This is a genomic window from Streptomyces sp. JL2001 (assembly GCF_050917515.1).
In the GTDB taxonomy this organism is placed as follows: domain Bacteria; phylum Actinomycetota; class Actinomycetes; order Streptomycetales; family Streptomycetaceae; genus Streptomyces.
In genome coordinates, this window is sequence record NZ_CP169421.1 from 7108142 (window position 1) to 7165812 (window position 57671).

Annotated in this window: 47 protein-coding genes and 1 pseudogene (1 of these 48 cut by a window edge); 31 read left to right on the top strand and 17 right to left on the bottom strand. The window is 73.0% G+C overall.

The genetic code is table 11. From position 1 onward, the window contains the following. On the top strand, positions 1-482 hold the 3' end of the coding sequence (locus ACE1OA_RS31750; RefSeq protein WP_432753770.1) for a cation-translocating P-type ATPase. Its footprint begins 2260 nt before the window's first position; 482 of the gene's 2742 nt are visible here — the last part of the coding sequence; its start codon lies beyond the left edge, outside the window; it ends in the stop codon at positions 480-482. Here the strand turns inward: ACE1OA_RS31750 and ACE1OA_RS31755 are convergent. From ACE1OA_RS31755 to ACE1OA_RS31765, 3 genes and pseudogenes are all read right to left on the bottom strand, one after another. Next, positions 476-571, bottom strand: a pseudogene (locus tag ACE1OA_RS31755) (DUF4389 domain-containing protein); the annotation flags it as partial. The gene ACE1OA_RS31750 and the pseudogene ACE1OA_RS31755 sit on opposite strands and share 7 nt — an antisense overlap. A 69-nt stretch (positions 572-640) precedes the next feature. Beyond that, complete coding sequence (locus tag ACE1OA_RS31760; RefSeq protein WP_384870429.1) at positions 641-1495, bottom strand: potassium channel family protein; 855 nt, start codon at positions 1493-1495, stop codon at positions 641-643. Positions 1496-1873: 378 nt separating this feature from the next. Then, positions 1874-3190, bottom strand: a complete 1317-nt coding sequence (locus ACE1OA_RS31765) for an MBL fold metallo-hydrolase RNA specificity domain-containing protein (protein WP_432753771.1) — start codon at positions 3188-3190, stop codon at positions 1874-1876. Positions 3191-3805: 615 nt separating this feature from the next. Between ACE1OA_RS31765 and ACE1OA_RS31770 the strand changes: the two genes are divergently transcribed. The 4 genes from ACE1OA_RS31770 to ACE1OA_RS31785 are packed head-to-tail and all read left to right on the top strand — an operon-like array spanning position 3806 to position 9514. Then, the gene (locus tag ACE1OA_RS31770; RefSeq protein ID WP_432753772.1) at positions 3806-4243 is read left to right on the top strand and encodes a universal stress protein; all 438 of its coding nucleotides are present in this window, start codon (positions 3806-3808) and stop codon (positions 4241-4243) included. Next, entirely contained in the window at positions 4240-5100 is an 861-nt protein-coding gene (locus ACE1OA_RS31775; protein WP_432753773.1) for a universal stress protein, read from the top strand. Before ACE1OA_RS31770 ends, ACE1OA_RS31775 begins: the two co-directional genes overlap by 4 nt. 7 nt (positions 5101-5107) lie before the next feature. Next, on the top strand, positions 5108-7729 hold the full coding sequence (locus ACE1OA_RS31780) for a cation-translocating P-type ATPase (RefSeq protein WP_386542884.1): 2622 nt from the start codon (positions 5108-5110) through the stop codon (positions 7727-7729). 51 nt (positions 7730-7780) lie between these two features. After that, a complete protein-coding gene (locus ACE1OA_RS31785; RefSeq protein ID WP_384870419.1) occupies positions 7781-9514 on the top strand; it encodes a GAF domain-containing protein in 1734 nt (577 codons plus the stop codon). Between the two features lie 5 nt (positions 9515-9519). On the opposite strand, the gene ACE1OA_RS31790 is transcribed toward ACE1OA_RS31785, so the two are convergent. From ACE1OA_RS31790 to ACE1OA_RS31810, 5 genes are all read right to left on the bottom strand, one after another. After that, a complete protein-coding gene (locus tag ACE1OA_RS31790) occupies positions 9520-10206 on the bottom strand; it encodes a response regulator (protein ID WP_384870417.1) in 687 nt (228 codons plus the stop codon). A 47-nt stretch (positions 10207-10253) separates the two neighbouring features. Then, the gene (locus tag ACE1OA_RS31795; RefSeq protein WP_384870415.1) at positions 10254-10895 is read right to left on the bottom strand and encodes a CBS domain-containing protein; all 642 of its coding nucleotides are present in this window, start codon (positions 10893-10895) and stop codon (positions 10254-10256) included. A 51-nt stretch (positions 10896-10946) separates the two neighbouring features. After that, a complete protein-coding gene (locus tag ACE1OA_RS31800; RefSeq protein ID WP_432753774.1) occupies positions 10947-11093 on the bottom strand; it encodes a hypothetical protein in 147 nt (48 codons plus the stop codon). Between the two features lie 123 nt (positions 11094-11216). Then, positions 11217-11762, bottom strand: coding sequence for a flavodoxin family protein (locus ACE1OA_RS31805; protein ID WP_384870412.1), 546 nt, complete (start codon positions 11760-11762; stop codon positions 11217-11219). Next, a complete protein-coding gene (locus ACE1OA_RS31810; protein WP_384870410.1) occupies positions 11762-12421 on the bottom strand; it encodes a hypothetical protein in 660 nt (219 codons plus the stop codon). Before ACE1OA_RS31810 ends, ACE1OA_RS31805 begins: the two co-directional genes overlap by 1 nt. Before the next feature lie 331 nt (positions 12422-12752). On the opposite strand from ACE1OA_RS31810, the gene ACE1OA_RS31815 reads away from it, so the two are divergent. After that, a complete protein-coding gene (locus tag ACE1OA_RS31815; protein ID WP_356606896.1) occupies positions 12753-12974 on the top strand; it encodes a hypothetical protein in 222 nt (73 codons plus the stop codon). A gap of 161 nt (positions 12975-13135) precedes the next feature. On the opposite strand, the gene ACE1OA_RS31820 is transcribed toward ACE1OA_RS31815, so the two are convergent. Continuing rightward, positions 13136-14986, bottom strand: a complete 1851-nt coding sequence (locus ACE1OA_RS31820) for a copper resistance protein CopC (protein WP_432753775.1) — start codon at positions 14984-14986, stop codon at positions 13136-13138. 204 nt (positions 14987-15190) lie between these two features. Beyond that, positions 15191-15733, bottom strand: a complete 543-nt coding sequence (locus tag ACE1OA_RS31825) for a GNAT family N-acetyltransferase (RefSeq protein WP_384870406.1) — start codon at positions 15731-15733, stop codon at positions 15191-15193. A gap of 172 nt (positions 15734-15905) precedes the next feature. On the opposite strand from ACE1OA_RS31825, the gene ACE1OA_RS31830 reads away from it, so the two are divergent. From ACE1OA_RS31830 to ACE1OA_RS31850, 5 genes are all read left to right on the top strand, one after another. Next, positions 15906-16964, top strand: coding sequence for a GNAT family N-acetyltransferase (locus ACE1OA_RS31830; RefSeq protein ID WP_356780404.1), 1059 nt, complete (start codon positions 15906-15908; stop codon positions 16962-16964). Between the two features lie 22 nt (positions 16965-16986). Further along, positions 16987-18261: a hypothetical protein gene (locus ACE1OA_RS31835; protein ID WP_432753776.1), complete on the top strand. Its 1275-nt coding sequence runs from the start codon at positions 16987-16989 to the stop codon at positions 18259-18261. A gap of 49 nt (positions 18262-18310) precedes the next feature. Continuing rightward, positions 18311-18763 carry a hypothetical protein gene (locus tag ACE1OA_RS31840; RefSeq protein WP_356606906.1) on the top strand — a complete coding sequence of 151 codons (453 nt, stop codon included), beginning with the start codon at positions 18311-18313 and terminating at the stop codon, positions 18761-18763. A gap of 200 nt (positions 18764-18963) precedes the next feature. After that, positions 18964-19860, top strand: coding sequence for an oxygenase MpaB family protein (locus ACE1OA_RS31845; RefSeq protein WP_356606908.1), 897 nt, complete (start codon positions 18964-18966; stop codon positions 19858-19860). Further along, positions 19842-22103: a tetratricopeptide repeat protein gene (locus ACE1OA_RS31850; protein WP_432753777.1), complete on the top strand. Its 2262-nt coding sequence runs from the start codon at positions 19842-19844 to the stop codon at positions 22101-22103. Before ACE1OA_RS31845 ends, ACE1OA_RS31850 begins: the two co-directional genes overlap by 19 nt. A 50-nt stretch (positions 22104-22153) precedes the next feature. Here the strand turns inward: ACE1OA_RS31850 and ACE1OA_RS31855 are convergent, their stop codons facing one another. Then, the gene (locus ACE1OA_RS31855) at positions 22154-23206 is read right to left on the bottom strand and encodes a S66 family peptidase (RefSeq protein WP_386542875.1); all 1053 of its coding nucleotides are present in this window, start codon (positions 23204-23206) and stop codon (positions 22154-22156) included. Positions 23207-23398: 192 nt separating this feature from the next. Between ACE1OA_RS31855 and ACE1OA_RS31860 the strand changes: the two genes are divergently transcribed. The 4 genes from ACE1OA_RS31860 (at position 23399) to ACE1OA_RS31875 (ending at position 28450) form a co-directional block, all read left to right on the top strand. Next, on the top strand, positions 23399-24937 hold the full coding sequence (locus ACE1OA_RS31860; RefSeq protein WP_356606914.1) for a phytoene desaturase family protein: 1539 nt from the start codon (positions 23399-23401) through the stop codon (positions 24935-24937). A 167-nt stretch (positions 24938-25104) separates the two neighbouring features. Further along, a complete protein-coding gene (gene tdh / locus ACE1OA_RS31865) occupies positions 25105-26133 on the top strand; it encodes an L-threonine 3-dehydrogenase (protein WP_356607065.1) in 1029 nt (342 codons plus the stop codon). A gap of 204 nt (positions 26134-26337) precedes the next feature. Beyond that, the gene (locus ACE1OA_RS31870) at positions 26338-27537 is read left to right on the top strand and encodes a glycine C-acetyltransferase (protein WP_356606916.1); all 1200 of its coding nucleotides are present in this window, start codon (positions 26338-26340) and stop codon (positions 27535-27537) included. A 4-nt stretch (positions 27538-27541) separates the two neighbouring features. Beyond that, positions 27542-28450 (top strand): LysR family transcriptional regulator, encoded by a 909-nt coding sequence (locus tag ACE1OA_RS31875; RefSeq protein WP_386544099.1) that lies wholly within the window; start codon positions 27542-27544, stop codon positions 28448-28450. A gap of 53 nt (positions 28451-28503) precedes the next feature. On the opposite strand, the gene ACE1OA_RS31880 is transcribed toward ACE1OA_RS31875, so the two are convergent. Continuing rightward, complete coding sequence (locus ACE1OA_RS31880; protein ID WP_386544096.1) at positions 28504-30291, bottom strand: serine hydrolase; 1788 nt, start codon at positions 30289-30291, stop codon at positions 28504-28506. A 169-nt stretch (positions 30292-30460) separates the two neighbouring features. Here ACE1OA_RS31880 and ACE1OA_RS31885 point away from each other — a divergent pair, with 169 nt between their 5' ends. The 3 genes from ACE1OA_RS31885 to ACE1OA_RS31895 all read left to right on the top strand — a co-directional run bounded on the left by ACE1OA_RS31885 (position 30461) and on the right by ACE1OA_RS31895 (position 34400). Continuing rightward, complete coding sequence (locus tag ACE1OA_RS31885) at positions 30461-31570, top strand: NAD(P)H-dependent flavin oxidoreductase (protein WP_384870388.1); 1110 nt, start codon at positions 30461-30463, stop codon at positions 31568-31570. Continuing rightward, the gene (locus ACE1OA_RS31890) at positions 31567-33123 is read left to right on the top strand and encodes an acyl-CoA synthetase (RefSeq protein ID WP_384870386.1); all 1557 of its coding nucleotides are present in this window, start codon (positions 31567-31569) and stop codon (positions 33121-33123) included. Before ACE1OA_RS31885 ends, ACE1OA_RS31890 begins: the two co-directional genes overlap by 4 nt. Before the next feature lie 170 nt (positions 33124-33293). After that, on the top strand, positions 33294-34400 hold the full coding sequence (locus ACE1OA_RS31895; protein ID WP_356606926.1) for a calcium:proton antiporter: 1107 nt from the start codon (positions 33294-33296) through the stop codon (positions 34398-34400). Here the strand turns inward: ACE1OA_RS31895 and ACE1OA_RS31900 are convergent. Next, positions 34390-36801 (bottom strand): penicillin acylase family protein, encoded by a 2412-nt coding sequence (locus ACE1OA_RS31900; protein WP_432753778.1) that lies wholly within the window; start codon positions 36799-36801, stop codon positions 34390-34392. The two genes, ACE1OA_RS31895 and ACE1OA_RS31900, sit on opposite strands and share 11 nt — an antisense overlap. 155 nt (positions 36802-36956) lie before the next feature. Here ACE1OA_RS31900 and ACE1OA_RS31905 point away from each other — a divergent pair, with 155 nt between their 5' ends. Then, positions 36957-38459 carry a fatty acyl-CoA synthetase gene (locus ACE1OA_RS31905; protein ID WP_432753779.1) on the top strand — a complete coding sequence of 501 codons (1503 nt, stop codon included), beginning with the start codon at positions 36957-36959 and terminating at the stop codon, positions 38457-38459. Positions 38460-38496: 37 nt separating this feature from the next. On the opposite strand, the gene paaK is transcribed toward ACE1OA_RS31905, so the two are convergent. Further along, on the bottom strand, positions 38497-39786 hold the full coding sequence (paaK, locus tag ACE1OA_RS31910) for a phenylacetate--CoA ligase PaaK (RefSeq protein ID WP_432753780.1): 1290 nt from the start codon (positions 39784-39786) through the stop codon (positions 38497-38499). Positions 39787-40001: 215 nt separating this feature from the next. On the opposite strand from paaK, the gene ACE1OA_RS31915 reads away from it, so the two are divergent. After that, on the top strand, positions 40002-40820 hold the full coding sequence (locus ACE1OA_RS31915; RefSeq protein ID WP_432753781.1) for a DUF4239 domain-containing protein: 819 nt from the start codon (positions 40002-40004) through the stop codon (positions 40818-40820). A gap of 40 nt (positions 40821-40860) precedes the next feature. Then, positions 40861-41712: a GNAT family N-acetyltransferase gene (locus ACE1OA_RS31920; RefSeq protein WP_386544088.1), complete on the top strand. Its 852-nt coding sequence runs from the start codon at positions 40861-40863 to the stop codon at positions 41710-41712. 72 nt (positions 41713-41784) lie between these two features. Here ACE1OA_RS31920 and ACE1OA_RS31925 read toward each other — a convergent pair whose 3' ends face one another. Beyond that, on the bottom strand, positions 41785-42588 hold the full coding sequence (locus ACE1OA_RS31925; protein ID WP_356606938.1) for a pentapeptide repeat-containing protein: 804 nt from the start codon (positions 42586-42588) through the stop codon (positions 41785-41787). A 116-nt stretch (positions 42589-42704) separates the two neighbouring features. Between ACE1OA_RS31925 and ACE1OA_RS31930 the strand changes: the two genes are divergently transcribed. Further along, a complete protein-coding gene (locus ACE1OA_RS31930; protein WP_432753782.1) occupies positions 42705-44267 on the top strand; it encodes an alpha/beta fold hydrolase in 1563 nt (520 codons plus the stop codon). 60 nt (positions 44268-44327) lie between these two features. On the opposite strand, the gene ACE1OA_RS31935 is transcribed toward ACE1OA_RS31930, so the two are convergent. Further along, on the bottom strand, positions 44328-45950 hold the full coding sequence (locus tag ACE1OA_RS31935; RefSeq protein ID WP_356606942.1) for an acyl-CoA synthetase: 1623 nt from the start codon (positions 45948-45950) through the stop codon (positions 44328-44330). 175 nt (positions 45951-46125) lie between these two features. On the opposite strand from ACE1OA_RS31935, the gene ACE1OA_RS31940 reads away from it, so the two are divergent. The 9 genes from ACE1OA_RS31940 (at position 46126) to ACE1OA_RS31980 (ending at position 55396) form a co-directional block, all read left to right on the top strand. Then, a complete protein-coding gene (locus tag ACE1OA_RS31940) occupies positions 46126-46926 on the top strand; it encodes a crotonase/enoyl-CoA hydratase family protein (protein WP_356780469.1) in 801 nt (266 codons plus the stop codon). Between the two features lie 63 nt (positions 46927-46989). Beyond that, a complete protein-coding gene (locus ACE1OA_RS31945) occupies positions 46990-47946 on the top strand; it encodes a Zn-ribbon domain-containing OB-fold protein (protein WP_384870370.1) in 957 nt (318 codons plus the stop codon). Further along, a complete protein-coding gene (locus ACE1OA_RS31950) occupies positions 47943-49001 on the top strand; it encodes a thiolase domain-containing protein (RefSeq protein WP_432753783.1) in 1059 nt (352 codons plus the stop codon). The genes ACE1OA_RS31945 and ACE1OA_RS31950 overlap by 4 nt, the downstream gene beginning before the upstream one ends. A gap of 147 nt (positions 49002-49148) precedes the next feature. Then, a complete protein-coding gene (locus ACE1OA_RS31955) occupies positions 49149-50315 on the top strand; it encodes a thiolase domain-containing protein (protein WP_384870368.1) in 1167 nt (388 codons plus the stop codon). 77 nt (positions 50316-50392) lie between these two features. Further along, entirely contained in the window at positions 50393-50635 is a 243-nt protein-coding gene (locus tag ACE1OA_RS31960; protein WP_147975912.1) for a DUF397 domain-containing protein, read from the top strand. Between the two features lie 132 nt (positions 50636-50767). Then, complete coding sequence (locus ACE1OA_RS31965; RefSeq protein ID WP_356780465.1) at positions 50768-51178, top strand: ACT domain-containing protein; 411 nt, start codon at positions 50768-50770, stop codon at positions 51176-51178. A gap of 492 nt (positions 51179-51670) precedes the next feature. Next, positions 51671-54448, top strand: coding sequence for an ATP-binding protein (locus tag ACE1OA_RS31970; protein WP_432754115.1), 2778 nt, complete (start codon positions 51671-51673; stop codon positions 54446-54448). Between the two features lie 67 nt (positions 54449-54515). Beyond that, complete coding sequence (locus tag ACE1OA_RS31975; protein WP_356606956.1) at positions 54516-55016, top strand: hypothetical protein; 501 nt, start codon at positions 54516-54518, stop codon at positions 55014-55016. A 14-nt stretch (positions 55017-55030) separates the two neighbouring features. Beyond that, complete coding sequence (locus ACE1OA_RS31980) at positions 55031-55396, top strand: RNA-binding S4 domain-containing protein (RefSeq protein WP_147975909.1); 366 nt, start codon at positions 55031-55033, stop codon at positions 55394-55396. Between the two features lie 56 nt (positions 55397-55452). On the opposite strand, the gene ACE1OA_RS31985 is transcribed toward ACE1OA_RS31980, so the two are convergent. After that, the gene (locus ACE1OA_RS31985; protein WP_432753784.1) at positions 55453-57651 is read right to left on the bottom strand and encodes a terpene synthase family protein; all 2199 of its coding nucleotides are present in this window, start codon (positions 57649-57651) and stop codon (positions 55453-55455) included. Positions 57652-57671 lie beyond the last annotated feature (20 nt).

The window sequence follows — 57671 nt, forward strand, 5'->3', positions numbered from 1 at the left end:
TACGGAGCTGGGGATACCTGGGGCTCACGTCCGCGGTCCTCGTCATGGCGGGCTACTTCTACGTCCTGTGGCGCGCGGGGTGGCAGCCAGGCGACCCCACGGGTACCGGCAGCCCCTTGCACCACGCCTATGTGACGGCAACCACGGCCACCTTCGCCGGCATCGTCACCTGTCAGGTCGGCACGGCGTTCGCGGCCCGCACCGATCACGCGGCGCTGCGCGACATCGGGGTGTTCACGAACCCGCTGCTGCTCGCCGGCATCGCCTTCGAGCTCGCTTTCACGGCGGCTCTCGTCTACGTGCCCCCGCTCCAGCATCTCTTCGGTACGGCTGCCCTTCCTCTGGACGTCGTCCTCCTCGTCGCGACCTTCCCGGTCCTGGTGTGGGGCACGGACGAGCTGCGGCGCGCCAGGCGGCGCCGTCAGCGGACCTCGGCCGTCCCCGGTCGTGACTGCCCTGGTCGAGACGGAAGGGCGGGGTAGCGGTCGGTGCCGAGAGCGCCGTACGAGTAGTACGAGACCCGCCAGGACCGGCGGAGCACGCCGAGGTTGAAGTCGAACAGGCCCAGCGGCGGTCCGCGACGCTGCGGTGCCTCATCGCTCGTCACCTTCTCGCGCGTTCGACCGGCGCCGCCCCACGTTCAGGATCGCCCGCCGCCGCCGTCCTGGGGAGGGCCACCCGGCCCCGGGGGTTCCCCGTGGTCGTCGGCGTACGCCGCGAAGACCTGCTCGGGCTCGTCGCCGGTGCGCAGGAAGCGCTCGTCGAGCACGACGGCCAGGTCCTCGAGTGCCCTGCGCAGTACCGATGCGGAGAGTCTGACGTCCGGGTGGTGCGCCTCGGTGGCTTGGTCCGCGAGGCCGAGGGCATAGCGGAGCTGTCGGGGCAGGGACGTGTTCTCGTCCCCGTCGTGGAAGTAGTACGACTCGGCGTACTGCAGGAAGTCCACCGTGATGGTGGAGAGGGCCGAGGCGAGACCGTCCAGGAGCGCGGCGCCGCCGTCGGAGTCGAGGGCCTGGGCGGTGGCCCGGCTGCGGCGCACGTGCGACAGCCGCAGGGCCAGCGCTCTGCGGCGGGCCAGCGCCGGGTAGATGCCGAGGATCCAGGCGACGGTCGCCGACAGCAGCACGAAGCCCACAAGGGCCTCCATGGGGGCGAGCACGCGCAGCCATCCGGAGGCCGGCGCGATGTCGCCCAGTCCGAGTGTGGCCAGGGTGACCAGCGAGATGTAGAGGGCGTCGAGCGGGCCCGCATGTTCGGACGGGACGAGCCCCGCAGCGTACGAGAACTCCTCCGGCATGTGGGGCCAGTAGATGAGCCCCCACCCCATGGCCACGGTCAGCGCCCACGCGGCGACGACCGTCACCATGCCAAGCGGTCCCGCGAGACCGGCCGACCGCCGGCGCTTGCCGAGGCGCGGGGACAGCCACCACAACGACACCATCACGAGCCTGCTCAGACCGCCGTGACGGGTCGGGTGCCAAAGGGTGTGGAACACGTCCCGGAGAATGAACAACACCAGAACAGCGCCCACCGGCGTCGCAAACCACGTCATCCCGGCATCTTTCCCACGAGCGGTGACGGAGTCCCGCCCCCCGGCTTCGATCTCAGCCCACTGGCGGCGCCCGCTCGCCCCATCGGGCGCAGCCTCCGCCGCGAGTCCCCGGTGCTGGCGTCCGGCTCGCGTCCGCGCCTCGATCCGGGGATCGCTGCGCCGACACTGCCGCAGCGGCTGCGGGTACCGGAGCGAGTTCGTTCAGCAGCATCCTCATGATGCTCGGGGTGTGCTTCCGGTCCTTCCCACAGACTCCCGCGCAACGGTCCTGCCCAGGTGGGGCGCTGGGCCGGTCACAGCTGGGGGTCCGAAGGGACCGGGTCAGCGGACCAGAACGGCCTCCCCGGAGCGGGGTACGACGGCCGTCCAGCCCAGTTCGCGGTCGATGCGATCGCGCAGCGCCTCGGACGCCGTCGGCTCGCCGTGGACGAGGTAGGTGGTGCGCGGGGGAGGCGCGCCACGGAGCCAGTCGATGATCTGGCCGGCGTCGGCATGGGCCGAGAAGTGGGGTACGTCGGCGATCTCGGCCCGTACGGGCACGTACTCGCCGAACATCTTGAGCGTCCGGGCTCCGTCCACCAGGTCTCGTGCCCGGGTGCCGGCCGCTGCGAAGCCGACCACGACCACGGCGTTGCGCGGATCGGGGAGAAGGCGGTGGAGGTGGTGCAGGACCCGGCCGCCGGTGGCCATGCCGGCCGAGGAGACGATCACGGCGGGCCCGTGCGTACTGTTGATGTCGATGGACTCCTGCACCGTGCGCGCCGCGAGGAACGGTTCCGGGCTCAGCGCGCCCTCTCCCCGTGCGAGGATCTCGGGCCGCAGCTCGGCTGAGTGCTCGCGCAGGGCGTCCCGGTAGACGTCCAGCGCGGCAAGGGCCATGGGGCTGTCCACATAGACGGGGACCGGGCGGGGCAGGACGCCCGTTTCGCGCAGGAGGCCCAGTTCGTGCAGGACGACCTCGGTCCGGTCGATCGCGAAGGCCGGGATGACGATGGTGCCGTTCCGTGCACAGGTGCGGGCGACGACGGAGGCGAACTCCGACCGGGCGGAGTCCTGGTCGTGGTGGCGGTCGCCGTAGGTGGACTCCATGAGAAGTACGTCGGCGCCCGAGAACGGCTCGGGCGGCAGCAGCAGCGGGTGTCCAGGGCGGCCCAAGTCCCCGGAGGTGGCCAGAGTGTGGCCGTCCTCCAGCGTGAGGCGGGCCCATGCCGAGCCGAGGATGTGCCCGCCGTGGTGGAGCGTCAGCCGGATGCCGGCCATGATCTCGACGTCCTCGCCGACGGGGATCGGGTCGAAGAACGCCAGGGTCTTCTCGACGTCCGAGTCGTCATAGAGCGGCTTGGCCGGGCGGTGTTTGGACCAGCCGTATTCGTTGGCGTGCCGGGAGGCCTCCATCTGGAGCCGTGCGCTGTCGCGTAGCACGATCCCGGCGAGCCGGGCGGTGTGGGCGCTGGTGAGGATCGGTCCCCGGAATCCCTGCCGCACCAGGCGGGGCAGATAGCCGCAGTGGTCCAGGTGGGCGTGGGTGACGACCACGGCGTCGATGTCCGCGGCGTCGCGGGCGAAGCGTTCCCAGTTGCGGTGCCGCAGGTTCGCGAAAACCCTGGAAGAGACCGCAGTCGAGGAGGATCCGGGCATGGTCGCTCTCGACCAGGAACCTGCTGCCGGTGACCGTCCCCACACCACCCAGGAAACTGAGCAGAGCCGGCCGCGGAGCGGCAGGAGCGGGGATCAGAGCTGCCACGGACATCGTCAGCGCTCCCTCGGAGTGGGGCCGGTCTCCACCCTCGCATCCGGACCGGCCCGGTCCGCAGGGTCCGAGCGGGCCATTTCGGGGGCCGATCGGCTCATGTGCTGCCGGGGGCTCCGCGGAGCCCGGTGGACGAGGCCCGCGGCGACGCCCGACAGGAAGTCGGCGGGCGCCATGAAGGGCGAAGGCGTACGAGGTCTTCGAACGCGGCCGAAGACGGTGCCACCGAAGTCGCGTCGGACGGCTCTCCACGCACGGTCGTGAGGCTTCCCGTCCCGCCGGAGGCCTGAGTGACGGCCGAGGCCCGGGCACTCGGCCGCAGAGAATCGCGGCTCGCGTGCGCCGGAACGGAGTTCGGGCCGTTCCAGCGGCTGGGACATGAGCGAGGTGCCGAGTCCGGAGGTGGGGACCTTTGGTCCTGCTCTACCCCCAGCGGCCCCTGCGGTCACCGGGACCAGCTGCCAGGGTGGAAGGAGGTCCCCAGGACCCTGCGAGGAGGAGCCATGAGCGGCACCACAGTCCGTCCCGGTCCGAGCAGGGTGGTCGTCGGCGTCGACGGATCACCGTCCGCACACCCCGGGGTGATGCGGACGGCTGCGGAGGCGGCCCTGCGGGGCAGCACTCCCTGCCTCGTTCAAGCGGCGGACACGGACGCACCGGTCCCGTTTCTGTCCGAGGCAGAGATCGTCAGGAGCCGACGGGCCGGGAGGGAGCTGCTCGACCGGACCGCCGAGGCGGTCACGGAGCGCGACCCCGAGCCGGCGGTCGTCAAGGAACTGTCCGCCGGCCCGGCTCCCGGCAGTCCGCGGCGAGCCGCCGCTCCGACCGGCACCATCGTCGTCGGGCACCGGGGTCCTGGCGGGTTCTCTTCGCTGCGGCACGCCCATTGCCCTGTGGAGCTCATCCCCCGGCAGGGACCTGGACACGGGAGCACGTCATGACCAGCGCCACGGATCGCAGGGACATCGTCGTCGGTATCGACCCGGTCAGGAACTGGCACTTGGCGCTCGCCTGGGCTGCGGACGAGGCTCACCTGCGAGGACGGGGACTGCGGCTGGTGGTCGCGGTACCACCGCAGCACGACACCCAACACGTCGACGACACCCCTCGTCACGAGGCACAGCGGCAAGCCGGCACGGAAGCTCTGCGTACCGCGCTTGCCTGGACTCAGGCCCGGCAGCCCGCCGTCAAGGCCACCGCCTCCCTCTTCGACGGGGTCCCGGCAGGAGCCCTGGCCGGCCTGTCGCACGAGGCCGACATGATCGTGCTGGGCTCCCGGCATCTCAGTCGTACCGAGGAGTTCCTGAGCGCCGGTTCCCTGGTCGTCCCGGTCACCGCGAAGGCGCACTGCCCGGTTGTGGTCGTGGGGGACGCGGAACACGTCACGCAGGAGAGGCCGTACCTCGTGGTCGGTGTCGACGGCAGCGAATCCTCGCGAGCAGCCCTGGCCTGGGCCGTTGAGGAAGCGGATCTCCGGCACTGCGCACTTCGTGCCATAGCCGTCTGGCAACCACCCGTCTTCTCCCTGTACAGCGGTGACACGCTGTTCCACGCCGAGCGCCGCCTGCTCTCGGAGACCACCGCGGGCTGGTCGGAGAAGTATCCCGACGTCCGGCTGACCCACGAGGTGCCCATCGGCTCCCCCGTGGAGACGCTCGCGGACGCAGCCGAGCACGCCCTTGCCGTCGTCGTCGGCCGTCGAGGCCGGGGCGGATACACCGGGATGCTTGTCGGCTCCGTCGTCCACGGGCTGCTGCACAGAGCCCACTGCCCGGTGATCACCGTCCCTGCCGGGTGAGCGGGCCATGACGGCGTCGGCAGAGGACCGGGCGCCCGCACCGGTGCGGGAGACCACGGGTCTCACCGAGGAGGAGGCCGCCCGGCGGTTCGCCGAGACGGGCCCCAACGAGGTGACCGCGAGAAAGCCCGTACGGCTCCACAAGCGGATCCTGGCCCAGCTGACCGACCCGCTGATCATGGTGCTCCTCGGGGCCGTCGTGCTGACCCTCGCGATCGGCGACCATCCCGACGCCATCGTCATCGGACTGGTCGTCCTCGTGAACACGACCGTCGGGGTGGCGCAGGAGATCCGGGCCGACAACGCCGTGTCCGCACTCTCGGCCCTCACCGCCCCGCATGCGCGCGTGCGGCGCGACGGCGCCGTCTGCGACCTACCGGCGGCCTCGATCGTCCCAGGTGACGTCCTCCTGGTCGGTGAAGGCGACATCGTCGCAGCCGACGCCGAGCTCGCCGAGGCGTCCGCCGTACTGGTGGACGAGTCCATGCTCACAGGGGAGTCCGTGCCCGTCGACAAGGACCCCGGTGCGACGCTGAGCGCAGGCACGGTCGTCGTCCGGGGACGAGGCGTGGCCGTAGTCATGGCGACCGGGGCGGCCGGCGCGCTCGGCCGCATCGCGGCCCTGCTCGACGAACGCCGCGAGCCGACCCCGCTGCAGCGCCGACTCGCCGCCCTCGGACGTGTCCTCGCTGCCGCGACGCTCGCGCTGTGCGTGCTGGTCTTCGCCCTCGGCCTGGTGCGCGGGCTCCCGCTCGGCACGATGGCCGTCACCGCCATCAGCCTCGCGGTGGCGGCGGTCCCCGAGTCCCTCCCCGCCGTGGTCACCCTGGCCCTCGCCCTCGGCGCCCGGCGCATGGTTGTCCGGCACGCCCTGGTGCGGCGGCTGCCGGCGGTGGAGACACTCGGCTCGGTGTCCGTCCTGGCCACCGACAAGACCGGGACCCTGACCGAGGGCCGCATGGTCGTCCAGCACGTCTGGACACCGCGAGTGAGCGCCGAGCTCTCGGGTGTCGGCTACGAACCCGAGGGTGAGGCCCTCATCGCCGGAAGGCCGGTGGAGGCGGACGAGCTTGAACCGCTGACGGAGCTGCTGACGGTGACTGCCCTGTGCAACGACGCCGCGCTGCGCCCGGCGGACGACAGGGCGTCCGAAGGCCGCTGGACGGCGCTGGGCGACCCCATGGAAGCAGCACTGCTCACTGCCGCTGCCAAGACGGGCTGCCCGGAGCCGACGGAACTGTCGGTTACCCATCCCCGAGTCGGAGAAGCGCCCTTCGACAGCCTCCGCAGACGCATGACCACGCTCCACAAGAGTGGCGAACACGGGGTGCTCGTCTGCATGAAGGGCGCGCCCGAAGCCGTACTCGACCCGGCCGTCCTGCTCGATGCCCGAGACGCGCTCGCGGAGGCACGGCAGGAGGCAGCGCGACTGGCGGCGAGGGGGTACCGCGTGCTCGCCGTGGCATCGGGCGAGCGGAGCGACATTCCGAGCCCGGTCACCGCGGCGGAGTCGGGGCTCGCGCTCCTCGGCCTCGTCGCGCTCAGCGACCCGCCCAAACCGCATGCCGCAGCGACCCTCGCCTCCTGTCGTGCGGCCGGCATCACTCCCGTCCTCATCACCGGGGACCATCCGGCGACGGCTCGGGCGGTGGCGTCCCACGTCGCTCTCCTGGGCGACGGCAACGAGACGGAAGGCCGAGTCGTCACCGGGGCGGACGTGACCGCGGGTCGCGTCGCCGACCTCACGTCGGTGCGGGTCTTCGCGCGTACCGACCCCCAGCAGAAGCTGGACATCGTGGAGGCGTGGCGCGCCAGGGGAGCAGTGACCGCCATGACCGGCGACGGGGTCAACGACGGCCCCGCCCTGCACCAGGCGGACATCGGCGTCGCCATGGGGGCGCGCGGAACGGAGGTGGCGAGGCAGGCGGCGGACCTCGTCCTCACGGACGACGAGCTCGCGACGGTCGTGGCGGCCGTCGAGGAGGGGAGGCGTGTCTACGACAACATCCGGCGCTTCCTGGTCTACGGCATGGCCGGCGGCGCGGCGGAGATCCTCGTCATGCTCGTCGGCCCGCTGCTGGGGCTTCCTCTGCCGTTGCGTGCGGGTCAGATCCTGTGGATCAACCTCCTCACGCACGGCCTCACGGGCGTCGCCATGGGCGCCGAACCCGCGTCCCCGGGAGCGATGCGTCGCCCCCCGCGCCCACCTGACCAGCACATCCTCGGCGGGGGAGCCTGGCAGCGCCTGCTCATTCTCGCGGCCGTCGTCACGGCAGCTTCCCTCGCCGCGGGACTCGCTGCCCGGACACTGGACCTCGCCTGGCAGAGCGTCCTCTTCCTGGCCCTCCTCGCAGCGCAGCTCGGCGTCGTCCTGGGACTGCGCTCCCGACTCCTGACCCGGGAGAACCCGTTCCTCCCCCTGTCCGTCCTCGCTTCAGCCCTGCTGGCCGCAGCGGCGCTGTACGTGCCCTCCCTGAGGTCCGTCCTGGAGACCGAGCCGCTCGGCTGGGCGGGCGCAGGCATCGCGATCGCTTGTGCGCCCGCCGGATTCGTGGCGGCCCGCCTCGTACGGACCGCCTTCCACCCAGGGGACCCGACAGGAACGGGAAGCTCTTCCGGTCTACGGTGATAGTGCGCGCTTCGGGTGTGGCCCGTGCGCTCGATGCAGCCGGAGGTTTGGATGGGTCGTGGGGGCCCGGAGCCCGTGGAGAGCAGGCTTCCGCGGCTGAGACTCGACGAACTGCTCGACGAGGTCCAAGTGCGCATCGACGAGGTGCGTGGCACCAGAGACCGGCTCAACGGGCTGCTCGAAGCCGTCATGTCTCTGGGTCGCGAACTCGACCTGCCGCAGGTGCTGCGCGGCATCGTGGAGGCGGCGGTGAGCCTCGTGGACGCCGAGTACGGGGCCCTCGGCGTCATCGGCGACGACGACGGACTCTCCGAGTTTCTCCCCATCGGCATCGGCGACGAACTGAGGGAGCAGATCGGAGATCTGCCCTCCGGACACGGCCTCCTCGGCGAGCTGATCCGGAACCCCCAGCCGCTGCGCTTGTCGGAGCTGTCCGAGCACCCGGCATCGTACGGATTCCCGCCCCACCATCCGCCGATGCACTCCTTCCTCGGCGTACCGATCCGGGTACGCGACGAGGTGTTCGGCAACCTCTACCTGACCGAGAAGCGGGGAGCGGCGGACTTCGACGCCGAGGACGAGGCCGTCGTGACGACCCTGGCCGTCGCGGCCGGCATCGCGATCGAGAACGCCCGCCTCTACGAGGAGGGCAGGCTCAGGCAGCGGTGGCTGGCCGCAAACTCCGACCTGAGCAGCGCTCTCCTGTCCGGCGCGGAGGAGTCCCAGGTCCTCGACGGGATGTTGGAACAGGCCGTGGACATCGCGGGCGCCGACATGGGGGTCTTCTACCTGGTGGGTTCGGGCGGTGAGCTGCGGGGCTCGCTGGCCTGCGGCGAGGGGGTCGAAGCTCACCGGGGTGTCGTCCTTCCGAGCAGCGAAGGAACCCTGGTCGAGGCCGCCCTGGCGCAGGAGGGTCTGGTCACGGTGGTCGATGTCGAGAACGAGCCGCGCATCACGGTTCAGCCGGAGCGGTGGAAGGGTTTCGGGCCGGCAGTGGCCGTCACGGTCGGTACCAAGGAGCGACTCAGCGGGGTGCTGATCCTCGCGCGGCGCCACGGGCGACCTCCCTTCACGGCCACGGAGGTCACTGCTCTTCCCGGGTTCGCGGGGCAGGCAGCCCTGGCGCTCGAGCTCGCCGACCGGCGCCGCGACACCGAGCAGGTAAGCCTTCTGAAGGACCGTGACCGGATCGCCCGAGACCTGCACGACCTGGCGATCCAGCGCCTGTTCGCCACCGGGATGACGCTGCAGAGCGCCCGGCGCTTCGTCGAGCACCCGGAGGCCGTGGACCGACTGACCCGGGCCATCGACGACCTCGACGCCACCATCAAGATCATCCGATCGACGATCTTCGGCCTGCGGGAACACGACGCCCCCGGAACCGCCCCGAAACTCAGAAACCGCGTGGTCAAGATCGTGGAGTCGGCCGCGTCGACGCTCGGATTCGCTCCGGCCCTGCGCATGGAGGGCCTGCTCGACACGGACGTGCCTCCGGATGCGGCCGAGGAGGTGCTCGCCGTCCTCGGGGAAGCGCTCACCAATGTGGCCCGGCATGCCCGGGCGAGCAGGGCGGAGGTGTCCGTCGTCGTGGACGACGGCGTGCTGGCGGTGACGGTGAGCGACAACGGCATAGGAATTCCGCAGGGTGGCAGCCGCAGTGGACTTCGAAACCTGTCCGAACGGGCCGAGCGTCTTGACGGCACCCTGTCGGTGTTCGCACGAGCGGAGCCGGGCAGCGGCACTGTGCTGGAGTGGCGGATCCCGTTGCCGGCCGAGCGCGAGTGAGCGGCCTACGACTGCTCGGCGTCGTGTTCGTAGGCATGCGCGGCGATGACAGCGGCCTGCACGCGGCGCTCGACGCCGAGCTTGCCGAGCAGCCGTGAGATGTGGTTCTTGACCGTCTTCTCCGACAGGTGGAGGCGCTTGGCGATCTGCCGGTTGGTGAGCCCCTCGCCGATGAGTCCGAGTACGGACCGCTCCCTCTCCGACAGCACGGCGAGCCGCTCGTCCTCCGGCGGTCTCGCAGCCTCCGGATCGCGCAGCGAGCGCATCAGCCGGGCGGTGGTGGCCGGGTCGAGCATCGACTGGCCCGTGGCCACGGTCCGTACCGCAGACACCAGGTCAGAGCCCTTGATCTGTTTGAGGACGTACCCCGCAGCCCCCGCCATGATCGCGTCGAGGAGGGCGTCCTCGTCGTCGAACGAGGTCAGCATCAGGCACGCCAGCTCCGGCATCCGCGAGCGCAGTTCCCGGCACACGGAGATCCCGTCACCGTCGGGCAGCCGGACGTCGAGAACCGCCACGTCCGGACGCAGAGCGGGCCCCCGGGCCAGTGCATGGTCGGCGGTGGCCGCCTCGCCGACCACTTCCATGTCGGGCTCGTCTTCGATCAGGTCGCGAAGACCCCGGCGGACGACCTCGTGGTCGTCCACGAGGAAGACGCGTGTGAGTGCCGTGGCTGCTGGTGGATCGGACATGGCGACCCCTGATGTCGGTCGGCTACCCGCCTCATGAGGATTGTCCGTCATGGAACGGCTCCCGGGGCGGGATCGAGATCCATCCGGACGTCGACCACCCCCTCCACCGCGCGCACCGCGCGGACGAGGAGCGGCGCCAGCGCCCGGTCGGAGAGCGCACCGCGGATCGTGGCCACTCCCTCAGCCACCGTGGCGTCCAGCCCTGCCGGAACGGCCGTCTCACCGAGGACGGACCGACGTATCTCCTGCTCGATGTCGGCGTCCGTACGGAGAAACACCTTCAGCAGGTCGCTCCGGCTGACGACCCCCTCCAGCAGGCCGACGTCGTTCACGACAGGCAGCCGCTTCACCCTCCGTTTGGCCATGATCCGCGCCGCCTCGGTGAGCGTCGCGTCCGGGTGGACGGTCACGGCCGGGCTGGTCATCAACTCTCCGGCTCTTACGGCTCCGGCCTTGGAGGCCGCGTCGAACTCGTCGGGGCGGGGTACGTCGCGCCGGAACTCCTCCTTCGCCAGGAGATCGGCCTCCGACACGACCCCGATCACCCGTCCCTCACCCTCCAGAACGGGCAAGGCGCTCACCTTCCACTGGTCCATGAGCGCGACGATCTCCTTGTACGGCGCGTCACGCCCGATGGCGATGGCGGTGTGGGTCATGACGTCGCTGACGGTGTAGCGCGAGGCGGGCATCAGGTTCTCCCAGAGGGGTGAGGACCTACGGGTCGTTCCCGTGCGGGGCGTTCAGATCCAGCACACACGGGCGGAGCGGACACGGTGGGCGAGCATCTGCCCGACGACGTGGTCCGGGGCGAGGCCGAAGCCCGGATCGGCGTCCATCGTCGTGCGCGCTGCCGCCGCGTCGAACTCGTCTGCTCGTACCCGTGTCATGGCTTCGGCTCCGAAGCGCCGACGGTACGGCTCGAACAGCCACGACCATCCGAGCAGTCGTCCCCGACGCTGTCGACCACGGCGGCTGCTTGCACCGGCGCACGTGGTTTCCATGAGACCCGGTCAAGGGACGGGGAGGGCAGCGCCCCACGCCCTCGCGCGATCCCGTTCGCCCTCGCGCAGCGGGCCTTCGGTGTCCTCGACGATGAATCCCTCAGGTTCCGCGACGAGTTCATAACCATGTCCCCGCAGCCGGCGCGCGATGCCGCCGGCGGCGGCGCCGGCCAGGCGCATGTCCGCCCGGGTGTCGAAGGCCGCAGCGGCATGGGTACCGGTGTGGACCTTCGGGAGTGTGTCGTGGAACCAGTCGCGGACGCCAGGGCCCTCGGAGCCCTCCTCAGGTGCGAAGGGACGTTCCTCCTGCGCTGCCTGCTTCTCCTCGGACTTCAGCCCCATCTTCCGGCTCATCCCTGTGGTCATGCCCCGGATGTGGGTCGGCCCGCCGACGACCAGCAGATCGGTGGGGCCGATGCGTTCCGGCAGCGCATCGACGACTGCCACGCACTCGACCTCGGCGTTGGGGTGCGCCTCCTTCACGCCCTCTCCGATCGCGTCAGCGATCTCGCGCGTGTTGCCGAACAAGCTTTCGTACACGATCGCGGCGCGCATCACGCCCCATCTCCTCTCGGACTTCGTTCTCCGGCCGCCCCGGCGGCCTTCCCGATCGTCCGCAGCGCCCCGCGCAGCACGATGCCGACGCCAGGGGAAACCAGCGTCCAGTAGCGGCCGAACCGTGCGGTGGAATCCGGGTCGGTGCAGGCGGTGCGAGCCTCGTAGGTCAGGAGGGACTGCCGTGCACCGTAGGGGTGGACGACGAAGGCGGCCGCCATCTTCGCCCAGCCGGGCTCGTCGAAGCCCGCGTAGTCACCGGGTTCGACACGGCGCCACTCGATGGTGGGCTTCCACACCTTGCCGACTGCCCCGAAGACGATCTCGCGACCCGCGCGCTCACCCAGGGCAACCCAGGGCTGCTCCGGATCTCCTTGATCGCCAGCCGCGTCGGTGTCGAACAGATCGGACACCCGCATCGACGGCGGGGTGACCACAGGCCGGCGGCGCACCCGGTCCGGCATTCCACGCGCCCACATGACCGCGTCGAAGAGTGGCGAGTGGATGGACAGCAGGTCCAGATCACGGGCTGCTCCGTACACGACGTCCGGCGCTGCGGCGATCACCGCGCACTCCAAGCGCGAGAACCCGAAATCGGGCAGAGCCGCGTCGAGCAGGAGAGGCTCGGCGGTCGCGGCGACGCTCAGGTCGGTATTCATGTGGACCTCCGGGATCCGACACCACCAGTCTGATTCACAGGACGCGCACCTCGCTGGGGCCGAATGGTCCCCACTTGCATCGCGATCGTTGCCAACGGGTCCGTGACCGAGCCGTCCGCCCCGCCGACGACCTCGGCTCCGCGTGACACACCCCCCGGGCACATGCCGAGTTCCCGCCGAGCGCGGGCAACGGAAGCAGCCGATGCACTCCGGCGGGGCACCGTGCTCCCGTCGCCGACCCGGATCGGGCGTGCGCCCCGGCCGTTCGGGCATGTTCCGGAGGTCGGCCCACGCCGGACCGGCGGCCCGGCGTTCCAGGAAGGGAAGTGACATGAGCCAGAACCCCCGGCTCGCACCGGTCGCGACGTTCTGCGGCAAGTGCGACTGCGGATGCCCGCAGCTGTTCGTCGACGCGGACGCGCCCGACGAAAGGCGTATCCGGATCACCGACGACTTCGGCCAGCACGTCCAGATGAGCGCGGACCAGTTCGCGGATCTGGTCGCACAGGCACGGGCGGGAAAGCTGGACTCCGTACTGGCCACCGGCGCCTGAGGGTGCGTCAGCGGCGCCGGCGCGCCGCCCGCGGCACCCCCGCGGCACCCCCTCGGCACCCCCTCGGCGTCCCCTCGGCGTCCCCTCGGCGTCCCCGTGACGCCGTGCCCGGATGCCCGGCGCGCCGGCCGGCCCCGGCCGAAGACGGTTCCGGCCGGGGCTCAGCGCACGACCTCGACCGTCTTCTCCACCGTGACCTGATCGAGTTCGGAGGTGCGGACGGTGGCCCGCATCGTCCACGTTCCGGCGACCGGAAGGGTCAAGGTGTCGCTGCTCCAGTGACTGCCCCGGTCGACGAGTCCGGCGTCCAGCGGGCCGATGCCGTCCTCGGCATGGGTGAAGGTCAGGCGGAGCTCGGGCGCGGAGACGAACCCGCCGTCGGCGCCGAGGACGACGGCCTCCACCGCGTTCCGGCCCACCCGGCTCGGCTCCAGCGTGATCTGGATCTTGCCGCTTCCCGTGATGCCGGCGCCGCCGGTGTCGAAGGGCATCGCGACCAGGTTCACGTCCGGCCATCCGGTCACCCGGGAAGCCGTCACCGTCTCGGCGTCGGCCCTGCCCGGCTGCGTACCCGCCAGCACGGTCGTGACCACGAGGACCACCGCCCCCATCAGCGCCTCCGCCGCCACGGACCTGCGCAGACCGCGCCGCCACGCCGCAGGACGCGGACCGGTCTCCACGGACCCCGGCTCGGCGGAGCCCGCCGCGCCTTCGGGCAGCGGAGCACCGCGCACGCGGAAGGCCCCGACTCCCCGACCCGGGCCGCCGCCCGCGGGGACCGGCACCGGTTCCTCGACCGGCACGGGCACCGATCGACGGGTCCGGTTCCGGGAGTACGCCGCCACCGCCAGCATCGCCGCCACCACCCCGGACTTCACGAGGAGAATCCGGCCGTACGGGGTGGCCAGCGCCTCCCAGGAGCCCAGCCCGCGCCAGGACTGATAGACGCCGCTGACCGCCAGGGCGGCGACGGACCCCAGCGCCAGCCGGGAGAAGCGGACCACGGCCGCGCCGGGGACCGGGGTGTCGAGCGGTGCGCGCGCCAGCGCCACGAACAGCGCGGCCAGCCCGCCCAGCCACACCGACATCGCGAGCAGGTGCACCACGGACGACACCATCGCCACCGGCACCTGGACGCCGGCCGAGGCATGGTCGGAGACCGCCCACGTCCCCGCGAGCCCCGCCGCCAGTACCGCCCCGCCGACCCACTCGGCCCGCCCGGCCGGCCCGGCGCGCACCCAGCGCTTGAGGGCCACGGCCGCCACCGGCAGCAGGGCCAGGCGGACCGTGAGCGCGAGACCCTGCCGACTGCTCACCGTGTCCCACAGCAGCCGCGGGTCGAAGGGGCCGGACGAGCCGCCCCCGCTCTCCCATGCCGCCCGCGCCACCAGCAGCAGGAGCGTCGAACCCGCGAGCGCCCACCAGCCGGCCGACAGAAGGCGGCGCACCGCTCGTACCGCCAGGGCGCCCGGCCAGCAGACCAGGCCGAAGACCGCCACCCCGAGGAGCAGGGACAGTCCGGCGTAGGCGACGTAGCGCCCGATGTCCTGGAGCAGGTCGACGGCGCCGTTCCCGTTCGGCTCGGTGGCCGAGGCGGCGCCGTCCCGCGAAGGCGCGCCGACGGAGAACACGAAGGCGCCGGAGATGGCATGGCTGTCGGCCGAGGTCGCTCGCCAGGAGACCGTGTACGTGCCCTGTGCGAGGCCGTCGGCGAGCTCCACGCGTACGGTCTCCGCCTTGCCGTCCGCATGACCGGGACTGCCGGTGTGCACCGGCCGGCCCTCGGGGTCGAGGACCCGGAGCGCGTTGGCGGACAGCCCGACGGCCTCGCTGAAGGTGACCGTCACGTGGTCCGGCGGCGTGGTCAGTACCGAGTCCCTGCGGGGGTCGCTGGCGGTGACCACGGCATGCGCCGCGGCCGGTGTCGCGCCGGCGAGCAGGGCAGCCGCGAGCACGGCCGGCACCAGCAGCGCGCAGGCCAGGTACCGGCCGAGCCTTGTTCCTCGTTCCACGCCATGTCTCCGGTTCGGCCGACGGATCTCGTGCACGGCCCGAACGAAGGACCGGCCGGCCGGGAGGGGCCACGGAGAGGCGGGTTGCCGGTCGGCCCGGCGGTGACGGCCGACCACACCCACCCGCCCTACGCCGTGACCCCCTCGCCCGTACGTTCCGGCGCAGGGGATACGGAAGCGGGGCCGCCGCCGTTCAATCCCTGGTCATGTCGTGGTGTCCGGCTTCCAGTCCCGGGCGAGGAGCCCGAGCAGCACCTCGTCCAGGAACTCGCCCAGCACCCACGCCGAGCGGCGCAGGACGCCCTCGCGGACGAAGCCGTTGCGCTCGGCGGAGCGCAGCATCGCGTGGTTGTCCGCCAGCGTCTCGATCTGCAGCCGCTGCAGGCCGCGCACGGCGAAGCCGTAGTGGCACAGCGCCGCGACCACGTCGGTTCCGTAGCCCTTGCCGCGCGCGGACGGCAGCAGCCCGAGCCCGATGTGCGCGCACCGGTTGTGGTTGTCGATGCCCCAGAGCGTCGCGGCGCCGACGAGCGTGCCGCCCTCCAACTCGACCACGGAGAACGGGACGTGCCCGTGCTCCGTGTCGTCCACCACGAGCCGCGGATCCTTCGAGCTGGGCGAGACCGGCCGCCACGGCCCGCTCTCGGCCCGCGCGGCGTTGACCACGTCGTTGTAGAGCTCGGTCCGCAGGATCGGGATGTCGTCCTCGTGCCGGGCCCTGAGCCCGATCTTGGTGCCTCTCAGCATGCGAGCTTCCTATCCGACCCGCTCGGCCCGCGGCAATCGAATAACGCCCCGCCCAGGCACTCCGGTTGCGGACTTCCGGCCCGGCCGGAGCGCCTCTGCGCCGGAGGTCTCCTGCGGGCCCCGGCCCCGAAGCTGCACACTGTGCCGGACCACCGCTCGCAGAGGAGCCTCCATGACCCACCCGCTCACTCCGTCCACCGCCGCCCCCGTACACCCGGACTACCCGGTCCGCACGAAGCGGCTCCGGCTGCGCCCGGTGCGCTTCGACGACCTCGACGCCGTGCACGCGCACCGCTCGCTGCCCGAGGTGGCGCGCCATCTGCCGCACGAGCCGCACACCAGGGAGATGACGGAGCAGACGCTGGAGCGCATGATCGGCGGTCAGGCGCTCGCCGTTCCCGGTGACTGGCTCGATCTCGCCGTCGAGGACGAGTCGGGCCGGGTCGTCGGTGAGGTGCTCCTCAAGCGGGACGAGCGGGAACCCGAGACCGGGGAGGTGGGTTTCGCCTTCCACCCCGACGTGCACGGGACCGGGATCGCCACCGAGGCGGTCACCGCGGCGCTCGGCATCGCCTTCGAGGACTTCGGCTGGCACCGGGTCCTCGGGGTCTGCACCGTGGAGAACGTCGCCTCCGCCGCGCTCATGCGACGCGTCGGCATGCGCCACGAGGCCGTCAACCGCGACGGCGCCTTCCGGAAGGGCGCCTGGCGCAGCTTCTCCACCTTCGCCGTCCTCGGCGCCGAGTGGCGCGGTGGGCCGCGGCCCTCGGCGGACCAGCGGGCGGTCGACGCCGTCGTCTCGGCGTTCTTCGCCGCCTTCACCCGCCGCGCCGGCGAGCCGGTCCGCCTCGACGCGGCCCGGGCGGCCCTCGCGCCCGACGCGGTCGTCGAACGGGTCACGGAGGGCGGCGGCCTCGACCGGACGGGTGTGGACGCGTTTCTGGCTCCGCGTCAGATCCTGCTGAACGGAGACTCGTTGACGGACTTCACCGAGATCGAGGTGACCTCGACGACGATGTTCGCCGCCGGTCGCGCCCACCGCCACTCGCTCTACTACAAGTGGGGTGTCCGGGACGGGGCCGCCTTCAACGCCTGGGGACGCAAGACGCTGACGCTGCGGCCGTCCGCCGGATCCTGGGTCATCGAGTCCTTCACCTGGGCCGACGAACGGGAATCGACCGGCCTCACGGACCAGGGCCTGTCAGACTGTCGGCCGCCCGAGCGATCATGAGAAGCGAGAAGGAGCCGCGCCGTTGAGCGTCAGTGTCGAAGGACAGATGGACATCGCGGGGCCGGTGGGCAAGCTGCTCCACCGGCGCCCGCTGAAGAACACCACGGTGATGCAGTCGTTCGGCATCGACCCGGTCGGCGGGGACGTGTTCGTCCTGCAGGTGGTGCAGGGCGGCCTGACCCTCACCGGCGAGTCGGGCCCGGTCAGCGGCGCCGACCGGATCGCGCACGGCGACCTGTGCGTCACCCGGCTCACCCAGACCGGCGCGATCACCGGGTTCATGTACCTGCGGGGCTTCGGCCACGGCGTCTCCATGGCCGTCGAGAACCGGGCCGGCGTGGTCCGGCTCTGGACGGAGACCGCTTCCCAGAGGAACAGCAAGGACGAGGGCTACGGCACCGCCGTCACCCACTTCGAGTTCCGCAGCGGCACAGTCCTCGACCACGGCTCCCCGCTGCACGCGCAGCCCTACACGCCCGCCGCCGGCGCCACGGGCGTCACGTGCACCATCGACCCCACCACGGACCGGCTCGTCGTCCGCTTCTCCTCGGGCGGCATGAAGTACGAGTCGTACGACCTGGCGAAGGCCGCGGCCGGCATCTGGGAGCCGATCACCCGCATCGCCCAGCCCGATCCGAAGGGTGTCTTCCAGGGGTACGCCTCGCTCGGCGGCGTCCTCTACATGCTCGCCGGTGAAGCCATCGCCGACGACAACCCCGACAACCCGCCGCCGGGCAACACGTACCTGACCGCGGTCGACTGGGCCACCGGCGCCGTCCTGGACCAGCAGCGCGTCCTGGCCGCCCCCGGCCTGGAGTACCGCGAGCCGGAGGGGATGGCCGTCTCGGTGCGCGACGGCGTGCCGCACCTGCACTTCGGCTTCGCCGGCGAGGACCCGGGCCCGCGCACGTGCACCATCATGTCGCTCTCCCAGGCGCCCGAGACGGACGGCGTGAAGGTCCTGACGGACTGGACGCCGATCCCGCTCGCCGCCGGTGTCACCGCGGACCAGAACGCCCCCGAGGGCCGGCTGATCAGCCTGGCCGGCACGACGACGCTGCAGCTCCGCGGCGGCGTCAAGGGCAGCTTCGACGCGGACGCCGTCATCGGCACCCTGCCCGACGCGCTGACCCCGACGATGGTCGCGCGCGCCAACGTCGCCCGGAACAACGACGCCGGCGTCTGCGTCGCCCGCGTCGAGGCCGACTCCGACCGCGAGTTGCGGCTCTACGGCGGCCGCGCGACCAACGCCGTCACCTGGGCCCAACTGGACAGCTTCAGCGCCGTCTGGCGCTGACCTCGCCCGCCGCCGCCACCCTTCCCCCTCGTCAAGGAGACGACCCCGCATGTCCCACGACCGCCGCAGCATCCTCGGCGCCGCCCTCGCACTGCCCGCCGTCCTCACCGCCGGCAGCCTGACGACCGCGACCCCGGCCGTCGCCGCGCCCGGTGGCGTCGAAGCCGGTGAATGGGCCGACCTCCTCCTGGAGCCCGGCGTCACCGCCCAGGCCGGCGCCACCCCGCAGGTCCGCCTCGTCACCATCGCCGGTACGACGTTCCTCCAGGCGCGGGGCGCCGTGACCTGCAACCTCACCGCCGACACCAGGATCGCCACGCTTCCGGCCGGGCTCCGCCCCACCTGGTACGCGCGGGCCGCCGCGCCGCGGAACAACAGCCAGGGCATCAACGCCTGCCGCTTCGAGGCCAATCCCGCCGGAGCCGTCACGGTCTACGGCGCCAACAGCGGCAACCCGATCACCTGGGTCCAGTTCGACTCGGTCCAGACGATCTGGCGCTAGCCGCCGCTGCTCCGGGGGTCCTGGGCCCCGGGGCGTCCGGAAGAGAAGCGCGCTCCCCATGACCCCGGGCCGTTCCCGGGTCACCTCTCCGCGGCCTCTCCTCCGTCACCTCTCCGACTCCCGCCCCCGGCACCGCCGTTCCGCCCGCGCCCCGGCCCGTTCCCCGGCTCCCGGGGCGCGGTCCGGCGTAGCCTGAGGTCATGACGCAGGACGCCGACCCCGGGCTCTTCGGACCCGACTCCGTCACCTGGCAGCTGCACGGCGACCCGGTGATGTGGATCGCCGGCGTCCGTGCCCTGTACCTCCAGGCGCTGCACCCGGTCGCCGTCCGCGGTGTGATGGCCAACAGCGACTTCGAGAAGGACGCCTGGGGGCGCCTCCTGCGGACCGCCGACTTCGTCGGCACCCTCAGTTACGACACCACCGAGGCCGCCGAGGCGGCCGGCGCGCGGGTCCGCAGGATCCACCGGCTGCTCGGCGTCGACGACCCCGACCTGCTGCTCTGGGTGCACTGCGCCGAGATCGACTCGTACCTGACCGTGACGCGCCGCTCCGGCATCGTGCTCAGCGACGCCCAGGCCGACCGGTACGTCGACGAACACCGCGAGTCCGCCCGCCTCGTGGGCCTCGACCCGGAGCGGGTCCCCGCGAGCAGGGACGCGCTCGCCGCCTACTTCGACGCCGTACGGCCGCAGCTCGCCGCCGGTGAGGACGCCAGGACCGTCGACGCCTTCCTGCGCCGCCCGCCCGTCCCGCCCGCGCTCGTCCCGGCGCGCGCCCTGCTGTGGGGGCGCGTGGCGGCGCTCGCGTACGACACCCTGCCCGACTACGCCCACGCGCTGTACGGCCGTCCCGCGTCGCCCCCCGAGACGGTCACCCACCGGCTCGTCGCCACGGCCAATCTGCTGCGCTCCGTGCCCGCCCGGTTGCGCTGGCGGCTCCCGCCGCGGCACATCCTGAAAGCGATGGACCGTCTCGGCCCCGAGGCACGACCCGCCCCGTACAAACTCCGCAGACAGGCGGCCATACTGGACGGGCCGGGGAGGGCGCAGAGAACCGACGGGGGCGACAGCACGCGATGGCGGAAACCAGGCTGATCCAGGGCCGGTACCGACTGCACGACGTGATCGGGCGGGGCGGGATGGGTGAGGTGTGGCGCGCGACCGACGAGTCGCTCGGCCGCCGGGTCGCCGTCAAGTGCTTGAAACCGCTGGGACCGCAGCAGGACGCCCCGTTCGTGACCGTCCTGCGCGAACGGTTCCGGCGCGAGGCGCGGGTCGCCGCCTCGCTCCAGCACCGCGGGGTCACCGTCGTCCACGACTTCGGCGAGTCCGACGGTGTCCTGTTCCTCGTCATGGAACTCCTGGAGGGCCACAATCTCAGCCAGCTCCTGGAGGAGAACAAGCAGGGCCCCCTGCCGGTCGAGGACGTCGTCGACATCGCGGAGCAGGTCGCCGACGCCCTCGCCTACACGCATCGGCAGGGGATCGTGCACCGCGACCTCAAGCCCGCCAACATCATGCGGCTCGGCGACGGCGGGGTGAAGATCTGCGACTTCGGGATAGCGCGCCTCGGCGCGGACATCGGCTTCACCTCGCGCCTGACCGGCACGGGCATCGCCATGGGCACCCCGCACTACATGTCGCCCGAGCAGATCAGTGGCGGCGAGGTCGACCACCGCAGCGACCTCTACTCGCTGGGGTGCGTCCTGTACGAGATCGCCACCGGCGCGCCGCCGTTCGACCTCGACGACCCGTGGGCCATCCTCATCGGCCATCGCGACACCGTGCCCGAGCCGCTGCGCAGCCACCGAGCCGACGTCCCGGACTACCTGGACCGGATCGTCCTCGACCTGCTGGCCAAGGCGCCGGAGGCGCGCCCCACCGACGCGAACGACCTGCGCCGCCGGATCCTGTCCGCCCGCACCGGCGCGACCCCGCCCGCCGGCTTCGCCACCGCGGGGCTGCCGGTACCCGAGACGGCAGCCGTTCCGTTCGTCGCCGAGCGGCTGCCCTCGACCCGGCTGCCGTCCTGGACCAAAGGGATGACCGTCGGCCGCCGTGCCGGCGCCGGTTCCCCCGAGCAGGGGGACGCCCCGCACGATCCGTCCGCCGGGCTCACCGGCCGGTGGACGACCGGGACGGGCGTCCTGCCCGCCACGCTCGCCGCCCGGACCACGCCGCCCGCGGCCGGGCCGGCCCCCGCCCTCGCGGAACGTCACCAGGAAGGGGTACGGCTGGGCCGGAACGGCCGCTGGGAGGAGGCGGAGGGCCTGCACCGTGCCGTGGCCGCAGACCGCGAGCGGCTCCTCGGGCCCGACCACCCCGACACCCTCGCCAGCCGCCACGAGCTCGCCTTCGCCCTCGGCCGGCTCGGCCGGCGACACGACTCCCTGCGGGAGTTCGGCCGTGTCGCCGAGGGACGGGAGCGCACGCTCGGCGCCGACCACCCGGACTCCCTGGCGGCCCGCCAGGAGACGGCGTACGCGCTGGGGCGCCTGGGGCGGCACGTCGAGGCCCACCAGGTGTACGAGGCGGTCCTCGCCGCGCGGCGGCGCACGCTCGGCGCCGACCACCCGGACACCCTGCGCTGCCGGCACAACCTGGCGTTCAACCTGGGCCGGCTGGGGCGCCTGGACGAGTCGTACCGCGCGACGCGCGAGGTGGCCGAGGCACGCACCCGGCTGCTCGGCGCCGACCACCCCGACACGCTGGTGACCCGCTACGAGGTCGCGTACGCCCTGGGCCGGCTGGGACGTTGGGCGGACGCGCTCCCCGTGTACCGCGAGGTCGCCTCGGCGCGGGCCGCCGTCCTGGGCGCCGACCACCCCGACACCCTCGCGGCGCGCTACGAGTCCGGGATCTGTCTGGGGCGGCTCGGCCAGGGCGCCGAGGCGCTGGAGGTCTACCGCGGGCTGGTCGAGGACCGCACCCGGGTGCACGGCCCCGACCACCCCGAGACGCTGCGCGCCCGCCACGGCGTGGGCGTCAACCTGGGCCGGCTGGCCCGCTGGGAGGAGGCCCTCACCGAATCCCGCGACGTGTGCGCCGTACGCGAGCGCGTGCTCGGCGCGGACCATCCCGACACCCTGGTGAGCCGCCGCGAGATCGCCGTCGGTCTGGGCTGGCTGGCGCGCTGGGAGGAGGCCCTCACGGTCTACCGGCAGGTCGCCGAGACCCGCGAGCGCGTCCTGGGCCCCGAGCACCCGGACACCCTGGCCGGCCGCGACGACGAGGCCCACTGCCTGGAACGGCTCGGCCGGGACCAGGAGGCCCTGGCCCTCCACCGCCGGGTGGCGTCCCTCCGCCGCGGCCACGGCGACCGCAGCACACGGCACTAGGGCGTGCTGCGAAAGCAGCGCCGTCCGCCCGACGGGCGGGCCTCGCGGCGTCAGTAGGTCACGGTGATCCGCCGCGCCGGGCCGTCCACGACGACGGAGCCGCCGTAGGGGATCACCAACTGCGGGTCCGTGTGGCCGAGATCGACGTCGAACACGGCCATGGTGTGCGGGGCGTACCGGGCCAGCGCACGCAGCACGGCCGCACGCTGTTCGTCGGCATGGCGCCGCTTGGCGTCCGCGTCGTGCGGCTGCGTGAAGGACCATGCCTTGGCGCGGCCCATGAGGAGGGCGGGGAAGCGCCCCAGCAGGCCCCGTTCGCCCATGTTGCGCAGGATCCGGAAGACCTCCTCCCCGCTCGGCAGCTCCTCCGAGGTCTCCAGGAACAGGACTCCGCCCTCGTAGGCGGCGGGATCGGGTTCGATCTCCCGGTCGGCCATCAGCAGCCACGCGAGGATCTCCAGGTTGCCGCCCCAGGCGCGGCCCTCGACGACCCGGTCGGGCCGGTGCCAGAGCCAGCCGTCCGAGGGCTGGGAATCCGGTTCCGTCGCGAAGGTGGCCGGGTCCGCCCAGTCGCGGTCGGTGTCGCGGTACCGCCGGGCGGGGCGGAGTTCGTACGGACCCGAGGTGAACAGGGCCGCGCGTACCGAGTCGGCCGTCAGGGGGTGGAGGCTGTGGGGGCGGCCGAGCTCGGTCATCACCGAAGCGCCGTGGTAGCCGACGATGCCCAGGTTGCGCAGGAAGAGCAGCAGGTTGGTGTTGTCGCTGGAGCCGAAGAACGGCTTGGGGTTGGCGCGGATCACGTCGCGGTCCAGCAGCGGCAGCACCGTGATCTGGTCGTCGCCCCCGATGGTGGCCATGACCGCCTTCACCGTCGGGTCGGTGAACGCGGCATGGAGGTCGTCGGCGCGCTCCTGCGGCGTGGCTCCCATCCTGCGGGTGGCCGGGTACTCCACCGGTTCGAGTCCGAACACCTCGCGCAGGCGCCCGAGCCCCAGTTCGTACGGCAACGGAAAGAGCCCGGGGAGGCCGGCGGAGGGCGAGACGACCGCGATGCGGTCACCGGGCACGGGCTTGGGGGGATACGCGGGCGTGGGTGACGTCATGGCGGCGAGGGTAGGTCCCGTACGGCCCTGCGATCATCCGCATTTCACTCCGGGGGTCTGTCACTCCAGGCGCTCGGCCGCGATCCGAGGACGGCGGAAGCGCGACCGATCCTCCGGTCACCCACCTCCCCCCACGGGACGATCTCCGGAAGGCGGGGTTCCGTGAGCGATCTTCCCGTGTTAGCAAGAGACATGACCGCACAGCGCTCGTACGACGCCGTCATCATCGGCGGCGGACACAACGGACTCGTCGCCGCCGCCTACCTGGCCCGCGCCGGACGCTCCGTCCTCGTCCTGGAACGTCTCGACACCACCGGCGGGGCCGCCGTCTCCACCCGGCCCTTCGCCGGTGTCGACGCCCGGCTCTCCCGGTACTCGTACCTGGTCTCCCTCCTGCCGGAGAAGATCGTGCGCGAACTGGGGCTCCGCTTCGCCGTGCGGAAACGGTCCGTCTCGTCGTACACGCCGAAGGGCGACGGTGGACTCCTCGTCGGCGGCGGACCCGCCCGCACCCGGGCCTCCTTCGCCGCGCTGACCGGCTCCGACCGCGAGTACGAGGCGTGGGAGGCCTTCTACGGCCGTACGGCGGAGGTCGCCCGGCGGGTCTTCCCCACGCTCACCGAACCGCTGCCGACCCGGGCCGCGCTGCGCGACCGGGTCGGGGACGAGGACGCCTGGCGGATGCTCTTCGAGCAGCCCATCGGCGAGGCCGTCGAGCGCACCTTCGCCGACGACCTCGTCCGCGGTGTCGTCCTCACCGACGCCCTGATCGGCACCTTCGCCGACGCCCACGACCCCTCGCTGCTCCAGAACCGCTGCTTCCTGTACCACGTCATCGGCGGCGGCACCGGCGACTGGGACGTCCCCGTCGGCGGCATGGGCGCCCTCACCGACGCCCTCGCCGGCGCCGCCCGCGCGGCCGGCGCGGAGATCCGCACCGGGCACGAGGCCACCCGGATCGAGACGGACGGCACCCGCGCCGAGATCACCTACCGCACGGCCGACACCGAGGGCGTCGTCGAGGCGCGGCACGCCCTGGTGAACGCCTCGCCGCAGGCCCTCGCCGCACTGCTCGGCGCGACGCCCCCGGCGCCGGCCGAGGGCGCCCAGCTCAAGGTCAACATGCTGCTGACCCGGCTGCCGCGGCTGCGCGACCGCGGCGTCGACCCGCGCGAGGCCTTCGCCGGAACCTTCCACATCGCCGAGGGCTACGGACAGCTGGCCACCGCCTACGCCGAGGCCGCCGCAGGCCGCCTGCCGAGCGCCCCGCCCTCGGAGATCTACTGCCACTCCCTGACCGACCCGAGCATCCTCGGCCCGGAGCTCGCCGGGCGTGGCTACCAGACCCTGACCCTCTTCGGCCTGCACACCCCCGCCCGCCTGTTCGCCGCCGACAACGACGCCGCCCGTGCCGCGCTGCTCAAGGCCACCCTCGCCGAGCTCGACGCCCATCTCGACGAGCCGCTCGCCGACTGCCTCGCGCTCGACGCGGACGGCCGGCCCTGCATCGAGGCGAAGACCCCGCTGGACCTCGAACGGGACCTGCGGCTGCCCGGCGGCCACATCTTCCACCGTGACCTGTCCTTCCCGTACGCCGAGGAGGGTGCCGGCCGGTGGGGCGTGGAGACCGGACACGCCAACGTGCTGCTGTGCGGCGCGGGCGCCGTCCGGGGCGGCGGGGTCAGCGGGATCCCCGGCCACAACGCGGCGATGGCGGCACTCGGCCGCTGACGACGTGCGCCACCCCCACCAGGGGTGTGAAGCTGACCTGTGAGCGCGCTTAAGAAAACCTCGATGGACCGCGGGCCCGGCATGAGGAAGATTTCTTTCAGGGATCTTGGGTGCGGCCGTGCCCGGACCCCCTCAGTCACAGGACACGCACGTCGGGAGCCATGGCATTGAAGGCGCTGGTCAAGCAGAAGGCGGAGCCGGGACTCTGGCTCACGGACGTGCCGGAGCCGGAGATCGGCGCCGGAGACGTACTGATCAAGGTGAAGCGGACCGGAATCTGCGGCACCGACCTGCACATCCGCTCCTGGGACGGCTGGGCGCAGAAGACCATCGCCACGCCGCTGACCCTGGGCCACGAGTTCGTCGGCGAGGTCGCGGAGATCGGCCGTGACGTCGTGGACATCGAGGTCGGCGACCTGGTCAGCGGCGAGGGCCACCTCGTCTGCGGCAAGTGCCGCAACTGTCTGGCCGGCCGCCGCCACCTGTGCCGCGCCACGGTCGGCCTCGGCGTCGGCCGGGACGGCGCGTTCGCCGAGTACGTGGCCCTGCCCGCGGCCAACGTCTGGGTGCACCGGGTCCCCGTCGAACTCGACGTCGCTGCGATCTTCGACCCCTTCGGCAACGCCGTGCACACCGCGCTGTCCTTCCCGCTCGTCGGCGAGGACGTCCTGGTCACCGGCGCCGGCCCGATCGGCATCATGGCCGCGGCCGTCGCCAAGCACGCCGGCGCCCGCAACGTCATGATCACCGACGTGAGCGAGGAGCGGCTGGCCCTCGCCCGCAAGGCGGGCGTCTCGCTGGCGCTGAACGTCGCCGAGCAGACGATCGCCGACGGCCAGCGCACGCTCGGCCTCAAGGAGGGCTTCGACGTCGGCCTGGAGATGTCCGGCAACCCCCGCGCGATGCGCGACATGGTCGCCAACATGACCAACGGCGGCAAGATCGCGATGCTCGGCCTGCCCGCCGAGGACTTCGCCGTCGACTGGGCGAAGATCGTCACCTCCATGATCACCATCAAGGGGATCTACGGCCGGGAGATGTTCGAGACCTGGTACGCGATGTCGGTCCTGCTGGAGGGTGGTCTTGACCTCGCCCCCGTGATCACCGGCCGCTACGCCTACACCGACTTCGAGGCCGCGTTCGACGACGCGGCCTCCGGCCGGGGCGGCAAGGTCATCCTCGACTGGACCGTCTGAGACCGCGGGACCTCCCGGCCGCCGTACGCGGCCGGGAGGTCCCGGGGCCCGTTCCCCGGAGCGCCCGCCGCGTGCCGGCCGCCGGGACGGGCCCGCCCCAGGGCCCGCCGCCGCTCCGGCGCCCGCGGCGCCCTCGGTCCACCCGCCTCTTCCCAGGGCCCGGTCCCCTCGCCGGCCGGGCCGCCCGACCCGTGAAGGAAGCCCATGTTCTCCTCCGTCCGTGACGACCTCCGCGCCACCCTCGACGAGATCCGCGCCGCCGGACTGCACAAGCCCGAGCGCGTGATCGGCACCCCGCAGTCCGCCACCGTCGCCGTCACCGCCGGCGGCCGCCCCGGCGAGGTGCTCAACTTCTGCGCCAACAACTACCTCGGCCTCGCCGACCACCCAGAGGTCGTCGCCGCGGCCCACGAGGCGCTGGACCGCTGGGGCTACGGCATGGCGTCCGTGCGCTTCATCTGCGGCACTCAGGAGGTGCACAAGGAGCTGGAGGCGCGGCTGTCCTCCTTCCTCGGCCAGGAGGACACGATCCTCTACTCCTCCTGCTTCGACGCCAACGGCGGCGTGTTCGAGACGCTCCTCGGCCCCGAGGACGCCGTCATCTCCGACGCCCTCAACCACGCGAGCATCATCGACGGCATCCGCCTCTCCAAGGCCCGCCGCTTCCGCTACGCCAACCGCGACATGGCCGACCTGGAGCAGCAGCTCAAGGAGGCGAACGAGGGCGGTGCCCGGCGCAAGCTGATCGTCACCGACGGCGTCTTCTCGATGGACGGCTACGTCGCGCCGCTCGCCGAGATCTGTGACCTGGCCGAGCGCTACGACGCCATGGTCATGGTCGACGACTCGCACGCCGTCGGCTTCGTCGGCCCCGGCGGACGCGGCACCCCCGAACTGCACGGCGTGATGGACCGCGTCGACATCATCACCGGCACCCTCGGCAAGGCCCTCGGCGGAGCGTCCGGCGGCTACGTCGCCGCCCGTGCCGAGATCGTCGCCCTGCTGCGTCAGCGCTCCCGCCCGTACCTCTTCTCCAACACCCTGGCGCCGGTCATCGCGGCTGCCTCCCTCAAGGTCCTCGACCTGCTGGAGTCGGCGGGCGACCTGCGCGAGCGGCTCAACGCCAACACGGCGCTCTTCCGCTCCCGCATGACCGAGGAGGGCTTCGACATCCTCCCCGGCGACCACGCCATCGCGCCCGTCATGATCGGCGACGCGTCGGTGGCCGGACGGATGGCGGAGCTGCTCCTGGAGCGCGGCGTGTACGTGATCGGCTTCTCGTACCCGGTCGTGCCGCAGGGCCAGGCCCGCATCCGCGTCCAGCTCTCCGCCGCCCACTCCACCGAGGACGTGAACCGCGCGGTCGACGCGTTCGTCGACGCCCGCGCCGCCCTGCGAGACTAGGGGCATGATCGAAGCGCGGCGGCTGCACATTCTCCGGGCGGTGGCCGACCACCGTACGGTCACGGCGGCTGCCGCCGCGCTCTATCTCACCCCTTCCGCGGTCTCCCAGCAGCTCGCGGCGCTGGAACAGGAGACCGGCCACCGGCTGGTCGAACGCAGCGCCCGCGGGGCCCGGCTCACACCGGCCGGCGAGATCCTGCTCAGCCACGCGAACGCCGTGCTGGAGCAGCTGGAGCGCGCCGAGTCCGAACTCGCCGCCTACGGCTCCGGCGAGGCGGGCACGGTCACGGTGGCCGCCTTCGCCACCGGCATCGGCCTGGCCGTCGCCCCGGCCATCGCCGGGCTCGCCCGCACCGCCCCCGGCATCCGGGTACGGGTGCGGGACGCCGAGGGCGACGAGTCCCTGCTGATGGTCCTGGACCGTCAGGTCGACATGGCCGTCGCGGTCGAGTACCGGGGGGCGCCCGGCGAGGACGACGCCCGGCTCACCCGCGTACCGCTGTACGCGGAGCCGTTCGACGCCGTCCTGCCGCCCGGCCACCGGCTCGCGGACCACGCGTGCGTCGCGCTCGCCGACCTCGCCAAGGACGCCTGGATCGGCCAGTCCGCCGGCAACCCCTGCCAGGACGTGACCGTCCTGGCCTGCGAGTACGCCGGGTTCGCCCCGCAGATGGAACACTCCTCGGACGACTTCCGCGCCGTCGTGGCGCTCGCCTCGGCCGGCGCGGGGGTCGCGCTCGTCCCGCGCTCGGCGCTGCGCGGCATGGACCTCACCGACGTCGCGATCCGGCCGGTCGACGGCGTCGCCCCCACCCGGCGGGTCTTCGCCGCGGTGCGCCGCGGGGCCGAGGAGCACCCCCTGATCAGCCCGGTCCTGGCCGCCCTGCGGGAGGCGGCGGAACCGACGGGCTGAGGGCCCCCGCCGGGAGCCTCCCCGCGGGGAGCGGCCGGTTCCCCGCGGTCGGGTCAGTCCGCCGACCGGGTCCAGCCCACCGCCTCGATCCGGGACGCGTCGGCCGGCCGCGCGGCGTCGAAGAGCGGCCGGCCCGCGGGGTCGAGGACCCGCAGGCCGTCCACGTACACCCCTCGCCCGACGTAGCGCCGGTCGGTCGTGTAGCGCCAGCGCAGCAGCAGCGGTCGCGGGCCCCAAGCCGACAGATCCGCCGCCGCCCGGTGCCAGACCCGCCCCGACCAGCCGCTCACCGAGCCCGCCGGACGCGCCTGCGGCTCCTGGCCCGGCCGGACGGTGGTGAACGGCACGGGCCCCCAGGTGGCCCCGCCGTCCGCCGACGCCTCCAGGTGGGCGGCGTCCGCGGTCGGCTCGGTGTCCCACCACAGGGCGCAGTCCAGCCGGCCGAAGCCGGCGGGCGCGGTCAGCGGCGGCAGGGACAGCGTGGCGGTGGTGGCGCTCTCGCCTCCGGAGAACCACGCGGTGCGGCCCCGCGCCGGGCGTACCGGGACGGCGCGCGCCAGGTTGTCGGCGGCCGCGACCCGCGGGGCCGAGCCGGACCGCCACGTACGGACCGGGTGGACGGAGTTGCCGAGCAGGACGAGGAAGGTGTCGGTGCTCGGGTCCAGGACCAGGCAGGTGCCGGTGAAGCCGGTGTGTCCCGCGGTGCGCGGAGTGGCCATCGCCCCCATGTACCAGTGCTGGTAGAGCTCGAAGCCGAGGCCGTGTTCGTCGCCGGGGAAGGCCGTGTTGAAGTCGGTGAACATCAGCTCGACGGAGGCGGTGGACAGGATGCGCGCCCGGCCGTACGCCCCGCCGTTGAGGAGCGTGCGGGCGAGGACCGCGAGGTCCCAGGCGCAGGAGAAGACCCCCGCGTGGCCGGCGACCCCGCCCAGGCTGTACGCGTTCTCGTCGTGGACCTCGCCCCACACCATGCCGCGGTCGAGACCGGACCAGGGGCGCCGGGAGTCCTCGGTCGCCGCGATCCGGGGCTTCCAGGAGGCCGGCGGGTTGTAGCGGGTGCGGTCCATGCCGAGGGGAGTGGTGATCTCCTCACGGAGCAGGGTGTCCAGCGGGCGGCCGGTGACCGCCTCCAGGACCAGCTGGAGCGAGATCAGGTTCAGATCGGAGTAGAGGTAGGCGGTACCGGCCGCACTCGCGAGGGTCTCGTTCCACAGCAGCCGCAGCTTCCCCTCCCGCGTGGGCTCCTTGTAGAGCGGGATCCAGGAGCGGAACCCCGAGGTGTGGGTGAGCAGCTGACGGACCGTGACGTCCTGCTTCCCGCCGCCGCCGAAGTCCGGGAGGTACGCCGTGACCTTCTCCTCCAGCACCAGCACACCGCGCTCGATCTGCTGGACCGCCAGGATCGAGGTGAACAGTTTGGAGACGGAGGCCAGGTCGAAGACGGTGTCCTCGGTCATCGCGATCTGCTGGTCGGCGGGCAGTTCGACGCCGCTGTCCGTCTTCTCGTCGTAGGCCGCGTACCGTACCGCCGCGCCGATCGGCCGGTGCAGCGCGACCGTCCCGCCCCGCCCGGCGAGCAGGACCGCCCCCGCGTACCAGGGGTGGGCGGGGGAGGGGCCGAGGAACGCCTCCGCGTCGGTGACCAGCCGCTCCAGCGGGGCGGCGAGCAGTCCGGCCCGCTCGGGCGTTCCGTGGCGCAGGGTCGTACGCCCGCCCCGGGGCGGTCCGGAGGCGGCGGCGACCCCCGGGATCGAGCCGACCATCACCGCACCTCCCAAGGCGAGGAGCCGGGCGCCGAGCGCGCGACGGCCGATTCCCCGGTCCACCGATTCTTCCGTCATGACCAGCCTCTCCCACGTCCCTGAAAGAATCCTTCGGCCACACCCGTAACTCGTGAAACTTTCTTACCGGGGTGGAGGGCCTCGCGGAAGCGGGCGGCGCCGCAAAGAATCTGACACTGCATCAGAAAATCTCTTCCCTCGACCGGCGGGCTGCGGCATCCTGCCGCCCATGAAGACGGAGCTGAGCCAAAAACTGGGGATCGAGCACGCCATCTTCGGCTTCACGCCCTTCCCCGCGGTGGCCGCCGCGATCACCCGGGCCGGCGGGTTCGGTGTGCTCGGCGCGGTCCGCTACACGGCGCCCGACGACCTCGCCCGCGACCTGGACTGGATGCAGGACCACACCGACGGCCTGCCGTACGGCCTCGACGTCGTCATGCCCGCCAAGAAGGTGGAGGGGGTGAGCGAGGCGGACGTGGAGGCGATGATCCCCGAAGGGCATCGCGCGTTCGTCCGGGAGACCCTGGCCAAGCACGGCGTCCCCGAACTCCCCGAGGGCGAGGCCTCCGGCTGGCGCATCACCGGCTGGATGGAGGAGGTCGCCCGCAGCCAGCTCGACGTCGCCTTCGACTACCCCATCCGACTCCTCGCCAACGCGCTGGGCTCGCCGCCGGCCGACGTCGTCGCCCGCGCGCACGACCACGACGTCCTCGTCGCCGCCCTCGCCGGCAGCGCACGGCACGCCCGCCACCACGCCGAGGCCGGGATCGACGTCGTCGTCGCCCAGGGGTACGAGGCCGGCGGCCACACCGGCGAGATCGCCTCCATGGTCCTCACCCCCGAGGTCGTGGACGCCGTCTCGCCGCTCCCCGTCCTCGCCGCCGGCGGCATCGGCAGCGGCGAGCAGATCGCCGCCGGACTCGCACTCGGCGCCCAGGGCGTCTGGCTCGGCTCGCTCTGGCTCACGACCACCGAGGCGGACCTCCACTCGCGCGCGCTCACCGCCCGACTCCTCGCCGCCGGATCCGGCGACACCGTCCGCTCCCGCGCCCTCACCGGCAAGCCCGCGCGCCAGCTCCGCACCGAGTGGACCGACGCCTGGGACGACCCGGCCGGGCCCGGCACCCTCCCCATGCCCCTCCAGGGACTGCTCGTCGCCGAAGCGGTCTCCCGCATCCAGAAGTACGAGGTCGAGCCGCTGCTCGGCACGCCCGTCGGGCAGATCGTCGGCCGGATGAACTCCGAACGCTCCGTCCGGCAGGTCTTCGACGACCTCACCCGCGGCTTCGAGCAGGCCGTCGACCGCATCAACCGCATCGCCGGACGGAGCGCCTCGTGAGCGAACAGCCCAACGGATTCTGGTCCCAGGCCGCCGCGGACCCGGACCGGACGGTCCTCGTGGCCCCCGACGGGGAGACGTGGTCCGCCGGACGCCTGCACGCCGACGTCAACCGGCTGGTCCACGGACTGCGCGCGGCGGGGCTGGCCCGCGGCGACGCCTTCGCCGTCGTCCTGCCCAACGGCGTCGAGTTCCTCGTCGCCCACCTCGCCGCCTCCCAGGCCGGGTTCTACCTCGTCCCCGTCAACCACCACCTGGTCGGGCCCGAGATCGCCTGGATCGTGGCCGACTCGGGTGCCAAGGTCCTCGTCGCCCACGAGCGGTTCGCGGACGCGGCGACGGCGGCGGCCGACGAGGCGCGGCTGCCCGCCACCCACCGGTACCTGGTCGGCGACGCGACGGCCGGGGGATTCCGGCCGTTCGCCGAGCTGCTCGACGGCCGGCCGGCCACGGCGCCCGACGACCGCACCCTGGGCTGGGTGATGAACTACACCTCCGGCACCACCGGCCGGCCCCGCGGCATCCGCCGCCCGCTGCCCGGCAAGCTCCCGGAGGAGACCTACCTCGGCGGCTTCCTCGGCATCTTCGGCATCCGGCCCTTCGACGGCAACGTCCATCTGGTGTGCTCGCCGCTCTACCACACCGCCGTACTCCAGTTCGCGAGCGCCGCCCTGCACATCGGTCACCCCCTCGTCCTCATGGACAAGTGGACCCCCGAGGAGATGCTGCGGCTCATCGACGCCCATGCCTGCACCCACACCCATATGGTCCCGACCCAGTTCCACCGGCTGCTCGCCCTCCCCGCGGAGGTCCGCGGACGGTACGACGTCTCCTCGATGCGCCACGCCATCCACGGCGCCGCACCCTGCCCGGACCACGTGAAGCGGGCGATGATCGACTGGTGGGGGAGCTGCGTCGAGGAGTACTACGCGGCGAGCGAGGGCGGTGGCGCCTTCGCCACGGCCGAGGACTGGCTCAAGAAGCCGGGCACCGTCGGCAGGGCCTGGCCCATCAGCGAACTGGCCGTCTTCGACGACGACGGCAACCGCCTCCCGCCCGGTGAACTCGGCACGGTGTACATGAAGATGAGCACCGGCGGATTCGCGTACCACAAGGACGAGGCGAAGACCGCGAAGAACCGCATCGGCGACTTCTTCACCGTCGGCGACCTCGGGGTGCTGGACGAGGAGGGCTACCTCTTCCTCCGCGACCGCAAGATCGACATGATCATCTCGGGCGGGGTCAACATCTACCCCGCCGAGATCGAGGCGGCACTCCTCACCCATCCGGCGGTCGCCGACGCCGCCGCGTTCGGCATCCCGCACGGCGACTGGGGCGAGGAGGTCAAGGCCGTGGTCGAACCGGCCGAGGGCCACGAGCCGGACGAGTCCCTGGCCGCCGCCATCCTCGCCCACTGCGGCGAACGCCTGGCCGGCTACAAGTGCCCCAGGTCCGTCGACTTCATCTCCGAGATGCCCCGCGACCCGAACGGCAAGCTCTACAAGCGCCGCCTGCGCGCGCCCTATTGGGAGGGCCGCGAGCGTCCGTTGTAGGGGGTGTCCTGCCGCGCGCCGGGCGGGGACCGGGCACCGCGGCCGGACCCGTCCCCGCACGACCGGCCCGGCCGGGGACGGCGACGAGGACACGAGGGTACGCGCGGCGGGACCGCGTCGCGTCCCCACGCTCCGGAGTCCGTTCGTCCGTTTATGGCAGGATAGTGATCATGAGTTCGAAAGCGGTGGGGCTGACACGGGAGTGGACGACCTGGGGACCGGTCGTGGCGGGGGTGGCCCTCGCGCTCGCCTGGGGACGCGGACTACCGGGTTTCGCCGTCGGCCTCATCGCGCTCTGCCTGATGGTCGCGGTCCTCGCCGCCGTCCATCACGCCGAGGTCATCGCCCACCGGGTCGGCGAGCCGTTCGGCTCGCTGGTCCTCGCCGTCGCGGTCACGGTCATCGAGGTCGGACTCATCGTCACCCTGATGGCGGGCGGCGGGGAGAAGACCGCCACCTACGCCCGCGACACCGTGTTCGCCGCGGTCATGATCACCTGTAACGGCATCGTCGGCCTCTCCCTTCTCGTCGGGGCCCTGCGCACCCGTGTCGCGGTCTTCCACGCCGAGGGATCCGGCGGCGCACTCGCCACCGTCTGCACCCTCGCCACGATGACGCTGGTGCTGCCCAGCTTCACGACGAGCCACCCCGGCCCCGAGTTCTCCAGCGACCAGCTGGCCTTCGCCGCCGTCGCCTCCCTCTGCCTGTACGGACTCTTCGTCGGCGTGCAGACCGTGCGGCACCGCGACTACTTCCTGCCCGTGCCGCAGGAAGGAACCCCCGCCCACGACCCCGAGGACGACCACGCCGATCCGCCGACGGACCGCCAGACCTGGACCAGCCTCGGCCTGCTCCTGCTCGCCCTCGTCGCCGTCGTCGGCAACGCCAAGATCATCTCGCCGACCATCGAGGACGGCGTCGAGTCGGCCGGGCTCCCCAACGCGGTCGTCGGCGTCGTCATCGCCCTGATGGTCCTGCTGCCCGAGACGCTCGCCGCCGTCCGTGCCGCCCGCCGCGACCGCATGCAGACCAGCCTGAACCTCGCCTACGGCTCCGCGATCGCCAGCATCGGCCTGACGATCCCGGCGATCGCCCTCGCCTCGATCTGGCTGTCCGGGCCCCTGATCCTGGGGCTGGGGGCCTTGCACATGGTCCTGCTCGTGCTCACCGCGGTGGTGAGCGCCCTGACCGTGGTGCCCGGACGAGCCACACTCCTCCAGGGCGGCGTCCATCTCGCGATCTTCGCCGCCTTCGTCTTCCTGTCGTTCAGCCCCTGACGAACACCACCCTCAGCTGCGGCGAGCGCAGGATGTCCTTCTCGCAGAACCGCGAGGTCACCCAGCGCTCGCCCGTGTACAGCTCCGTCTGGTCGCTGAAGTGCCGGGAGAGCGCGTTGGACGACTGGGAGTACGTCAGCAGGGTGCGGGCCACCGGGCAGCGGCCGCCGTCCCAGCCGACCGCCTGGACGTGGCTCGTGCCGTGCGCGACCTCCACGTAGCCGCCGCCCGCCGCGTTCCACACGGGCTCGGTCTTGTTCCAGATGCCGAGCGACTCGGTCCCGCCGCTCACCGGGATGCGCTTCCCGTTCCGCACCACGAACTGGTGGGCGCCGAGCGGCGCGTCCAACGGGATCCCGGCCGCCCGCAGCTCCGCGACCGCGTCGGCGAGCGCCTTGCCGAAGCCCGGCGCCGCCGTGTTCAGCGTGTTCGGCGTACGGACCGGGTCGGCCGCCGAGAACGGCACCTTCCACTGCTCGGCCGGCGGCACCGTGCCCGTGAACTTCCGCCAGAACCGGTCGAAGAGCAGTGCCCCCTCGCTGTCGGTGTTCACCGTCCGGTCCCAGGCGCCGATGACCCGGCAGGCCTCCTGGTCGCCGGGCAGTACCGTGGCGCAGGCCCGCGCCGTGTCGGCGGCGGCCAGGTCACCCGCCGGCGCCCGGTTGGCGAACTGCTGGGCCTGGAGGTCCGCCACCGTCAGCCGGCCCCGGGCCGCCATCGCCGCCACGTCCTCGATCCCGCCGCGGGTGCGCAGCGAGCGCGGGGTGCCGACGGTGCCGAAGATCCGCTCGTAGCCGGTGAGCGGCCGGTCGGCGTTGGTCAGCCACGCGCTGTCGTTGGAGTTCTCCACGTACGGCGCGTTGCGCAGGACCGGCATCTTCGACGGGCCGAAGACCCCGGGCTGCACCGCGTCCGGGTCCGAACCGAGCGCGCAGTCCGTCCGGGAACCGTCGAGGACCGCCACCCCGGACGCGGGGTAGGTCGCCCGGCCCAGAGGGGTGGAGCAGCGCTGGGCCAGCTCGTCGGTGACGCGGGGCAGCACCTGCGACTGGGTGAAGAGCGTGTTCCCGGCGGAATCCGCGGCGATCGTGTTCACCCAGGGCAGCCCCTGGGTGCGGCGCAGCGTGTCGACGAGGTCCTGCGTCGAGCGGGCCTTGCCGAAGCCGAGCGCCGTGTCCGAGCCGCGCAGGTTGGCCGCGTTGGGGTCGTTGAGCGCGTAGGCGGTCGTGGCCGTCCAGGGCAGGGGCAACTGGGCCCCGAGGCCGCTGACCACGGGTCCGTACCGGGTCCAGTACTGGGTCCGGGTGACGGGCGGTCCGTCCTTCACGGCCACGTTCACGGTCCGTCTGGTCATCTTCTCGGTCCGGCCGTCGACCAGGTAGGCGGTGGGGTCGGACGGGTCGAGAACCAGCTGGTGCAGGTTGAGCGTGACCCCGGTCGCGACGGTGTGGCTCCAGGCCACCTTGTCGTTGAAGCCGATGTTGACCACGGTGGTCCCCAGCAGCGAGGCGCCGGAGACGTTGAGCTCGCCGGGGATCGTCTGCTGCGACTGCCAGAACCGGCGCCCGCCCTGCCAGGGATAGTGCGGGTTGCCCAGCAGCAGGCCGCGCCCGTTCGCCGTCGTCCCGCCCTGGAAGGCGACCGCGTTGGAGCCCATGGTGGCGTTCTCGGCCGCGAACAGAGCCCGGGCCGCGGCGGCGGTGCGCGCGGGGTCGGGGGCACCGGCCGAGGCCGTGCCGCCCGCACCCGCGGGGCCGGCCGGCGCGGTGGCCGGCGGCTGCGCGGCGGTGATGCCGTCGACCCCGCGCCCCTGGCCGCCGAGGACGGAGACGGCGAAGCCGCGCCGGGCGACGTCCAGCTGGGTGACGGGCCGGACCCAGGCGGCGTCCTTGCAGGCGGGATCGGTGATCCTGTTCTGCTTCAGCCAGGCGTTGTAGCCGGCCGCCCAGCCTCGCATCAGCTCCTTGAGCTGCCGGCTCGGCCCGGCGGGGGCCGGCGTGCCGAGCAGGGCCTCGACGGTCCCGGCGTCCCGCACCCCGCGGAAGTACAGATCGCTGGAGAGGTTGCCGGTCGCGGAGGAGAGCGAGCCGTCCGGGGCGCCGCCCGCGCCGAACCAGCGGGACCGCTCGCCGTTCACGGTCAGGAACCCGTCCGCGAGCGTGCACACCTGGTCGGCGGCCTGCGCCCAGCCGGTACCGAAGCCGAGATCGGCGTAGTCCTTGGCGACGATGTGCGGAATGCCGTACTCGGTGTACCGGATGACGGCCGAGAGACCCCGGTCCGACGGGTGTGCGTGCCGGCCGGCGGAGTCGGCGACGGCGGAGGCCGGCAGCGACGCGGTCACGACGGCGAAGGCCGCGGCGGCGAGCGCGAGGTGTCTCAGGCGGGTGCGGACGTGCAAGATTCCTCCCAACGATCGTGCGGGGAAAGCGGGTTGGACCATGCACGCAGTCCGCGGCCGCCTTGTCAACATCCCGTTCGGTATCCGAGGTCCGGCGCCATGCGATGTCCTCCGGGTACTTGACCCGCCCCGCGGGACCCGCCCAGGATCACGCCATGGATCGACTCCTCACCCGCACCGTCGACGGCGTCCTGCGCGCGACCGCCCAGCGCACCCCCGGACGGATCGCCCTGCGGTACGCCGACCTGACCTGGACCTACGCGGAACTGGACGCCGCGGTCAGCACCGGCGCCGCCGTGCTGCGCGAGCGGTACGGGCTCGCGGAGGGGGACCGTGTCGCCACCTACGGACACAACTCCGACGCGTACCTCCTCGCGTTCCTCGCCTGCTCCCGCGCGGGCCTGGTCCACGTGCCGGTGAACCACAACCTCACGGGCGAGGACCTCGCCTACATCGTGCGCCAGTCGGGCAGCGCGCTGGTCCTCGCCGACCCGGGGATCGCGGACCGCGTGCCGGCCGGACCGGCCGTCCGGGAGCTGCGCGACACCGGGGACTCCTTCCTCGCGGCGCTCGCCGAGCCCCGGCCGTACGACGCCGAACGGGACGCCGGGGACTGCGTCCAGCTGCTCTACACCTCGGGCACGACGGCGCTGCCCAAGGGCGCGACGATGACGCACCGGGCGCTGGTCCACGAGTACGCGAGCGCCATCGACGCCCTCGACCTGCACGAGGACGACCGGCCGGTGCACGCGCTGCCGCTCTACCACTCGGCGCAGATGCACGTGTTCCTGCTGCCGTACCTCGCGGTCGGTGCCGAGAACATCCTCGTCGACGGCCCCGATCCCGCCGTCCTCTTCGACCTCGTCGAGGCGGGCCGGGCGGACAGCGTCTTCGCGCCGCCGACGGTCTGGATCGGCCTGTCCAACCATCCGGACTTCGCGAGCCGTGACCTGTCCGCGCTGCGCAAGGCGTACTACGGCGCGTCGATCATGCCGGTGCCGGTCCTGGAGCGGCTGCGCGGGCGCCTGCCCGGACTGCGCTTCTACAACTGCTTCGGACAGAGCGAGATCGGCCCGCTCGCCACCGTGCTCGGCCCCGACGAGCACGAGGGCCGGATGGACTCCTGCGGCCGCCCCGTGCGCTTCGTCGAGGCGAAGGTCGTCGACGAGGACGGCAAGGACGTGCCGGACGGAACCCCGGGCGAAGTCGTCTACCGCTCACCGCAGTTGTGCGAGGGCTACTGGGACAAGCCCGAGGAGACGAGGGAGGCCTTCCGTGACGGGTGGTTCCGCTCCGGCGACCTGGCGGTGCGTGACGCCGAGGGGTACTTCACGGTGGTCGACCGGGTGAAGGACGTCATCAACTCCGGGGGCGTGCTGGTCGCCTCGCGGCAGGTCGAGGACGCGCTCTACACCCATCCGGGCGTCGCGGAGGTGGCGGTCGTGGGCCTGCCGGACGAGCGCTGGATCGAGGCGGTGACGGCGGTCGTCGTCCCGCGCGACGGCGTCACCGAGGACGAACTCCTCGCCCACGCACGGGAGAAGCTCGCCCACTTCAAGGCCCCGAAGCGGATCGTGTTCGTGGACGGACTGCCCCGCAACGCGAGCGGCAAGATCCTCAAGCGCGAGCTGCGGGACCGCTTCGGCACGGGGGCGTGACGACCGGCCCTGTCCCGGGCCGGTCCCGGCGTGACGGTCAGACCGTGTCGCGCAGGTCCACCAGTCGCTTGATCTTGCCCACCGAGCGTTCCAGCGTCTCCGGGTCGACCACCTCGACGGTGACCGACACCCCGATCCCGTCCTTGCACGCCGCCGCGATCGCCCGGGCCGCCTCCGCGCGCTGGTCGGGTGTCGCCTCGCGGCGGGCCTCGGCCCGCACCGTGAGGGCGTCGAGCCTGCCCTCCCGGGTCAGCCGGAGCTGGAAGTGCGGGGCCACTCCCGCCGTACGCAGCACGATCTCCTCGATCTGGGTGGGGAAGAGGTTCACCCCGCGCAGGATGATCATGTCGTCGCTGCGGCCGGTCACCTTCTCCATCCGCCGGAACACCCGGGCCGTACCCGGCAGCAGGCGGGTCAGGTCCCGCGTGCGGTAGCGGATCACCGGCATGGCCTCCTTGGTGAGCGAGGTGAAGATCAGCTCGCCCTCCTCGCCGTCGGGCAGGACCTCGCCGGTGAACGGATCCACCACCTCGGGCAGGAAGTGGTCCTCCCAGACGTGCAGTCCGTCCTTCGTCTCCACGCACTCCTGGGCGACGCCCGGGCCCATCACCTCCGACAGCCCGTAGATGTCGACCGCGTCGATGGCGAAGCGCTCCTCGATCTCGCGCCGCATCTCCTCCGTCCACGGCTCGGCGCCGAAGATGCCCACCTTGAGGGAGGTGGACCGCGGATCGACGCCCTGGCGCTCGAACTCGTCGAGCAGGGTGAGCATGTACGAGGGCGTGACCATGATGATCTCGGGCCGGAAGTCCTGGATGAGCTGGACCTGACGGGAGGTCATGCCGCCGGACGCGGGGATGACCGTGCAGCCGAGCCGCTCCGCGCCGTAGTGCGCGCCGAGCCCGCCCGTGAACAGGCCGTATCCGTAGGCCACATGGACCTTGTGGCCGGGGCGCCCGCCGGCCGCCCTGATCGAGCGGGCGACCACGTCGGCCCAGGTGTCCAGATCGCGGTCGGTGTAGCCGACGACCGTCGGGCGCCCGGTGGTGCCGCTGGAGGCGTGGATGCGGCGGATCCTGGACTCGTCGACGGCGAACATGCCGAAGGGGTACTGGTCGCGCAGATCCGCCTTCACGGTGAAGGGGAAGCGGGCGAGGTCGGCCGGCGAGCGGCAGTCGTCGGGGTGGACGCCCGCCTTGTCGAAGGACCGCCGGTAGAAGTCCACGTTCTCGTACGCGTGGTGCAGCGTCGCCCGCAGCCGCTCCAGCTGGAGGGCCTCCAGCTCCGCGCGCCCGAGCCGCTCGCCACTGTCCAGCAGGTCCGTCATGTGCCGTCCACTCCCGCCCCGGCCCCAAAACGGGCGACCGATCATTCGGTAGATGTGTCCGGGCCAGTAAATCCATCCGTACCCCGCCCCTGGCAAGAGGTCGGGGCGGATTTTCCGCCACCACTCGTACAGGGGTCGCTCCTTCGGGGTGTTCCCGCCCGGAAAGCCCTGGTGACGGGCGTCGCGCCGGTCACGGGCCCCTACCCTCGGTGAGCGTGATCCTCTGGCTGCTCAACCACCTCGACACCTTCGCCCTCGCCGTCCTGATCGTCGGCGGCACCGTCGGCCTCTCCCTCCTCGGCAGCGTCCTGGTGCGGCGCCGGCATCCGAAGATCGCCGACGGCGAGCACAACGACATGGTGAGCGTGGTCCTCGGGATGTTCGGCGCGATCTACGGCATCATCCTCGCCTTCGTGATCGTCACGCTGTGGACCCAGATGGAGAGCACCCAGAACGTGGTCGCCGCCGAGGCCACCGACATCGCCCTGATCGTCCGCGACGCCCGCGCCTTTCCCGCCGAGGACCGGGACCGCGTGCACGCCGCGGCCGGCGGCTACGTCCACACCGTGGTCGAGGTGCAGTGGCCGCTCATGCGCGACGGCGTGGCGGACTACCGCGTCACGGGCGGCAAGCTCGACGATCTCTACACGGCGCTCCAGTCCTTCGAGCCGAGGACCGAGTCCGAGAAGACCTTCTACGCGGAGGCCGCCGCCCGCCTCGACGACGTGGCCGGCGAACGCCGGGCCCGGCTCACCATGGCCGGCCAGCAGCTCCCCCCGCTCCTGCAGGTCCTGGCCGTCGGCGGGGCACTGGTCATCATCCCGCTGACCTTCCTCTACGGGATGCGCAGCCGCCGCATGCAACTGCTCTTCGTCGGCGCCGTGGCCGCCCTGATCGGCTTCAGCCTCCTCCTCGTCGTCGTGCTCGACCGGCCGTTCGCCGGCGAGCTCAGCGTGAGCCCGGCGCCGTACAAGGAGGGCGCCCTGGCCCAGTTCTGGGAGCCGGGGCCCGAGACCCCGACCGCCCGCAGGTAATCCGATTGCGGCGCCCGGCGGGTGGTGGTGGAGTGCCCGCATGGACCACCCCCACCTGCCCGGCCCCGCCGCCCGCCACGCCCCGCCGGAGCACCCGGAGGGCACCGCCCACGCGGCGACGCTCGCCTCGTTCGACCGCGGCCTTCGCCGGGAGGCACGGCCCGACGGCCCCGGCTGCCGCGTCGAGCGCACCGGCCGGGTGGTCCGCCAGACCGGCCCACGGCACGCGTGGAACGGCATCCTCTGGTCCGGCCTCGACGCGACGAACGCCGACGCGGCCATCGCCGATCAGATCCGCCACTACGACGCCCTCGGACTGGACTTCGAGTGGAAGGCGTACGGGCACGACGGCCCCGCCGACCTGCCCGCGCGGCTCCTCGCGGCCGGATTCACCGCGGAGGACGAGGAGACCCTCATGGTCGCGGAGGCGGCCACGCTGCCCCGGAGGATCGACCTGCCCGCGGGTGTGCAGCTCGTCCCGGTCACCGACGCGGCCGGGGTCCGGCTGGTGACCGAGGTCCACGAACGGGCCTTCGGCACGGACAGCGCGCACATCGGACGCCAGCTCCTCGACCGGCTCGCGAGCGCGCCCGACGATGTGGCCGCGGTCCTCGCCATGGCCGGCGACGAGCCGGTCAGCGCGGCCCGGCTGGAGCTGTACCCGGGCACGGACTTCGCCGGCCTGTGGGGCGGAGGCACGGTCGCGTCCTGGCGGGGCCGCGGCCTCTACCGGGCGCTGGTCGCCTACCGGGCGGGCATCGCCGCGTCGCGCGGACACCGCTACGTCCAGGTCGACGCCGCCGACACCAGCCGCCCCATCCTCCTGCGCCTGGGCTTCACACCCCTGACGACCACGACGCCCTACGTCCACACGCCGGCGACCGTCCGGTAGCCGGCGTCCGCGGGGGGTACGCCGGGAGCCCGGCATCTCCGGGCGGCCGACGTTCCGGGTGGAGGGCAGGTCCTACCGGGTCCAGTGCGCGGGACGTTCGACGCCCGCGGGCAGGCGCGTGGAGCCGTCGCCGCGCGCCGCGTTCAGCTGCGGCTGGGTGACGAAGAGCGCGTCGGTCAGGTCCGCGCCCGAGAGGTCGGCGTCCCGGAGGTCCGCGCCGATCAGATCGGCCAGGGTCAGGTCGGCGCCGGAGAGGTCCGCCGCGATCAGCAGCGCCCCGCGCAGCTCGGCGCCGCGCAGCTTCGCCCCGCGCAGCCGGGCACCGATCAGGTCGGCGTTCCGGTGGCTCCTGGTCCTGCCGCCCACCGCCGCCCGCGCCAGGGTGCTCGCCCGTGCCAGCAGCGGATGCACCTCGGCCCGCACCGCCGCCGTTCCCGTCTTCTCCAGCGCTTCCGCCGAACCCTCGGTCAGTGCCTCGACCCGGGCCACGGCCCGCCGCAGCTCGTCATGGAGCGGGCGGGCGGCCGGCAGCGCCAGGGCCTGGCCGAGTTGATGAAGCATCTCGTGGAGCCCGCGCATCACGAGGAACACGTCGAACATCAGCCCCGCGCTCTCGGGCGCCGCACGCCACGAGACACCGCCGAAGGTCACCTGAGAGACCTTCTGACCCGCCCCGAAGCAGTCGAACACCGTGCAGCCTGGGAACCCGCTCGACCGCAGCTTCGTGTGGATGCCGCAGCGGAAGTCGTCCCGGAGGTTGCGGCACGGCTCCCCGGGGGCCTTGTTCACCGCGAAGTCGGCGGACTTCGCGAAGGGGGGTGCGACGCAGCACAGCCCGAAGCAGTTCGCGCAGTCGCCCCGGAGGGTGTCGGACATGGTGGTGCGTTCCTTCGCGGGTCGGGGGAGGACTCCCCACCGTATCCCGGGGCCCGCGTACGTCGGCGGCGAATTTCGCTTGCGAAGATCAGCGAGCGGCGCCGAGGATCGGGCCCATGCCGCAGTTCACCACGTACGACGGAACCCGACTCTCCTACCGCGAGAAGGGAGAGGGGGAACCGCTCGTCGTCCTCCCCGGCGGCCCCATGCGCGACGCCGACTACCTCGGCGACCTCGGCGGGCTGAGCGGGTACCGCCGGCTCATCGTGCTCGACCTCCGCGGCACCGGCCACAGTGCCGAGCCGGCCGACCCCGCCACCTACCGCTGCGACCGCCAGGTGGCCGACGTCGAGGCCCTGCGCGCCCACCTCGGGCTGGAGCGCATGGACCTCCTCGGCCACTCCGCCGCCGGCAACCTCGCCACCCTGTACGCGGCCGCGCACCCCGAGCGGGTGAGCGCGCTCGTGCTGGTCACTCCCGGCGTGCGCGCCGTGGGCATCGAGATCGGCGACGCCGAGTGGGACGAGGCCGTGGAGGTGCACGCCGACCAGCCCTGGTACGCGTCGGCGCGCGCGGCCTTGGACGCGCTCGGCCCCGACACCCCGCTGCCCGAGGTGATGGAGATCGTCGCGCCGTTCTCCTACGGACGGTGGGACGAGGCCGCGCGGGCGCACGCGGCCGGACGGGAGGCGCACTGGGAGGCCGCGGAGCTGTACTTCGCGCCCGGCGCCTTCGACCCCGCGGCGACCCGGGCGGCCCTGGCCGCCGTCACGGCGCCCGTCCTGATCCTGGCGGGGGAGTGGGACGGAGGCCCGACGCCGGCGCGCGCGGCCGAACTCGCTGCCCTCTTCCCGCATGCCGAGCTCGTGGTGCAGCCCGGCGCCGGGCACTTCCCGTGGGTGGACGACGCCGGCGCCTTCGCCCGTCCGATCGCTGCCTTCCTCGACCCCGACGTGCGGACCGTCACCGTCGACGGGGTCCGTCTCGCGTACCGGGTGCGGGGTCCGGAGGACGCGCCTCCGGTCGTCCTGGTCCACGGCCGCGGCGCATCCGGCGCCGACTGGTCCGAGATCGCCGAGGCGCTGTCCGAGGACCGCCGGGTGTACGCCGTGGACCTGCGCGGACACGGGCTCAGCGACTGGCCCGGCCGGTACGGCTTCGACGTGTTCCGCGACGAGCTGCGTGGTTTCCTGACGGTCCTGGGCCTGACCGGCGCCGACGTCGTCGGCCACTCGATGGGCGGAGCCGCGGCCCTCCTCCTGGCCGCCGCCGAGCCCGGACTGGTCGGCCGGCTCGTCCTGGAGGAGGCCCCGGCCTTCGTCCCGCTCGACCCGCCGCGCGGCCGGGTGCCCCGCCCCGAGGGTCCGCTCGGACTCGACTGGGGAGTGGTGCACGCGACCGACGCCCAGCTCGACGCGCCGGACCCCGCCTGGCGTGCGGGCTGTGCGGCGATCGCCGCCCCCACGCTGCTGCTCGGCGGGGGCCGGGACAGCCATCTCCCGCAGGAGCAGCTGTCGTCGCTGGCCGGCCTGATTCCCGACTGCCGCCTCGTCACCGTCGAGACCGGCCACCTGATCCACGCGTCGCGGCCGGAGACCTTCCTCGCGGCCCTGCGCGACTTCGGGATCGGCTCCACCGCCTCCCCGGACCGCCCGGCCGCGGCGGTACCGAGCGGCTGAGCACGTTCCGGGGCGGACCGGCGTGCGGGATCCGCTCCCGCGCGCCGGCGTCCGGCCGGTCTACGCGCCGGCGTCCTCCGCCGCCACCGACCGTGCCCAGCGGTAGTCCGCCTTGCCGCTGGGCGAGCGCTGGATGCGGTCGGTGAGCACCAGCTGGCGCGGCACCTTGTACCCGGCGAGCCGGGTACGGCAGTGGTCCTGCACCGACGCCAGATCCAAGGCGGCCGCGCCCGGCCGCAGTTGGACCACGGCGGCGACGTGGTTGCCCCACGTCGCGTCCGGGACCCCGGCGACCAGCGCGTCGTACACGTCCGGATGGGACTTGAGCGCCTGCTCGACCTCCTCCGGGTAGACCTTCTCGCCCCCGGTGTTGATGCACTGCGAGCCCCGGCCGAGCACGGTGACGATGCCCTGCTCGTCGACCGTCGCCATGTCGCCGAGCAGCACCCAGCGCTCGCCGTCCTTCCGGAAGAAGGTCTCGGCGGTCTTCGCGGAGTCGTTGTAGTAGCCGAGCGGGACGTGGCCGCGCTGCGCCAGCCGCCCCGGCTCGCCCACCCGCACCGGCTCGTACGTGACCGGGTCGACCACCCGCGTCCGCTCGTTCACCTCCAGCCGGAAGCCCTTCTCGGGCCCGGAGTCGTCCGTCGCCTTGCCGTTGGAACCGGATTCCGAGGAGCCGAAGTTGTTCAGCAGGAGCACGTTCGGGACGAGCGCCTGGAACTGGGCGCGGACCGTCTCCGACATGATCGCGCCGGAGGAGGAGACGCTGAACAGCGACGAGAGGTCCGTCCCCCGGAGCGGGCCGTGGAGCGCGTCCACCAGGGGCCGCAGCATCGCGTCGCCCACCAGGGACACGCTGGACACCTTCTCCTTCTCGATGGTGCGCAGCACCTCCTCGGGCACGTACTTGCGGTGGACGACCACCCGCTGCCCGTAGTTGAAGGCGATGAACGAGGTGAGCGTGGACGTGCCGTGCATCAGCGGGGGAGTCGGGAAGAAGGTGATGCCCGAGCCGCCCGCCGCGACCCGCTCGGCCAGTTCCTCGGGCCGTTTGACCGGCTCGCCCGCCGGGTCGCCGCCGAACAGCCCCGCGAAGAACAGGTCCTCCTGACGCCACATGACGCCCTTGGGCATCCCCGTCGTGCCGCCGGTGTAGATGATGAAGAGGTCGTCCGCGCTGCGCCCGGCGAAGCCCCGTTCCGCCGAACCCGCCGCCTCGGCGTCCGGGAAGGCCGTGCAGTCGAGGGCCGGCGCTCCCTCGGGCGGGGTCCCCACCCGCACGAGGTGCCGCAGCTTCTCCGTCTGCGGCAGCGCGGCCGCGACCCGCTCGGTGAACTCGGCGTCGAAGACGAGTGCCGCGAGGTCGGCGTCCCGGTAGAGGTAGACGAGCTCCTCCTCCACGTAGCGGTAGTTCACGTTCACCGGCACGATCCGGGCCTTGAGGCAGGCCAGGACGGTCTGCAGGTACTCGATCCCGTTGTAGAGGTGCAGCCCCAGGTGCTCGCCGGGCCGGATCCCGGAGTCGAGGAGGTGGTGGGCCACGCGGTTCGCGGCGGCGTCCAGCTCCGCGTAGCTGAGCCGGCGTTCGGCTCCCGTGCCGGGGTGGTCGACGTACACGAGCGCCTCGCGGTCGGGGACCACGTCGACGACCGACTCGAACAGGTCGGCAAGGTTGTACTCCACCGTTCCTCCTGACCTCGTGACCGCCCGGGCCCGCACGGGCCAGGCGGTCATTAGAGCGCCGCCGGACAGAGGTGGGAAGGGTTCGCGCAGAAGAATCTGACTGGGTGTCAGAAAACTATTGAACTGCGACCGCGCCTCCTGCAACCTGTTCCAGTCTGGAGACGGGAGGACGTCCATGGGTGGCACCGAACACCTGACCGTGCGGCGCGAAGGCGCCACGCTCGTGCTCACACTCGACCGGCCGGAGGCCAAGAACGCGCTCTCACTTCCCATGCTGGTGGGGCTGTACGACGGCTGGCTGGAGGCCGATGCCGACGACACGATCCGCTCCGTCGTCCTGACCGGCGCGGGAGGCTCCTTCTGCGCCGGAATGGACCTCAAGGCGCTGGCGGGCAAGGGGATGGAGGGCGAGCGGTACCGGGACCGGATGAAGGCCGATCCCGACCTGCACTGGAAGGCGATGCTGCGCCACCACCGCCCCCGCAAGCCGGTCATCGCGGCCGTCGAGGGCCACTGCGTCGCCGGCGGCACCGAGATCCTCCAGGGAACCGACATCCGCGTCGCGGGCACCTCCGCCACGTTCGGGCTGTTCGAGGTCAGGCGGGGGCTGTTCCCGATCGGCGGCTCCACGGTCCGGCTGCCCCGCCAGATCGCCCGCACCCACGCCCTCGAGATGCTGCTCACCGGCCGCCCCTACAGCGCCGCGGAGGCCGCCGCGATCGGCCTCGTCGGCCGGGTCGTGCCCGACGGCACCACCCTGGACGCCGCCCTCGCGATCGCCGAGCAGATCAACGCGTGCGGGCCGCTCGCCGTCGAGGCGGTCAAGGCGTCCGTGTACGAGACCGCCGAGATGACCGAGACCGACGGCCTCGCGGCCGAACTGAAGCGCGGCTGGCCCGTCTTCGACACGGCGGACGCCAAGGAGGGCGCCCGCGCCTTCGCGGAGAAGCGCCCGCCGGTCTACCGCCGCGAGTGACGGGCCGGCCGCAGGCGCCGCCGCCCCGACCGCACGCCGACACCCGAAGAAGGAGCCCGCCCCATGACAGCCGCCCCCGAGACACTGCGCGCCCCGCTCGTCGTCGAGTTCCCGTTCACCCGGTCCCTCGGGCCCGTCCAGTCCGCCTTCCTGACCGGACTGCGCGAGCGGACCGTCCTCGGGGTGCGGACCGGGAACGGGCGCGTGCTCGTCCCGCCCGTCGAGTACGACCCCGAGACGGCCGACGAACTGCACGACCTCGTCGAGGTCGACGCCACCGGAACCGTCACCACCTGGGCCTGGAACCCCGAACCCCGCACCGGCCAGCCCCTACCGACCCCCTTCGCCTGGGTCCTCGTCCGGCTCGACGGCGCCGACACCGCCCTGCTGCACGCCCTCGACGCCCCCGGACCCGAGGAGGTCCGCACCGGCATGCGCGTCCGGATCCGCTGGGCCGCCGAACGGACCGGCGCCATCACCGACATCGCCTGCTTCGAACCGCACGACGGCGCGCCCACGGCCCGGCCGCCCCGCGCACACGACGGCGACTTCGCCGACCCCGTCACCGGCATCGTCGCGCCCGCCCGACTCGACTACACCTACAGCCCCGGCCGCGCCCAGACCGCCTACCTCCACGCGCTCGCCGGACAGCGGACCGTCGGCGAGCGCTGCCCCTCCTGCGCCAAGGTGTACGTCCCGCCCCGCGGCGCCTGCCCCACCTGCGGCGTCGCCACCACCGACCGCGTCGAGGTCGGTCCCCGCGGCACCGTCACCACCTACTGCATCGTCAACATCAAGGCGAAGAACCTCGACATCGAAGTCCCCTACGTCTACGCCCACATCGCCCTCGACGGCGCCGGCCTCGCCCTCCACGGCCGGATCGGCGGCATCCCCTACGACCAGGTCCGGATGGGCCTGCGCGTCGAACCCGTGTGGAGCGAGGGCGGGCGCTACCCGGACCACTACCGCCCCTGCGGCGAGCCCGACGCCGACTACGACACGTACAAGGAGCTGCTGTGACGCCGGACCGAGAGGTGGCGATCGTCGCCTTCGCCCAGACCGACCACCTGCGCCGCACGGACGAGCTCTCCGAGGTCGAGATGGTCATGCCCGTGCTGCACGACGTGCTGCGCAGCACCGGACTGAAGACCTCCGACATCGGCTTCACCTGCTCCGGCTCCTCCGACTACCTCGCCGGCCGTGCCTTCTCCTTCACCATGGCCCTCGACGGCGTCGGCGCCTGGCCGCCCATCTCCGAGTCCCACGTCGAGACCGACGGCGCCTGGGCGCTGTACGAGGCATGGGTGAAGCTGCTGACCGGGGAGGCCGACACCGCCCTCGTCTACTCCTACGGCAAGTCGTCGCCCGGCTCCGTACGCGACGTCCTCACCCGGCAGCTCGACCCGTACTACCTCGCCCCGCTCTGGCCCGACGCCGTCGCCCTCGCCGCGCTCCAGGCACAGGCGCTCATCGACGCGGGCGACACCGACGAGCCCGCCCTCGCCGGCATCGCCGCCCGCAGCCGCCAGGACGCCACCGCGAACCCGCACGCCCAGGTGCCCGGCGCGCGGCCGCAGGGCGACTACCTCGTCCGCCCGCTGCGCACCGGCGACTGCCCGCCCGTCGGGGACGGCGCCGCCGCCGTCGTCCTGGCCGCCGGGGACCGCGCCCGCGAACTGTGCGCCCGGCCCGCCTGGATCCGGGGCATGGACCACCGCATCGAAGCCCACGCGCTCGGCGTGCGCGACCTCACCGACTCGCCCTCCACCCGCCTCGCCGCCGAGCGCGCCGGCGTCTTCGAACGGCCCGTGGACACCGCCGAACTGCACGCTCCGTACACCTCCCAGGAGGTCGTGCTGCGCAAGGTCCTCGAGCTCGACGAGACGGTGAGGGCCAACCCGTCCGGCGGAGCGCTCGCCGCCAACCCGATCATGGCCGCCGGGCTCATCCGGATCGGCGAGGCCGCCGCCCGCATCCACCGCGGGGCCTCCGACCGCGCGCTGGCCCACGCCACCTCCGGACCCTGCCTGCAGCAGAACCTGGTCGCCGTCCTGGAAGGGGACCCCGCCTCGTGAGCCACGCACGCCCGGCCGCGGGCCGCGGCCGCACACCGATCCGGCACCTCCGCGCCGTACGGCCCCCGACGGGCGGCCTGCACGCCGTCCGGCCGGAGGCGGGGGAAGCGCCCCGGCGCCCGGTCCGGGCAACAACAAGGAGGCAAGGTGTCTAAGGAACCCGTGGCCGTCGTCGGGATCGGCCAGACCAAGCACGTCGCCGCACGCCAGGACGTCTCGATCGCCGGCCTCGTCCGCGAGGCCGCCCTGCGCGCCCTCGCCGACGCCGAGCTGACCTGGGCAGACATCGACGCCGTCGTCATCGGCAAGGCCCCCGACTTCTTCGAGGGCGTGATGATGCCGGAGCTCTACCTCGCCGACGCCCTCGGCGCCGTCGGCAAACCGATGCTCCGCGTCCACACGGCGGGCTCGGTCGGCGGGTCGACGGCGCTGGTCGCCGCCAACCTGGTCGCCGCGCGCGTCCACCGCACCGTCCTCACCCTCGCCTTCGAGAAACAGTCCGAATCCAACGCCATGTGGGGGCTGTCCCTGCCGGTCCCGTTCCAGCAGCCGCTGCTCGCCGGTGCGGGCGGTTTCTTCGCCCCGCACGTCCGGGCCTACATGCGGCGCACCGGAGCTCCCGACACCGTCGGCTCCCTCGTCGCGTACAAGGACCGCCGCAACGCGCTGAAGAACCCGTACGCGCACCTCCACGAGCACGACATCACCCTGGAGAAGGTCCAGGCCTCGCCGATGCTCTGGGACCCGATCCGCTACTCCGAGACCTGCCCGTCGTCCGACGGCGCCTGCGCCATGGTCCTCACCGACCGGGCGGGTGCGGAGCGCGCGCCGGCGCCGGCGGCCTGGGTGCACGGCGGCGCGATGCGCAGCGAGCCCACCCTCTTCGCGGGCAAGGACTTCGTCTCGCCGCAGGCCGGCAAGGACTGCGCCGCCGACGTCTACCGCCAGGCCGGCGTCACCGACCCGAGGCGCCAGATCGACGCCGTCGAGATGTACGTGCCCTTCTCCTGGTACGAACCGATGTGGCTGGAGAACCTCGGCTTCGCGGACGAGGGCGAGGGCTGGAAGCTGACCGAGGCCGGCGTGACCGAACTCGACGGGGACCTGCCGGTGAACCCCTCGGGCGGGGTCCTCTCCACCAACCCCATCGGCGCGTCCGGGATGATCCGGTTCGCCGAGGCGGCGCTCCAGGTGCGGGGGCAGGCGGGCGAACACCAGGTGGACGGCGCGCGCAGGGCGCTCGGACACGCGTACGGAGGGGGCGCGCAGTTCTTCTCGATGTGGCTGGTCGGCGACCGGCCACCCACCGCATGAGGTCTGTCGGCACCCCGTGCCCCTCGCTAGGCTGGGCCCCGGACGACGACCAGGCGGGATGCGGGAGGAGCACGGACGTGTCGGAGAGCACCACCACCCAGCAGGCCTTCGCGGGCTGGGACAAGCCGGATCTCGACCTCAGCCGGGCCGACTGGCAGTCGGGCAGCCGGGGCGCGGGAGACGTCCAGATCGCCTTCGTCGAGGGCTTCATCGCGATGCGCAACGGCGGGCGGCCCGAAGCCCCGTCGCTGATCTTCACGCCGGCCGAGTGGCGGGCGTTCGTCGTCAACGCCCGTGAGGGCGAGTTCGACCTGACCTGACCCGGCCGGCCTGCCCCGGGCAGGCGGTCGGCGCGGTGAGCTCACGGGGGAAGAGGCGGCCGTCCTCTTCCCCCGTACGCGTCGGCGGGCCGACCCGCCGGGGATGACGGGACGGTCCCTAGGCTGACGGCCATGAGCGCAGAACGTGACCTGAGCCGGCTGCTGGCCGGGATGAGCCCGGAACTCGATCCCGGACGCTACGTCTTCACCACCGTCCCCGGACCCGTCCCGCCGGGGATCACCCCGCTCGTCACCGTCACCGAGCCCGAGGGGCTCACCCTGGTCCTGCGCCAGGAGGACGCCGACCGGGCCGCCCTCCCCTACGACTACGTGGCCGGCTGGATCACCCTGCGGGTCCACTCCGCCCTCGACGCCGTCGGACTGACCGCCGCCGTCTCCCGCGCACTCGCCGAAGCCGGTCTGAGCTGCAACGTCGTGGCCGGATACCACCACGATCACCTCTTCGTCGAACACGAGCGCGCGGAGGGGGCGTTGGCCGTGCTGCGGGCTCTGTCGACACGTTCCGCCGGGTCTGCCGATTGACGGTCACAAGGAGTGCCTCCGGGCGTACGCTGGGCTTTTCGCGGGGCCTGTCGGCCCGGCCGCACTCGTCCGCGCGCCGGGCGCGCGCCCCCGGTGTGGGGGTGGAACGTGGAGCGACACAGCGGCAGGACCGGCCGCGGCAGAATCGGTCTCTTCGAGCGCGAGGCGGAACTCGCCGCGGCCGAGGAGGCATTGAACCAACTCACCGGTCTGGGTGCGGCCGAGGTGCCCTGGCCGCGCGGACCCGAGCGGGTTCCCGATGAACGGACGCCCGATGAACGGACCCCGCCGCCCCGTGAGGCGGCGGTCCGCAGGCAGCCCCCGGGCACCCATCCGGCCGGCCGCCGGCCGAGCGGCCCGGCCCTGCACGTCGTCGGCGGCCCGGAGCCGGACCGCGCCGAGGCCGAGCCGGTCCTCCCCGCCCCGCCCGGGCGCGGCCTCCCGCAGGGCGACCGTCCGCAGGCACGGGGCGACGCCGCCCCGGCGCCCCGTATCCCGCGCGGCGGCGTACTCGCCTACGCGGCCCCCGCCGGGCTCGGCAAGACGACCCTGCTCGCCGAGATCCGCCGGCGCGCCGCCGCCAAGGGCTGCACCGTGCTGTCCGCGCGCGGCGGGGACCAGGAGCAGCAGGTCGCCTTCCACGTCGCCCGCCAGCTCCTGCAGCCCCAGCTCGCCGTCGCCTCCGACACCGAACTCCGCCGCCAGCTGGGCAGTTGGTACGACATCGTGGGACCCGCCCTCGGCCTGTGCACCGCGGTCGCCGGCGCCCCGCCCGACCCGCAGGGCCTGCGCGACGGCCTGGACTGGGTCCTCACCCACCTCGCCGTCCGGCGCGCCCCGCTCGTCGTGGTCGTCGACGACGCCCACTGGGCCGACCCCGAGTCCCTCGGCTGGCTCTCCGCCTTCGCACCGCGCTCCGAGGAGCTCCCCATGCTCCTCGTCGTCGCCTACCGGCCCGACGAACTCCCGGACACGGGAGAGGAGTTCACCGGCAGGCGATCCGGACAGCGCCCCCTCGGACTCGAACCCCTGACCTCCGGCGCCATCGCCGACCTGGTCCGCGACCTCGTCGGCGACCACGCCGACGACGCCTTCTGCCGCGAGTACTGGACCGTCACCTCCGGCAACCCCTTCGAGGCCGTCGAGCTCGCCGCCAAGATCCGCGGTCTGGGCCTCGCCCCCACCGCCGACGGCGCCCACGAGCTGCGCGACCTCGCCGCCGCGGTCAAGGGCAGCGGCCTCATCGCCCGGCTCGAACGCCTCGGCACCTCCACCGTCCGGCTCGCCTGGGCCTGCGCCGTCCTGGGCACCGAGATCTCCCCGCAGCTCGCCGGCGCCGTCGCCGGTCTCGGCGACGAGGCCGTCGCCGACTGCGCGGAACACCTCCGCGAGGCCCGTATCCTCGCCGGCACCGAGACCCTCGAGTTCGTCCACCCGCTGATCGCCACCTCCGTGTACAAGGCGATCCCCGCCGCCACCCGTGTCGCCCTGCACGGGCAGGCCGCCTGGTGCGTGGTCGACGCCGGCCTCGGACCCACCGCCGCCGCCCGGCACCTCCTGGAGACCCACCCCGAGGGCGACCCCTGGGTGGTCAAGGAGCTGCGCGCCGCCGCCCGCGAGACCCTCCGCGCCGGAGCTCCCGACGCGGCCCGCCGCTACCTCGCCCGCGCCCTGCGCGAACCCCCCTCCCACGACGAGCGGGCCGCGGTCCTCTTCGAGCTCGGCAGCGCCTCACTGCTCACCGAGCCCGCCACCACCGTCAACCACCTGCGCGCCGCCCTGGAGGAGCCCGTCTCCGACCCGGCGCTGCGCCACGGCATCGTCTACCGCCTCTCCCAGGTCCTCGCCCACAGCGACCGCCTCGTCGAGGCCTCCGAGCTCCTCGCCCGGGAGTCCCGGCTCACCACCGACGCCCGCAGCCGGCTGCGCATGCAGTCCGAGAAGTTCATGTGGGACGCCTTCCGCGCCGACGAACCCGACTCCCCGGCCCGCTCCCGCCGGCTGGCCCGGCTCGCCGACCGGCTCACCGGCCGCGACCTCACCGAGCGGTACGTCATCGGCCTGCGCGCCTGGGACGCGACCCTGCGCGCCGAGCCCTCGGCCGTCGCCGTCGGCCACGCCGAACGCGCCTTGGAAGGCGGCCTGAGCTGGGCCGACGAGAGCCGCGGTTTCGAGGTCCCGGTCCTGGTCGCGCTGACGTACCTCTACGCCGACCGCCCGGGCCGGGCCGAGGAGCTCTTCGCGGCGGGCACCGCCGAGTTCGAGCGCCAGGGCTGGCGCGGCGCGCACCTCTCGTTCGCCTACACCCTGCTCGGGTACATCCGCTACCGACGCGGCCGGCTCGTCGAGGCCGAGGACTTCGTCCGGGCGGGACTGCGCCTGGCCGAACGCGTCGGACCGCGCACCCCCGCCCACTGGTACGCCGTCGGGGTCATGATCGAGGTGCTGCTGGCCCGCGGCCGGGTCCGGGAGGCCGAGCAGGTCTCCCGTACGCACGACTTCGGCGAGCCCTTCCCCGCCGCCGTCACCTTCCCCGACTCCCAGACCGTCCACGCCGAACTCCTCCTCGCCCTGGGCCGCACCGACGAGGCCGCTGCCGAGCTGGCGTCGGTCGGACGCCGCCTCGACCCGCGCGGCATGCGCAACCCCGCATGGTGCCCCTGGCAGCTCCACCTCGCCCTCGCCGAGGTCCGGGACACCCCCGACCGGGCCCGCGACACCGCCCTGGACGCCGTCGACCGCGCCCGCCAGTACGGTGCGCCCTCCGCGATCGGCCAGGCGCTCCGCGTCACCGCCGAGGTGATGGGCGGCAGCGAGCGGGTCAAGCTGCTGGAGGAGTCCGTCGACTGGCTGGAGCGCTCACCCGCCGCGTACGAGCTGGCCCGCTCCCTGGTCGCCCTGGGTGCGGCCCTGCGCCGGGGCGGCCGGACGAGGGAGGCCGCCGAGTACCTCTACCGCGGTCTGGAGGCGGCCCAGACGTGCGGCGCCGACGGCCTCGGCGAGGAGGCGAGGGCCGAGCTGGCCGCCGCCGGACTCCGGCCGCGCACCCTCCGCCCCGCCGGCACCGACACCCTCACCGCGCGTGAGCGCGCCGCCGCCGATCTCACCGTCCGTGGCGAGGACGCGGCGGTCGCCCTCGGCACCGACAACGCCACCGTCACACTGCTGCTCTCCGCCGTCTACCGCAAGCTCGGCACCGATCGGGCGGGCCTCGCGCAGGCCCTGCGGCACACCGGCCGGGAGCCCCGCGAGAGCGCCCCGCCCGCCTGACCGACGAGCCGCCACGGGACCCGCCCCGGCGCGCTGCACACGGCGTCGGGGCACGTACCATGGCCGTATGTCCTTCCTCCGCCGCCGCAGCCCCGCCACTCCCGCGGGCCCGGACTTCGACGTCCTGGCCATGGACCCGGGCGACTGGCCCGGGAACCTCGGCGCAGGTCTGCTGCCCGCCCCCGACGGGACCTGCCAGGGCGTGTTCCTGCGCTACGACCTGTTCGGCGGCCGGGGCCCCGCGATGATCATCGGCAACCTCCCGGAGGGCTCCCCGGCGCGCGAGCTCGCCGACGGCCAGATCCCGTTCGAGGTCGCCCAGCTCCTCGCCGCCCTGGAGAACGACGAGCCGGTCGAGGTCCTCGACACCGAGGACATGCCGGTCATGCAGGGGGACAACCTGCTGATCGTGCGCCGCCTCAAGCTCTCCGAGAGCCGGATCTCCTGCGTGCAGTTCGACCGCAGCGACAACGTCCTCGTGACGATCGCCAGTTGGGACCGCCCGATCACGGACGACCTGTACGCGCTGCTCAAGCCCCTGCCCGCCGAGCTGTTCCAGCAGGGCTGACGGGAGCGGGGCCGATGAGCGCGCGCGTCGACAGCTGGATCTGGGCCGTACGCCTCACCAAGACCCGCTCCCAGGCCGCCGCGGCCTGCCGGGCGGGCCACGTCAAGGTGAACGGCGACCGGGCCAAGCCCGCCCAGCCCGTGAAACCGGGCGACGAGGTCAGGCTCTTCCACGGCGGCCGCGAGCGGATCGTCGAGGTCAAGGAACTGCACACCAAGCGGGTCGGACCGCCGGTGGCCGTCGAGGCGTACGTCGACAACAGCCCGCCCCCGCCGCCGCGCGAGCACGTGGCCGTCGCCGCGGTCCGCGACCGGGGCACCGGCCGGCCGACCAAGCGCGACCGCCGCGAACTCGACCAGCTCCGCGGCCACCGTCCCTGACGTCCCCTCCGGGACCCGGCGGCCGCCCCCGGTCGCCGCGGGGGCGGCCGCCGCGGTCACCGCGCGGCGGAGCCGAGCAGGGCCGCCAGCCGGGCCGCCGAGGTGCCGATCCCCGTGGGCCCCCGGCGCAGCAGCGCCGTACCACCGCCCGCGTGGACGTCGCCCTCCGCGTAACGGCGCACGCTCCGGTGCCAGTTGAGGACTCCGGCCAGCCAGTCCTCCAGCTCGCGCAGATACGCCTCGAACGCCGCCCGGCCCTTCGCGTCCAGGCCGAAGTCCTCGTACAACAAGGGGACTTCGTGCCTCTTCACATGCTCGAACTGCCGCAGCCGGCCGCGCATCAGGTCGTCGACCATCGCCACGGCCGTCGGGTAGTCGCAGTCGAAGAACTTCTGGAGCACCAGCACACCGTTGTGCACCTCGCCCTCCACCTCGATCTCCTTCTGATAGGAGAACAGGTCGTTGAGGAGGGCGGCGTAGTCCGCGGCGGAGTTCTCCAGCCGGGTGACGGTCCCGGTGCGGTAGACCGCCGGAGGCAGCGCGTCGGCCTGCCGCAACCGGCAGAGCAGCATCGTCAGGTCGGAGCCGAAGGTCCGGCGGCGCATCTCGATGTAGTCCACCGGATCGGGGACCCGGTGCTGCGCCTGGTTGTGCAGCTCCCACAGCCAGCTGTCGAGCATGAGGTCGATCGCGTCGCGCAGCTTGCCGCGGGCCTCGTGGTGCAGGGGGCCGGCCGTGCGGGCCCACAGGTCGGCGAGCGCCCGCTCCATCGGGCTCACGGCGAGCCCCGGTCCGGTCGCCGGCTCCTGCACCGGCATGCAGGTCTTGAGCCGCTCGGTGCACTGCCTGGCACCGGCCAGATCACGCGGCCGCCCGAAGACGAGCGGGTAGTAGTCGTCGCCGTAGGTGCCCCAGGTCAGCCACTCCGCGCTGAGCTCCAGCTCCTCCAGGGTGGCGTCCGGATCCAGACCCGCCGAGCAGAGCGCGAAGTCGAAGCCCTCCAGCATCGGCCGGTCCCAGACGTCCTCCAACAGCCCCATGCGCTCGGCCCAGTCCACCGAGCGCCGCAGCGCCTCCCGGTGGTGCGGGCTGAGTGACAGGGGGTAGGGCAGGTCGAATGCGGGCAGCAGCGAGGCGCCGACCTGCTGGTGCGGCACGTGGGTGTGGGCGCGCAGCCGGGCGGCGGCCGGCCGGCCGAACAGCGTCCGGACGTCGAGCGCCGAGGTGCCGAGCACCCCGTCGAGCCGTGAAGGGCCGGTCCCCACGCCCTCGTTCATGTACCGGCTGGACCGCAGGTGCCACTCGTGGCCGCCGGACTGCCAGTCCTGGAGCCCCTTGGCGTACGCCGCCACGGCAGCACACTCCGCCGGGTTCAGCCCCTTCTCCAGACAGAGCCCGGGCACCTCGGTGAGCGCCGTGTTCTCGAACTGCTGCAACCGTGACGTCAGCAGGTCGTTGACCGCCTCGGCCGCCTCCTGCGTGGTGCAGCCGAGGAACCGCTCCAGGACGAGGACGCCGTTGCTGTTCTCCCCTTCGTCCTCCACCTCCCGCTGGTACGAGAAGAGGTCGTTGCGGAGGTGGACGGCGTCCGAGAAGGCGTCCCGCAGGACGAGCAGGGGCCGGCTGCCGGCCACCTGCTCGGGGACCTCGGCGCCGGCCGCGTACTCGACGAGCCCGGCGGACCAGGGGGCACCGCCCACCTTGCGCCGCATCTCGATGTACTCGACGGGGTTGGCGACGCGCCCCTCGTTGATGTTGTCGAGCTCCCAGAGGGACTCGTACAGCAGCGCCTCGGTGGCCTCGGCGAACCGTTCCCGCCAGGCCGGCGACATGGCCGGCACCGTGCGCCGCCACAGGTCCGTGAGTCCGGCCTCGACCGGGTTCGTCGGCTCGGGCACGGCCGTCGCCGGGTCGCTCGGCATGAACAGCGGCAGCCGGTCCAGGTACGCCTTGCCGCCGGGTCGGTCCTGGGCGCGCTTGAAGACCTCCAGGAAGTGGTCGTCGAAGAAGAAGACCCACGTGTACCAGTCGGTGACCAGCGACAACGCCTCGGCGTCGCAGTCCGGGTGGGTGTAGGAACACAGCAGGGCGTAGTCGTGCGACTCGAGGTCGTGCGCCTCCCAGACGCCGGAGCCCTCCAGCATCCCCATCGTCCGTGCCCACTCCCGGGTGTGCGAACGGGCTACCTCCACATGGGGGTTGAGCCGCGCCGGATACGGGACGTAGAAATCCGGCAGAACGAAGGGCTGAGCCATGCGTGCGGGGCCTTTCCGGT

Coding starts and splice junctions, on each gene's coding strand:
- ACE1OA_RS31765 (WP_432753771.1), bottom strand. CDS start 3,190: ATGCCCGGATCCTCCTCGACTGCGGTCTCTTCCAGGGTTTTCGCGAAC.
- ACE1OA_RS31770 (WP_432753772.1), top strand. CDS start 3,806: ATGAGCGGCACCACAGTCCGTCCCGGTCCGAGCAGGGTGGTCGTCGGC.
- ACE1OA_RS31775 (WP_432753773.1), top strand. CDS start 4,240: ATGACCAGCGCCACGGATCGCAGGGACATCGTCGTCGGTATCGACCCG.
- ACE1OA_RS31780 (WP_386542884.1), top strand. CDS start 5,108: ATGACGGCGTCGGCAGAGGACCGGGCGCCCGCACCGGTGCGGGAGACC.
- ACE1OA_RS31785 (WP_384870419.1), top strand. CDS start 7,781: ATGGGTCGTGGGGGCCCGGAGCCCGTGGAGAGCAGGCTTCCGCGGCTG.
- ACE1OA_RS31790 (WP_384870417.1), bottom strand. CDS start 10,206: ATGTCCGATCCACCAGCAGCCACGGCACTCACACGCGTCTTCCTCGTG.
- ACE1OA_RS31795 (WP_384870415.1), bottom strand. CDS start 10,895: ATGCCCGCCTCGCGCTACACCGTCAGCGACGTCATGACCCACACCGCC.
- ACE1OA_RS31800 (WP_432753774.1), bottom strand. CDS start 11,093: ATGACACGGGTACGAGCAGACGAGTTCGACGCGGCGGCAGCGCGCACG.
- ACE1OA_RS31805 (WP_384870412.1), bottom strand. CDS start 11,762: ATGCGCGCCGCGATCGTGTACGAAAGCTTGTTCGGCAACACGCGCGAG.
- ACE1OA_RS31810 (WP_384870410.1), bottom strand. CDS start 12,421: ATGAATACCGACCTGAGCGTCGCCGCGACCGCCGAGCCTCTCCTGCTC.
- ACE1OA_RS31815 (WP_356606896.1), top strand. CDS start 12,753: ATGAGCCAGAACCCCCGGCTCGCACCGGTCGCGACGTTCTGCGGCAAG.
- ACE1OA_RS31825 (WP_384870406.1), bottom strand. CDS start 15,733: ATGCTGAGAGGCACCAAGATCGGGCTCAGGGCCCGGCACGAGGACGAC.
- ACE1OA_RS31830 (WP_356780404.1), top strand. CDS start 15,906: ATGACCCACCCGCTCACTCCGTCCACCGCCGCCCCCGTACACCCGGAC.
- ACE1OA_RS31840 (WP_356606906.1), top strand. CDS start 18,311: ATGTCCCACGACCGCCGCAGCATCCTCGGCGCCGCCCTCGCACTGCCC.
- ACE1OA_RS31845 (WP_356606908.1), top strand. CDS start 18,964: ATGACGCAGGACGCCGACCCCGGGCTCTTCGGACCCGACTCCGTCACC.
- ACE1OA_RS31850 (WP_432753777.1), top strand. CDS start 19,842: ATGGCGGAAACCAGGCTGATCCAGGGCCGGTACCGACTGCACGACGTG.
- ACE1OA_RS31855 (WP_386542875.1), bottom strand. CDS start 23,206: ATGACGTCACCCACGCCCGCGTATCCCCCCAAGCCCGTGCCCGGTGAC.
- ACE1OA_RS31860 (WP_356606914.1), top strand. CDS start 23,399: ATGACCGCACAGCGCTCGTACGACGCCGTCATCATCGGCGGCGGACAC.
- ACE1OA_RS31870 (WP_356606916.1), top strand. CDS start 26,338: ATGTTCTCCTCCGTCCGTGACGACCTCCGCGCCACCCTCGACGAGATC.
- ACE1OA_RS31875 (WP_386544099.1), top strand. CDS start 27,542: ATGATCGAAGCGCGGCGGCTGCACATTCTCCGGGCGGTGGCCGACCAC.
- ACE1OA_RS31880 (WP_386544096.1), bottom strand. CDS start 30,291: ATGACGGAAGAATCGGTGGACCGGGGAATCGGCCGTCGCGCGCTCGGC.
- ACE1OA_RS31885 (WP_384870388.1), top strand. CDS start 30,461: ATGAAGACGGAGCTGAGCCAAAAACTGGGGATCGAGCACGCCATCTTC.
- ACE1OA_RS31895 (WP_356606926.1), top strand. CDS start 33,294: ATGAGTTCGAAAGCGGTGGGGCTGACACGGGAGTGGACGACCTGGGGA.
- ACE1OA_RS31905 (WP_432753779.1), top strand. CDS start 36,957: ATGGATCGACTCCTCACCCGCACCGTCGACGGCGTCCTGCGCGCGACC.
- paaK (WP_432753780.1), bottom strand. CDS start 39,786: ATGACGGACCTGCTGGACAGTGGCGAGCGGCTCGGGCGCGCGGAGCTG.
- ACE1OA_RS31920 (WP_386544088.1), top strand. CDS start 40,861: ATGGACCACCCCCACCTGCCCGGCCCCGCCGCCCGCCACGCCCCGCCG.
- ACE1OA_RS31925 (WP_356606938.1), bottom strand. CDS start 42,588: ATGTCCGACACCCTCCGGGGCGACTGCGCGAACTGCTTCGGGCTGTGC.
- ACE1OA_RS31930 (WP_432753782.1), top strand. CDS start 42,705: ATGCCGCAGTTCACCACGTACGACGGAACCCGACTCTCCTACCGCGAG.
- ACE1OA_RS31940 (WP_356780469.1), top strand. CDS start 46,126: ATGGGTGGCACCGAACACCTGACCGTGCGGCGCGAAGGCGCCACGCTC.
- ACE1OA_RS31945 (WP_384870370.1), top strand. CDS start 46,990: ATGACAGCCGCCCCCGAGACACTGCGCGCCCCGCTCGTCGTCGAGTTC.
- ACE1OA_RS31965 (WP_356780465.1), top strand. CDS start 50,768: ATGAGCGCAGAACGTGACCTGAGCCGGCTGCTGGCCGGGATGAGCCCG.
- ACE1OA_RS31975 (WP_356606956.1), top strand. CDS start 54,516: ATGTCCTTCCTCCGCCGCCGCAGCCCCGCCACTCCCGCGGGCCCGGAC.
- ACE1OA_RS31980 (WP_147975909.1), top strand. CDS start 55,031: ATGAGCGCGCGCGTCGACAGCTGGATCTGGGCCGTACGCCTCACCAAG.
- ACE1OA_RS31985 (WP_432753784.1), bottom strand. CDS start 57,651: ATGGCTCAGCCCTTCGTTCTGCCGGATTTCTACGTCCCGTATCCGGCG.